Annotated in this window: 46 protein-coding genes; 30 read left to right on the forward strand and 16 right to left on the reverse strand. The window is 71.0% G+C overall.

Annotation, left to right across the window (positions count from 1 at the left end; translation table 11 throughout):
* Window positions 1–24 precede the first annotated feature (24 nt).
* The 3 genes from HP507_RS10320 to HP507_RS10330 form a co-directional block, all read right to left on the reverse strand.
* A complete protein-coding gene (locus HP507_RS10320; protein WP_175351704.1) occupies window positions 25–918 on the reverse strand; it encodes an ATP-binding cassette domain-containing protein in 894 nt (297 codons plus the stop codon).
* Window positions 918–1,958 carry an ABC transporter permease gene (locus tag HP507_RS10325; protein WP_175351705.1) on the reverse strand — a complete coding sequence of 347 codons (1,041 nt, stop codon included), beginning with the start codon at window positions 1,956–1,958 and terminating at the stop codon, window positions 918–920. Before HP507_RS10325 ends, HP507_RS10320 begins: the two co-directional genes overlap by 1 nt.
* 83 nt (window positions 1,959–2,041) lie before the next feature.
* Complete coding sequence (locus tag HP507_RS10330; protein WP_333781355.1) at window positions 2,042–3,034, reverse strand: substrate-binding domain-containing protein; 993 nt, start codon at window positions 3,032–3,034, stop codon at window positions 2,042–2,044.
* A gap of 268 nt (window positions 3,035–3,302) precedes the next feature.
* On the opposite strand from HP507_RS10330, the gene HP507_RS10335 reads away from it, so the two are divergent.
* From HP507_RS10335 to HP507_RS10380, 10 genes are all read left to right on the forward strand, one after another.
* On the forward strand, window positions 3,303–4,778 hold the full coding sequence (locus HP507_RS10335; RefSeq protein WP_175351706.1) for a sugar porter family MFS transporter: 1,476 nt from the start codon (window positions 3,303–3,305) through the stop codon (window positions 4,776–4,778).
* A 90-nt stretch (window positions 4,779–4,868) separates the two neighbouring features.
* Window positions 4,869–5,858 carry a LacI family DNA-binding transcriptional regulator gene (locus HP507_RS10340; RefSeq protein ID WP_175351707.1) on the forward strand — a complete coding sequence of 330 codons (990 nt, stop codon included), beginning with the start codon at window positions 4,869–4,871 and terminating at the stop codon, window positions 5,856–5,858.
* A gap of 110 nt (window positions 5,859–5,968) precedes the next feature.
* On the forward strand, window positions 5,969–7,186 hold the full coding sequence (locus HP507_RS10345) for a Gfo/Idh/MocA family protein (RefSeq protein ID WP_271207127.1): 1,218 nt from the start codon (window positions 5,969–5,971) through the stop codon (window positions 7,184–7,186).
* Window positions 7,183–8,085 carry a sugar phosphate isomerase/epimerase family protein gene (locus HP507_RS10350; protein ID WP_175351708.1) on the forward strand — a complete coding sequence of 301 codons (903 nt, stop codon included), beginning with the start codon at window positions 7,183–7,185 and terminating at the stop codon, window positions 8,083–8,085. The genes HP507_RS10345 and HP507_RS10350 overlap by 4 nt, the downstream gene beginning before the upstream one ends.
* Window positions 8,082–9,113: a Gfo/Idh/MocA family protein gene (locus HP507_RS10355; RefSeq protein WP_175351709.1), complete on the forward strand. Its 1,032-nt coding sequence runs from the start codon at window positions 8,082–8,084 to the stop codon at window positions 9,111–9,113. Before HP507_RS10350 ends, HP507_RS10355 begins: the two co-directional genes overlap by 4 nt.
* A gap of 34 nt (window positions 9,114–9,147) precedes the next feature.
* A complete protein-coding gene (gene iolG / locus HP507_RS10360) occupies window positions 9,148–10,158 on the forward strand; it encodes an inositol 2-dehydrogenase (RefSeq protein WP_175351710.1) in 1,011 nt (336 codons plus the stop codon).
* Window positions 10,155–11,051 (forward strand): sugar phosphate isomerase/epimerase family protein, encoded by an 897-nt coding sequence (locus HP507_RS10365; protein ID WP_175351711.1) that lies wholly within the window; start codon window positions 10,155–10,157, stop codon window positions 11,049–11,051. Before iolG ends, HP507_RS10365 begins: the two co-directional genes overlap by 4 nt.
* A 101-nt stretch (window positions 11,052–11,152) precedes the next feature.
* The gene (iolB, locus tag HP507_RS10370; RefSeq protein ID WP_175351712.1) at window positions 11,153–11,992 is read left to right on the forward strand and encodes a 5-deoxy-glucuronate isomerase; all 840 of its coding nucleotides are present in this window, start codon (window positions 11,153–11,155) and stop codon (window positions 11,990–11,992) included.
* A 23-nt stretch (window positions 11,993–12,015) separates the two neighbouring features.
* Window positions 12,016–13,935 carry a 3D-(3,5/4)-trihydroxycyclohexane-1,2-dione acylhydrolase (decyclizing) gene (iolD, locus tag HP507_RS10375; protein ID WP_175351713.1) on the forward strand — a complete coding sequence of 640 codons (1,920 nt, stop codon included), beginning with the start codon at window positions 12,016–12,018 and terminating at the stop codon, window positions 13,933–13,935.
* A complete protein-coding gene (locus HP507_RS10380) occupies window positions 13,932–15,419 on the forward strand; it encodes an NAD-dependent succinate-semialdehyde dehydrogenase (protein ID WP_175351714.1) in 1,488 nt (495 codons plus the stop codon). Before iolD ends, HP507_RS10380 begins: the two co-directional genes overlap by 4 nt.
* Window positions 15,420–15,483: 64 nt before the next feature.
* Here HP507_RS10380 and HP507_RS10385 read toward each other — a convergent pair whose 3' ends face one another.
* Entirely contained in the window at window positions 15,484–16,254 is a 771-nt protein-coding gene (locus tag HP507_RS10385) for an IclR family transcriptional regulator (protein ID WP_175351715.1), read from the reverse strand.
* Window positions 16,247–17,032, reverse strand: a complete 786-nt coding sequence (locus HP507_RS10390; protein ID WP_175351716.1) for an IclR family transcriptional regulator — start codon at window positions 17,030–17,032, stop codon at window positions 16,247–16,249. The genes HP507_RS10385 and HP507_RS10390 overlap by 8 nt, the downstream gene beginning before the upstream one ends.
* Before the next feature lie 106 nt (window positions 17,033–17,138).
* Here HP507_RS10390 and HP507_RS10395 point away from each other — a divergent pair, with 106 nt between their 5' ends.
* The 6 genes from HP507_RS10395 (at window position 17,139) to HP507_RS10420 (ending at window position 23,875) form a co-directional block, all read left to right on the forward strand.
* Window positions 17,139–18,029: a transketolase gene (locus HP507_RS10395; RefSeq protein ID WP_271207126.1), complete on the forward strand. Its 891-nt coding sequence runs from the start codon at window positions 17,139–17,141 to the stop codon at window positions 18,027–18,029.
* The gene (locus HP507_RS10400; RefSeq protein WP_175351718.1) at window positions 18,026–18,967 is read left to right on the forward strand and encodes a transketolase family protein; all 942 of its coding nucleotides are present in this window, start codon (window positions 18,026–18,028) and stop codon (window positions 18,965–18,967) included. Before HP507_RS10395 ends, HP507_RS10400 begins: the two co-directional genes overlap by 4 nt.
* The gene (locus HP507_RS10405; RefSeq protein WP_175351719.1) at window positions 18,964–20,850 is read left to right on the forward strand and encodes a phosphoenolpyruvate carboxykinase (GTP); all 1,887 of its coding nucleotides are present in this window, start codon (window positions 18,964–18,966) and stop codon (window positions 20,848–20,850) included. The genes HP507_RS10400 and HP507_RS10405 overlap by 4 nt, the downstream gene beginning before the upstream one ends.
* The gene (locus tag HP507_RS10410) at window positions 20,847–22,301 is read left to right on the forward strand and encodes a glyceraldehyde-3-phosphate dehydrogenase (protein WP_175351720.1); all 1,455 of its coding nucleotides are present in this window, start codon (window positions 20,847–20,849) and stop codon (window positions 22,299–22,301) included. The genes HP507_RS10405 and HP507_RS10410 overlap by 4 nt, the downstream gene beginning before the upstream one ends.
* A 240-nt stretch (window positions 22,302–22,541) precedes the next feature.
* A complete protein-coding gene (locus HP507_RS10415) occupies window positions 22,542–23,651 on the forward strand; it encodes a fatty acid desaturase family protein (protein ID WP_175351721.1) in 1,110 nt (369 codons plus the stop codon).
* A 14-nt stretch (window positions 23,652–23,665) separates the two neighbouring features.
* Window positions 23,666–23,875 carry a cold-shock protein gene (locus HP507_RS10420; RefSeq protein ID WP_217508692.1) on the forward strand — a complete coding sequence of 70 codons (210 nt, stop codon included), beginning with the start codon at window positions 23,666–23,668 and terminating at the stop codon, window positions 23,873–23,875.
* A gap of 136 nt (window positions 23,876–24,011) precedes the next feature.
* Here HP507_RS10420 and HP507_RS10425 read toward each other — a convergent pair whose 3' ends face one another.
* The 4 genes from HP507_RS10425 to melA form a co-directional block, all read right to left on the reverse strand.
* Window positions 24,012–24,890 carry a carbohydrate ABC transporter permease gene (locus HP507_RS10425; protein ID WP_246328558.1) on the reverse strand — a complete coding sequence of 293 codons (879 nt, stop codon included), beginning with the start codon at window positions 24,888–24,890 and terminating at the stop codon, window positions 24,012–24,014.
* Complete coding sequence (locus tag HP507_RS10430; RefSeq protein WP_175351723.1) at window positions 24,890–25,852, reverse strand: carbohydrate ABC transporter permease; 963 nt, start codon at window positions 25,850–25,852, stop codon at window positions 24,890–24,892. The genes HP507_RS10425 and HP507_RS10430 overlap by 1 nt, the downstream gene beginning before the upstream one ends.
* Window positions 25,836–27,140, reverse strand: a complete 1,305-nt coding sequence (locus HP507_RS10435; RefSeq protein WP_175351724.1) for an ABC transporter substrate-binding protein — start codon at window positions 27,138–27,140, stop codon at window positions 25,836–25,838. Before HP507_RS10435 ends, HP507_RS10430 begins: the two co-directional genes overlap by 17 nt.
* A 121-nt stretch (window positions 27,141–27,261) precedes the next feature.
* Window positions 27,262–28,686: an alpha-galactosidase gene (gene melA / locus HP507_RS10440; RefSeq protein WP_175351725.1), complete on the reverse strand. Its 1,425-nt coding sequence runs from the start codon at window positions 28,684–28,686 to the stop codon at window positions 27,262–27,264.
* Between the two features lie 114 nt (window positions 28,687–28,800).
* Between melA and HP507_RS10445 the strand changes: the two genes are divergently transcribed.
* Entirely contained in the window at window positions 28,801–29,625 is an 825-nt protein-coding gene (locus HP507_RS10445; RefSeq protein ID WP_175351726.1) for a helix-turn-helix domain-containing protein, read from the forward strand.
* 10 nt (window positions 29,626–29,635) lie between these two features.
* On the opposite strand, the gene HP507_RS10450 is transcribed toward HP507_RS10445, so the two are convergent.
* On the reverse strand, window positions 29,636–30,328 hold the full coding sequence (locus tag HP507_RS10450; protein WP_175351727.1) for a DUF6766 family protein: 693 nt from the start codon (window positions 30,326–30,328) through the stop codon (window positions 29,636–29,638).
* A 77-nt stretch (window positions 30,329–30,405) separates the two neighbouring features.
* On the reverse strand, window positions 30,406–30,816 hold the full coding sequence (gene arr / locus HP507_RS10455) for an NAD(+)--rifampin ADP-ribosyltransferase (protein WP_175351728.1): 411 nt from the start codon (window positions 30,814–30,816) through the stop codon (window positions 30,406–30,408).
* Window positions 30,817–30,916: 100 nt separating this feature from the next.
* Here arr and HP507_RS10460 point away from each other — a divergent pair, with 100 nt between their 5' ends.
* Both HP507_RS10460 and HP507_RS10465 read left to right on the forward strand, forming a co-directional pair.
* Window positions 30,917–31,837, forward strand: coding sequence for an ABC transporter ATP-binding protein (locus HP507_RS10460; protein WP_175351729.1), 921 nt, complete (start codon window positions 30,917–30,919; stop codon window positions 31,835–31,837).
* Window positions 31,834–32,664, forward strand: a complete 831-nt coding sequence (locus HP507_RS10465; RefSeq protein ID WP_175351730.1) for an ABC transporter permease — start codon at window positions 31,834–31,836, stop codon at window positions 32,662–32,664. Before HP507_RS10460 ends, HP507_RS10465 begins: the two co-directional genes overlap by 4 nt.
* A 109-nt stretch (window positions 32,665–32,773) precedes the next feature.
* Here the strand turns inward: HP507_RS10465 and HP507_RS10470 are convergent, their stop codons facing one another.
* On the reverse strand, window positions 32,774–33,373 hold the full coding sequence (locus HP507_RS10470; protein ID WP_175351731.1) for a dihydrofolate reductase family protein: 600 nt from the start codon (window positions 33,371–33,373) through the stop codon (window positions 32,774–32,776).
* Between the two features lie 87 nt (window positions 33,374–33,460).
* Between HP507_RS10470 and HP507_RS10475 the strand changes: the two genes are divergently transcribed.
* Both HP507_RS10475 and HP507_RS10480 read left to right on the forward strand, forming a co-directional pair.
* On the forward strand, window positions 33,461–35,344 hold the full coding sequence (locus HP507_RS10475; protein WP_175351732.1) for a glycoside hydrolase family 43 protein: 1,884 nt from the start codon (window positions 33,461–33,463) through the stop codon (window positions 35,342–35,344).
* 85 nt (window positions 35,345–35,429) lie between these two features.
* Window positions 35,430–36,869 carry a protein kinase domain-containing protein gene (locus HP507_RS10480; RefSeq protein WP_175351733.1) on the forward strand — a complete coding sequence of 480 codons (1,440 nt, stop codon included), beginning with the start codon at window positions 35,430–35,432 and terminating at the stop codon, window positions 36,867–36,869.
* 67 nt (window positions 36,870–36,936) lie between these two features.
* Here the strand turns inward: HP507_RS10480 and HP507_RS10485 are convergent, their stop codons facing one another.
* Entirely contained in the window at window positions 36,937–37,584 is a 648-nt protein-coding gene (locus HP507_RS10485) for a class I SAM-dependent methyltransferase (RefSeq protein ID WP_175351734.1), read from the reverse strand.
* Between the two features lie 325 nt (window positions 37,585–37,909).
* Here HP507_RS10485 and HP507_RS10490 point away from each other — a divergent pair, with 325 nt between their 5' ends.
* Window positions 37,910–41,944: an SGNH hydrolase domain-containing protein gene (locus tag HP507_RS10490; RefSeq protein WP_175351735.1), complete on the forward strand. Its 4,035-nt coding sequence runs from the start codon at window positions 37,910–37,912 to the stop codon at window positions 41,942–41,944.
* A gap of 167 nt (window positions 41,945–42,111) precedes the next feature.
* Here the strand turns inward: HP507_RS10490 and HP507_RS10495 are convergent, their stop codons facing one another.
* Window positions 42,112–42,876, reverse strand: coding sequence for a FadR/GntR family transcriptional regulator (locus HP507_RS10495; RefSeq protein WP_175351736.1), 765 nt, complete (start codon window positions 42,874–42,876; stop codon window positions 42,112–42,114).
* 176 nt (window positions 42,877–43,052) lie between these two features.
* Between HP507_RS10495 and HP507_RS10500 the strand changes: the two genes are divergently transcribed.
* Genes HP507_RS10500 through HP507_RS10525 form a run of 6 tightly spaced genes read left to right on the forward strand, consistent with a single transcriptional unit; the run spans window position 43,053 to window position 49,199 of the window.
* A complete protein-coding gene (locus HP507_RS10500) occupies window positions 43,053–44,432 on the forward strand; it encodes an MFS transporter (protein ID WP_175351737.1) in 1,380 nt (459 codons plus the stop codon).
* Window positions 44,429–46,165, forward strand: a complete 1,737-nt coding sequence (locus HP507_RS10505) for a dihydroxyacetone kinase family protein (RefSeq protein ID WP_175351738.1) — start codon at window positions 44,429–44,431, stop codon at window positions 46,163–46,165. Before HP507_RS10500 ends, HP507_RS10505 begins: the two co-directional genes overlap by 4 nt.
* Window positions 46,158–46,643, forward strand: a complete 486-nt coding sequence (locus HP507_RS10510; RefSeq protein ID WP_175351739.1) for a ribose-5-phosphate isomerase — start codon at window positions 46,158–46,160, stop codon at window positions 46,641–46,643. The genes HP507_RS10505 and HP507_RS10510 overlap by 8 nt, the downstream gene beginning before the upstream one ends.
* Window positions 46,643–47,443 (forward strand): triose-phosphate isomerase family protein, encoded by an 801-nt coding sequence (locus tag HP507_RS10515; protein WP_175351740.1) that lies wholly within the window; start codon window positions 46,643–46,645, stop codon window positions 47,441–47,443. The genes HP507_RS10510 and HP507_RS10515 overlap by 1 nt, the downstream gene beginning before the upstream one ends.
* Complete coding sequence (locus tag HP507_RS10520; protein WP_175351741.1) at window positions 47,440–48,285, forward strand: sugar phosphate isomerase/epimerase family protein; 846 nt, start codon at window positions 47,440–47,442, stop codon at window positions 48,283–48,285. The genes HP507_RS10515 and HP507_RS10520 overlap by 4 nt, the downstream gene beginning before the upstream one ends.
* Window positions 48,282–49,199 (forward strand): phosphogluconate dehydrogenase C-terminal domain-containing protein, encoded by a 918-nt coding sequence (locus HP507_RS10525; RefSeq protein ID WP_175351742.1) that lies wholly within the window; start codon window positions 48,282–48,284, stop codon window positions 49,197–49,199. Before HP507_RS10520 ends, HP507_RS10525 begins: the two co-directional genes overlap by 4 nt.
* Here HP507_RS10525 and HP507_RS10530 read toward each other — a convergent pair.
* Complete coding sequence (locus HP507_RS10530) at window positions 49,189–50,799, reverse strand: D-apionate lactonase family protein (RefSeq protein ID WP_175351743.1); 1,611 nt, start codon at window positions 50,797–50,799, stop codon at window positions 49,189–49,191. The genes HP507_RS10525 and HP507_RS10530 overlap by 11 nt on opposite strands.
* Window positions 50,800–50,880: 81 nt before the next feature.
* Here HP507_RS10530 and HP507_RS10535 point away from each other — a divergent pair, with 81 nt between their 5' ends.
* Complete coding sequence (locus HP507_RS10535) at window positions 50,881–51,639, forward strand: SDR family NAD(P)-dependent oxidoreductase (RefSeq protein ID WP_175351744.1); 759 nt, start codon at window positions 50,881–50,883, stop codon at window positions 51,637–51,639.
* A gap of 162 nt (window positions 51,640–51,801) precedes the next feature.
* Window positions 51,802–51,966: a hypothetical protein gene (locus HP507_RS10540; RefSeq protein WP_175351745.1), complete on the forward strand. Its 165-nt coding sequence runs from the start codon at window positions 51,802–51,804 to the stop codon at window positions 51,964–51,966.
* A 33-nt stretch (window positions 51,967–51,999) separates the two neighbouring features.
* Here HP507_RS10540 and HP507_RS10545 read toward each other — a convergent pair.
* A partial coding sequence (locus HP507_RS10545) for an aminotransferase-like domain-containing protein (protein ID WP_175351746.1) occupies window positions 52,000–53,161 on the reverse strand: 1,162 nt, incomplete at its 5' end.

Consider the following 53,161-nt stretch of genomic DNA (forward strand, 5'->3'; position numbering starts at 1 on the left):
CCCGTCCGTCACCTGGTCACGTGGTCACGCCTCGGCTGCGCGGATCTCCTCGATGCGGTCGTCCTGGCCACCCACCTGCTCGAGCTCGTGGGCGAGCTCTTCGAGCTCCGCACCGCCGGCCATCAGGCCGGTCAGCTCGGGCAGGGTGATGTCGGTCTTCTCGAAGTACCCGATGCTCTTGCCGCGCCGGAGCAGCAGGAAGCGGTCGCCGACGGGGTAGGCGTGGTGCGGGTTGTGCGTGATGAAGATGACGCCGAGTCCCCGGTCGCGTGCCCGGAGGATGTACTTCAGGACGACGCCGGACTGCTTGACGCCGAGTGCGGCGGTCGGCTCGTCGAGGATGAGCGCCTTCGCGCCGAAGTACACGGCCCGGGCGATCGCGACGCACTGCTTCTCGCCGCCGGAGAGCGTGCCGATCGGCTGGTCGACGTCCCGCAGGTCGATGCCCATGTCGAGCAGTTCCTGCTTCGTGATCCGCTTCATCTCCTTGACGTTGAGCGCCCCGAGCGGCCCGCGCAGTTCGGAGCCGAGGAAGAAGTTCCGCCAGATGGGCATGAGCGGGACGACCGCCAGGTCCTGGTAGACAGCGGCGATCCCGGAGTCGAGCGCTTCGCGCGGTGACGAGAGCGTCCGCTCCTCGCCCTGGATCGAGAACGTCCCGGCGCTGTGCTGGTGCAGCCCGGCGATGATCTTGATCAGGGTGGACTTCCCGGCGCCGTTGTCGCCGAGCACGCACGTCACCCGTCCGGCGTCGACGTCCATCGACACGTCGGACAGTGCGATGACGTTGCCGTAGTGCTTCCCGACGTCCCGGAGGGCGATGAGGTGCGGCGCGCCGGCGGCGATGTCGGGGGTGTCCGTGACCGGGACCTCGACGACCTGGGTGGTCGGGTGTGCGGTGTTCGTGGTGTTCGACATCACTTCTGCTCCGCTCGCTTCTTGACGATGAGGTTGATGATCGTGGCGAGCAGGAGCATCAGGCCGAGGAAGAACTTGAACCAGTCCGGGTTCCACTGCGCGTAGACGATGCCCTTGTTCGCCATGCCGAAGATCAGCGCGCCGATCGCGCCGCCGACCGCCGACCCGTAGCCACCGGTCAGCAGGCAGCCGCCGATCACCGCGGCGATGATGTAGAGGAACTCGTTGCCGACGCCCTCGCCGGACTGCACGACGTTGAAGGCGAACAGGTTGTGCATGCCGCCGATCCAGGCGCAGAACCCGACGCCCATGAACAGGCCGATCTTCGTCTTCGTGACGGGGACGCCGACCGCACGGGCCGCGTTCTCGTCGCCGCCGACGGCGAAGATCCAGTTACCCACGCGGGTGCGGAGGAGCACGTACGACGCGATCGCGACGAGGGCGATCCAGATGAACACCGTGATCTTGACCGTCACACCGAAGATCGGCACGTCGGCGGCGAACAGCTGCTGAGCGAAGGCGAAGCCGTCGAGCTGCGAGATGTCGGGGGTCGACACCGCCCCGGAGACGAGTCGGGTGATCGCGAGGTTCAGGCCGGTCAGCATGAGGAACGTCGCCAGCGTGACGATGAAGCTCGGGAGCTTGGTCCGGACGAGGATCCAGCCGTTGACGAACCCGACGCCGAGCGACAGCACGAGGGCGAGCAGCACCCCGACCCAGACGTTCGTCGAGAAGTACCAGGCGAACAGCGTCGCGGTGAGGGAGGAGGAGATGACGCCCACACCGGCGGAGAGGTCGAACTCCCCGCCGATCATGAGGAGCGAGACGCCCACGGCCATGATGCCGATGGTCGACGAGCCGTAGAGGACGGTCGAGATCGAGTCGGGCTGGACGAAGACGGGGGCGATGATCGCGAAGAAGGCGAACATCGCGATGGCGCCGACGACGGCTCCGACCTCGGGGCGGCCGAGGAGCTTGCGGACGGGACTGCGGCGGGCGAGGCGCTCGTCGCCTGCGGGGATGGCGGTGGCGGTGGTCATGGGAGGTTCCCTTCGTCGGGACCGGGGGTGGGAGGGGTCGGGGCCGGTCCGCCGCGCGACGCGGCGGACCGGCGAAGGGCGTGCTACCGCAGCCCGTCCTCGGCGTACTTCAAGACCTTGTCGATGTTCGACTTGTCGACGATGGCCGGCCCGGTCAGCGTCGGCTTGCCACCGCCGAGGACGAAGCCGCCCTGCTTGTACAGGACGATGGAGTCGATGGACTCGTAGCCCTGCATGAACGGCTGCTGGTCGACCGTGAACACGACGTCGCCGCTCTTGATGCTCTTCGCGAGGTCGGCGTTGAGGTCGAACGAGGCCACCTTGACCTTGCTGCCCGCTGCCTTGACCGCCTTGAGGATGACCGCGGTGTACGGGGCGCCGAGACCGACGATCGAGTCGGCAGCGGAGTCCGCCTGGAGCTTCGCGGTGACCGTCGACTGCACGGCGCTGTTGTCGGTGCCGTTCACGTACAGGGTCTGGGTGTCGGGCAGGATCTTCTTGATGCCGCCGCACCGTGCTTCGAGTGCGACGTTGCCCTGCTCCTGGATCACGCAGATCGGCTTGCTCAGGCCCTGCGCCTTGAGCTCGTTGCCGACGGCCTCGCCGGCGACGGACTCGTCCTGTCCGAAGTGGGCGAGGATGCCCAGGGCCGCGTAGTCGTCGCTGCCGGAGTTGAACGAGACGACCGGGATCCCGGCCTTCTCCGCGCCCTGGACCGCGCTCTTGAGCGCGTCCGGCTTGGCGAGGGACACCGCGATGCCGTCGACCTTCTGGTCGGTGTACTGCTGCACGAGCTGTGCCTGCTTGGTGCCGTCGGGGTCGGAGGCGTAGAGGAGCTTCACGCCGTCCTTCTTCGCGGCGTCCTCGGCGCCCTTGCGGACGATGTCCCAGAACGTGTCGCCGGGAGCGGCGTGGGTGACCAGGGCGATGGTGAGTCCGGAGTTCTTGCTCGTCCCGCCCGAGGAACCGTCGTCGTTCGACGCGACGCGACCCCCCTGCGACGAGCATCCGGAGAGGACGAGGGCGCTCGCCGCGATTGCCGCGGTGATGCCCATGACTACAGAAAATCGCTTCACGGAAGACTCCTTTGTCCAGTGGTTCCGCTCGGGTGCGAGGTTGTGGCACAGGGTGGGTCGATGAGAGCGAGGCCTTGCAACGCTGCGATTCTCACTCAACGGCTCATCTGTCCGGTGCACGGTATAACGGGGACCACGGCTTCCACAAGCATTGTTCCGCGGCGGAAGCTTTTCGCGGATCCTGTTACGATGTGAACAGTTCGTCCGTTGCATGAGAATGGTCGAGGGCGAACGGGCTCGTACGAGCTTCCATGACGAAGGAGTCTTCATGCCCGGTCCAGAACAGCGCGGAAGCGCCACCCTCCCGCCCCTCACCGCGGGGCCTCACCGCAAGCGGATCGGGTACATCTCGGTCGTCGCCTGCCTCGGGGGACTGCTCTTCGGCTACGACACCGGTGTGAGCAACGGTGCCGAGCTGTCGATCCAGACGGAGCTGCACCTCGACGACCTCGGTCTCGGCGTCGTCATCTCGTCGCTCGTGTTCGCGGCGGCGTTCGGCGGGCTGATCGGCGGCCCAGTGTCCGACCGCATCGGACGGCGGACGACGATCATCGGGATGGCCGCCTTCTTCTTCTGCGGCACGCTCCTCGCCGTGTTCTCCCCGAACTTCGAGGTGCTCCTCGCCGGTCGCGTCGCGGTCGGACTCGCGGTCGGAGCGGCGTCCATCGTCGTGCCGGTGTACCTCGCCGAGCTCGCTCCGCTGGAGATCCGCGGCATGATCACCGGCCGCAACGAGCTCGCGATCGTCAGCGGCCAGCTCGCGGCGTTCGTCATCAACGCGATCATCGGCATCGTGCTGGGCGGTGACGGCGGCGTCTGGCGCGTGATGTTCTTCGTCTGCTGCATCCCGGCCGCGGGCCTCTTCTTCGGGATGCTCCGGATGCCGGAGTCCCCGCGCTGGCTGGTGGAGCACGGTCACGACGACCGGGCGTTCGAGATCCTCAAGACCGTGCGGAACGAGGAGCGTGCCCGCGCCGAGCTCGCCGACATCGAGCGGATCGCGTCGGAGGAGTCCGCGCAGTCCGGCCAGAGCGGCCTGCGCGCGCTGTTCTCGAGCAAGTGGCTGATCCGCATCGTGCTCATCGGGTGCGGTGTCGCGATCGCGCAGCAGGTGACGGGGATCAACTCGATCATGTACTACGGCCAGCGCATCCTCATCGACGCCGGCTTCGGTTCGAGTGCGGCGCTCGTCGCCAACATCGCTCCGGGCATCCTGGCGGTCATCGGCGGTCTGATCGCGCTCCGGAACATGGACCGCGTCGACCGACGCAAGACCTTCATGCTCGGACTGTCGCTGACCACGTCGTGCCACATCCTCATCGGGTTCGCGTCGTTCCTCATCCCGGACGGCAACCCGATCCGTCCCTACGTGCTCCTCTTCCTGATCTGCGCGTTCGTGCTCTCGATGCAGTCGTGCCTCAACATCGCGGTCTGGGTGTGGCTCGCCGAGATCTTCCCGCTCAACATGCGTGGGCTCGGGACGGGCATCGCCGCGTTCGCCGGCTGGCTGATGAACGCCGTGCTCGCGCTCTACGTGCCCTCGCTCATCGAGAGCGTCGGGATCACCGGCACCTTCTTCCTCTTCGCGCTCATCGGGGTGATCGCCCTCGTGTTCATCGCGACCCAGGTCCCCGAGACGCGCGGGTGGTCGCTGGAGAAGCTCGAGGAAGAGGTCACGACCGGAGCGATCTACATCGACACCATCAAGGGCAAGTCGAAGCGCGCCGACCGCGACCGCGCTTGAGGCAGGGCCTGCGTCCGTCGGCGCACGGCCGGTTCGGTAAGGTCGCGCACGGAGGTGGCGATGTCGGGAGATGACCAGCGTCGAGCAACGATGCGTGACGTCGCCGACCGTGCCGACGTGTCGAAGTCGCTCGTGTCGCTGGCCTACCGGTCCCCGGCGTCGGTCAGCCCGCACCGCCTCGAGCGGATCCTGGCGGCGGCGGCGGAGCTCGGGTACCGTCCGAACCGGGTCGCCCGGTCGCTGAACGGAGCGCGCGAGGACTTCGTCGGCATCCTCGTCGCGGACACCCGCAACCCCGTGCTCACGGACGTGGTCGAGTCGGCCCGTGCGACCCTGGCGGACGCCGGTCGGCTCGGCCTGGTGACGAGTGCCGTGCTCCCGAGCCCGTCGTCCGGATCGGCCCTCGACGTCGAGGTCGTCGCCATGCTCGGCGACCTGCAGCCGTCCGGGCTCCTGGTCGTCGGTTCCGTCCCCGACATGGACCGGGTGGTCGAGATGACCGCCTCCGCGCGCCTCGTCATCGCGAGCGGCCGGCCCGGCTCGCGCGGCGGCCTCGCCACCGTGCGCGGGGACGACGAGGTCGGCATGCGCCTCGTGGTGGACCACCTGACGGCCCTCGGGCACCGGCGGATCGGCCACGTCGGCGGTGAGGGCGGCCCCGTCGCCGCCGGTCGGGCGTCGGCGTTCGCCGGCGCCATGCGGGAGCACGGCCTCGACGCCGGGGCGATCGCGCCCAGCGACTTCACGGAGCGCGCGGGTCATCGCGCGGCATCGGCCCTCCTCGACTCCGCGGACCCGCCCACGGCGATCGCCGCGGTGAACGACCTCGCGGCGATCGGCGTGCTGGCCGCCGTGGCGGAGCGCGGGCTGTCCGGCACGGTGGCGGTCACCGGTTACGACAACACCTACCTGGCGGCCCTCGGGCCGATCGACCTGACCTCGGTCGACCCGCACAACGACGTGATTGGTCGTCGGGCGGCCGAGCTCCTCCTCGCGCCGGGCCACGTGCCCGCGTCCGACGACGGTGTCCTCGTCGCGCCGTCCCTCGCCGTGCGGGGAAGCTCGACGACCGTGGTCTGACGGTCGCCGCCGCGCCGCGTTGACAACCGGTGCTCCACGGTCGTACGTTGTACCGGTCCAAGATTTTGGACCGGTGCAAAACCGTCATCGCCTCGCGCAAAGGAGCATCCGTGGCAGAGACCAAGGCGCCCACCTCCGTCGGAGTGGGCCTGATCAGCGTCGGTTGGATGGGGCGGCTGCACTCGCGGTCGTACCGACTCCTCCCGCTGCTGTACCCCGAGCTCGGCATCGAGCCCCGTCTGGTCGTCGCGGCCGACGTCGCCGCCGCCGGTCGCGACTACGCCAAGGACGTGCTCGGGTACGAGTCGGTGGTCTCGGACTACCGCGACGTGCTGAACGACCCCGCGGTCGACGTGGTGAGCATCTGCGCCCCGAACTCCCTGCACGCCGAGATCGGGATCGCCGCCGCGCAGGCCGGCAAGCCCTTCTGGATCGAGAAGCCGGTGGGCCGCGGCGTCGAGGAGACCGAAGCGGTGGCCGCCGCCGCCGACGCCGCCGGGGTCGCGACCACGATCGGCTTCAACTACCGTCACGTCCCCGCCGTCCAGCACGCCCGCCAGCTCGTCCTGGACGGAGCACTGGGTCGCATCACCAACGTCCGCGGCCGGTTCTTCGGCGGGTTCTCCTCGAACCCGGAGGACCCGCTCACCTGGCGGTTCGTCCGTGCGACCTCCGGCAGCGGGGTGCTCGGTGACCTCATGGGACACCTCGTCGACCTGATGCACTACGTCCTCGGGCCGATCGGCTCGATCTCGGCCGCCACCGGCACGTACCTCACCGAGCGCCCCGGCCTGCCGGGGACGCCGGACGCCGGCAAGCTGCTCCCCGTCGAGAACGAGGACTACGCCACGATGCTGGTCCGGTTCGACGACAGCGCGTACGGCGCCGGCGCCCTCGGCAACCTCGAGGCCTCACGCATCGCCGTGGGCCCGCGGTCGGAGTACACGTTCGAGATCTTCGGCACCGAGGGTTCCGTCAAGTGGGACTTCGAGCGGCTCAACGAACTCGAGGTCGCACTGACCCGCACCGGTCCGCACGTCGGGTACACCCGTGCCTTCGCGGACGGGTACTTCCCCGACTACTCCCGCTTCCAGCCGAGCTCGGGCACGAGCATGGGCTACGACGACCTCAAGGTCATCGAGGCGGCGAAGTTCCTCACCGCCGCGACCGGTGGCGAGGCCACGGGCTCGAACATCCACGACGCCGTCGCATCCGCCCGGGTGCTCAGCGCCGCCGAGCAGTCCGCCGAGTCCGGCGAGTGGGTCACCCTGCCCGTCGAGCCCGGCGCCACGGCGAACACCCGCACCACCGAGGGAGCGAACGCATGAGCCTCAAGATCGCCACCGCACCGATCTCCTGGGGTGTCAGCGAGGTCGAGGGCTGGGGGTACCAGCTCCCGCCGGAACGGGTCCTCGCGGAGATGCGCGAGCTCGGCTTCGACGCCACCGAGCTCGGCGCGCAAGGCTTCCTGCCGCCGGCGCCCGAGGACAAGGCCACCCGGCTCGCCGAGTTCGGCATGACCGCCATCGGGAGCTTCGTCCCGGTCATCGCGCACCAGCCGGGCACCGACCCGCTGCCCCGCATCGAGCAGGAGCTCCGCGACTACGCGGCGTCCGGCGCCACCGTCCTGGTCGTCTGCGCCGACAGCGAGCAGACCGGCTACGACGCCCAGCGTGAGCCGCTCACCGACGAGCAGTGGTCGACGCTGTTCGCCAACCTCGACCGCATCACCGAGGCCGCCGCCGCGGTCGGTGTCACCGCGACCCTGCACCCGCACGTCGGCACGGTCGTCGAGACGAAGGACGACGTCGACGCCGTGCTCGCCGGTTCCACCATCCCCTTCTGCTTCGACACCGGGCACCTGTTCCTCGGCGGCACCGACCCGGTCGTCTTCGCCGCGGAGCACTCCGACCGCATCGCCTACATGCACCTGAAGGACGTGTCGCTCGAGGGGATGCACCGGGTCGCGCGTGGGGAGATCAGCTACTTCGATGCGATCAAGGCCGACCTGCTCTACCGCCCGGTCGGACAGGGGGACGTCGACATCCGTGCGATCCTGCAGAGCATGGTCGACGCGGACTTCGACGGGTGGATCGTCCTCGAACAGGACAAGGTCGTGCTCGAGGAACCGGAGCCCGGCGCCGGCCCGATCGAGGACGCACGGGCGAGCGTGCAGTACGTCCGCGCCCTCGTGGCGGAGCTCGAAGCAGCCGAGGCGACCCGATGAGGGTCGGCGTCGCCGGACTCGGCCGGATCGGCGCGATGCACGCGCGCAACCTCGCACGGACGCCGGGTGTCGACGAGGTCGTGCTCATCGGACGAGACGCCGGCCGGACGGCCGCGGTGCAGTCCCGACTCGAACAGCAGCGGACCGCGGACGGTGCAGCGTGGGCGAGCGTGTCGAGCACCATCGACCCACTGGCCGACGTCCTGCCCTCCGTCGACGGCATCCTCGTCGCCTCGGCCACCGACACCCACGCCGACCTCGCGCGCGTCGTCGCCGAGTCCAGGACACCGCTGCTCATCGAGAAGCCCCTCGCGCTCGGGGTCGACGAGCTCACCTCGCTGTCCCGCGACCTCGAAGCGACCGGCACGCCGATCATGGTCGCGTTCCACCGCCGGTACGACCCCGGGTACCAGCGGCTCCGCCGGCACGTCCTCGACGGCGACGTCGGCACGCTCCGGCTCGTGCAGGCGACCGAGAACGACCACTACGCGCTGCCGCTCGACTACATCCCGCAGTCGCACGGCATGTGGCTCGACCTCCTCGTGCACGACTTCGACATCATCCCGTGGGTCGTCGGCGACCCCGTCGTCGAGATCTCCATGATCGGGTCCGTCCTCGACGAGCCGGTCTACGGCGACCACGACGACACCGACACCGCGATGGTCACGCTCCGCTTCGCCTCGGGCGCGGTGGGCAGCATCGGTGCGCTCAGGCGAAGCGACGCCGGCCAGGACGTCCGGCTCGAGGTCACCGGGTCGAAGGGCGCGTACGGCGCCGGCTACGGACCGCGCACCCCGATCACCTCGACCGAGCCGGACGGCACCACGCCGGAGAACCCCTACGACACGTTCGGCGACCGGTTCGTCCCGGCGTTCGAGGAGGAGATCGCCCACTTCGTCCGGATGATCCGCGGCGAGTCGGAGTCGCTGACACCGCCCGCTGCCGGGCTCGTCGCGACCGCGCTCGCCGAGGCGGCCGCGGAGTCGTTCCACACCGGGCGTCCCGTCCGGCCCCGCACCACCGCGTAGTCCGCGCGGCACACCACCACCACAGGAGATTGCAATGACGCAACACATCCGGATCGGCCTCTTCGGCACCGGGCGCATCGGACAGGTGCACGCCATGAGCGTGGCCGCGATCGACGACGCCGAGCTCGCGTGGGTCTGCGACCCGTTCGTCGAGGGCGCGGAGCGGACGGCCGCCGAGTACGGCGGGAAGGTCAGCTCGGACCCGGCCGAGGTCTTCGCCTCGGGCGAGGTCGACGCCGTCATCGTGGCGGCACCGACGGCCACGCACGTCGACCTCATCGACGCGGCGATCGACGCCGGCGTGCCGGTGCTGTGCGAGAAGCCGATCGACCTCGACCTCGACCGGGTGGACCGGCTCCGGGCGAAGGCCGCCGCCGCGACGATCCCGATCGTGCTCGGCTTCAACCGGCGGTTCGACCGGCACTTCACCGAACTCCAGCGCCGGGTGGAGTCCGGGGAGATCGGGACGCTGGAGCAGATCCTCATCACCAGCCGCGACCCGGGCGAACCGCCGGCGGCGTACCTCGCTTCGTCGGGCGGCATCTTCCGCGACATGACCATCCACGACCTGGACATGGCACGGTTCTTCGTCCCGGACATCGTCGAGGTGACCGCACGCGGAGCCAACACGTTCAGCGCCACCGCGCGTGAGCTCGGCGACTTCGACTCCGCGGTCGTCACACTCCGCGGCGCGAACGACGAGTTGATCGCCATCACCAACTCGCGGCACGCATCGTACGGGTACGACCAGCGGTTCGAGGTCTTCGGGTCCGAGGGGCTGCTGCAGGTCGGCAACCAGACCGACACGCTGGTCCGCCGGTGGAGCGGGGACGCCGTCGAGTCGCTCGAGCCGTACCAGAACTTCTTCCTGCAGCGGTACGCCGAGGCGTACCGGCTCGAGGTCGTCGAGTTCCTCAAGGCGGTCCGCGGCGAGCCGTCGCGCAGCCCCGGCTTCGAGGACGGACGCGCCGCACTGGTGCTCGCGGACGCCGCCGACCGCTCGGCGCGAACGGGGGAGTCGGTCGCGGTGGACCTGTCGCGATGAGCGGGATCGGTCGCGACCTCGTCGCCACCTGCTGGACCACGGCCGGCTCGGCGCAGCCCGATGCCCCGTCGGAGCGCAGCCCCTTCTCGGCGCGCAACCGCGTGAGTGCGGCGGCTGACGCAGGGTTCGCGGGACTCGGCTTCGCGCTGGACGACCTCGAGGTCGTCCGCGACACCATCGGGTTCGAGGAGCTCCGGGCGCACGCCGACCGGGTCGGCATCCGGCACCTCGAGGTCGAGCTCGTGAAGGACTGGTGGCGCGACCCGGAGGACACGCCGTGGCGTGCGCGCTGGGACGTCATCCGGGACGTGGCACGCGTGTTCCGCAGCCCCATGGTGAAGATCGCACCGCCTCCCGCCCCGACGGTCACGTCGTTCGCACCCTTCGTGGACCCGTTCCGGCGGCTCGCGGACGAGGCGGCGGCGATCGGGACGCGCCTGGCACTCGAACCCCTGCCGTTCGCCGGCATCTCGTCCCTCCCGCAGGGCTCGGACCTCGTCCGCGCCGTCGACCATCCCCACGCCGGCCTGGCGGTGGACTTCTGGCACGTGTTCCGCGCCGGGACACCGCTCGACGAGCTCCGGCGCACCCTCGACCCGTCCACCGTCGTGGGCGTGGAGCTCAACGACGCCGACGCCGAGCCGGAGGCGGGCCGGACGCTCTTCGAGGACACCCGGGACAACCGCAGGTACCCGGGCGAGGGGGCGCAGGACGTGGTCGGGTTCATCAGGACCATGGCCGACCTCGGCTGGTCCGGCCCGTGGGGCGTCGAGATGCTCTCGATCGAGCACCGTGCGAAGACGCTCGAGGACGCCCTCGACGCCGCCCGCGACACGACCCTGCGGTGTCTGGCGCTCGCCGACGCCCAGCCGCAGCCCGCGCACCAGGGGTGAGTCGGGCCTCCAGTAAAATCGCATGGCGGACGATGCGTCCGACAAGCGAGAAAAGCGATATGCTCTTCCAGTCCGACGCAACGACGCAGAGAGGATCAAACATGGTCGACCCGCAGGTGCTCAAGCACGGCGCATGGGACGTCATCACCCCGGAGATCGCCGGATGGGAGTTCGTCACCTTCCAGGTGAAGACCTTCGGCGACGGCGAGACGGTCGAGTTCCCGGCCGACGGGAACGAGCGCGCGTTCGTCAACCTGCACGGCGACCTCGTGGTCACGGTCGGTTCCGACGAGTACCGCATCGGCGGCCGTGACACGGTCTTCGACGGACTCGGGCACACGCTCTACGTCCCGCGCGACACCGCGGTCTCGATCACGGGCACCCCCGGTGCAGAACTCGCGATCGCGACCGCCCCGGCGACGGAGCAGCACGAGGTCGTCCTCGTCACCCCGGACGACGTCGGTTCCGCGACCCGCGGCGCCGGCACCGCCACGCGTCAGGTCTCCACGCCGATGTCGCCGGACTTCCCCGCCGACCGGCTCCACATCGTCGAGGTGTGGACCCCCGGTGGGAACTGGTCGAGCTACCCGCCGCACAAGCACGAACACGACGTCGACGGCGAGGCGCAGCTCGAGGAGGTCTACTACTACCGCACGCGCGACCCCGAGAACGGGTGGGCGCTGCAGCGGGTGTACAGCCCGGAGCGCGACTTCGACCTCGACGTGCCCGTCCGTGACGGCGACATCTGCCTGATCCCGTGGGGGTACCACACCACCGTCGCCGCCCACGACCAGGACCTCTACTACCTCAACGTCCTCGCGGGCCCGGCGCCGAAGCGCACCCTGCAGGCGGCTGAGGACCCCGCGCTCGCCCCGGCGCGCGCCAAGTGGGAGACCCTCGACGCGGATCCGCGCGTGCCGTTCGTCCCCGTCCACCCCTGACCCCACCACGCAAGGAGTTCGCAATGACGCAACACCCGCAGCCGACCCGGCGTCTGACCGTCGGTCAGGCGATCGTCGAGTTCATGAAAGCGCAGTACGTCGAGCGCGACGGGGAGACGCAGCCGTTCTTCGGCGGCGCGTTCGGGATCTTCGGTCACGGCAACGTCGCCGGGCTCGGGCAGGCCCTGCTGCAGTACCAGGACGAGTTCCCGTACTACCAGGGCCGCAACGAGCAGGGCATGGTCCACATCGCCACCGGCTACGCGAAGATGAAGAACCGCCTCGGCGCCCTCGCCGTGTCGACGTCCATCGGGCCCGGCGCGACGAACATGGTGACCGGTGCCGGCACCGCGACCGTGAACCACATCCCGGTCCTCCTGTTCCCGTCGGACGCGTTCGCGACGCGCTCGACCGGGGCCGTGCTGCAGCAGCAGGAGCACCCGTACGCGATGGACGTCACGGCGAACGACTCGTTCCGCGCCGTGTCCCGGTACTTCGACCGCATCATCCGTCCCGAGCAGCTCGCGTCCGCCCTCCTCGAGGCGATGCGCGTGCTCACGAGCCCCGCCGACACCGGCGCGGTCACGATCGCGGTCCCGCAGGACGTGCAGGCCGAGGCGTACGACTTCCCGGAGGCGCTGTTCTCCGACCGGGTCTGGCACGTCGCGCGCAACCGCCCCGACCGTGCCGCCGTCCAGCGCGCCGCGGAGCTGATCCGGTCGGCGAAGAAGGCCGTGATCATCGCCGGCGGCGGCGTGGTCTACTCCGACGCCACCGACGAGCTCACGAAGTTCGCCGAGGCGACGGGCATCGGCGTCGGCGTCACGCAGGCCGGCAAGGCGAGCATCGCCTGGGACCACCCGGCGGCGCTCGGCGCGCTCGGCTCGTCCGGTTCGAAGTACGCGAACGGCATCGCGAACGAGGCGGACGTCGTCATCGGCATCGGCACGCGCTACACGGACTTCACGACCGCCTCGAACACGATGTTCAAGAACCCCGACGTGGCGTTCGTGAACATCAACGTCGCCGAGGTCGACGCCTTCAAGGAGTCCGGCATCCCGCTCGTCGGCGATGCGCGGGAGACGCTCGCCGAGCTCCGTGAAGCGCTCGAGGGGTTCACCCTCGACGCCGACGTCGTCGCCGAGTACGAGCGCGCCGCCTCCGACTGGCGCGCCGAGGTCGACCGCATCGTCGAGGTGCAGGAGGACAGCCCGACCCTCTCGCAGGCCGAGATGCTCGGGCTCCTCAACGCCTCGGCCGCCGCGGAGGACGTCGTCATCAACGCCGCCGGCTCGATGCCCGGCGACCTCCACCGTCTGTGGCGTCCGGGGAGCCCGAAGGGCTACGACATCGAGTACGGCAACTCGTGCATGGGCTACGAGGTCGCCGGCGGCGTCGGAGCGCAGCTCGCGGCACCGGACCGTCGCGTCCACGTGCTCGTCGGCGACGGGTCGTACCTGATGATGTCGCAGGAGATCATGACCGCCGTGCAGGAGCACCTGCGGATGACGATCGTGATCGTCGACAACTTCGGCTACGGGTCCATCGCGGCGCTGTCCGAGACGCTCGGCTCGCAGACCTTCGGAACGCGCTTCAACGAGCGGGGCGAAGCGCTCCGCCACGACGGCCGCCGTCTCGAGGTGGACTTCGTCGCGAACGCGGCGAGCTACGGCGCGGAGGTGTTCTCCGCCGACACCGCCGACACCTTCCGGAAGGCCCTCGACGATGCCCGCGCGTACGACGGCACCGCCGTGGTGTACGTCCGCGTGGACGCGCAGGGGCGCTTCGGCGGCTCGGGGGCGTGGTGGGACGTCCCCGTCGCCGAGGTGTCGACCCTCGAGTCGACGAAGGACGCACGGGCGACCTACGAACAGAACAAGGAGGAGCAGCGTCTCTACCTGACGCAGTCGGCTCCTCGCGTCCGGGAACTGGAGCACTCATGACCGACGTACAGGAGACGACCGACGCGACCGCCGTCGCACGCGAGGTCGCCGCAGGGGTCCCCACGGGGCTCCTGATCGGCGGCGGGCAGCGCACGGCTTCCGACGGCGGGACGTTCGACGTCCACAACCCGGTCGACGGCAGCGTGCTGGCCACCGTGGCGAACGGCACCCGGGACGACGCGCAGGCGGCCGTCGACGCGGCCGGCGATGCCGCTGCCGCGTGGGCGGCGACCCCGCCGCGGAAGCGTTCCGAGGTCCTCTCCCGCGCCTACCACCTGATGATCGAGCGCGCGGACTGGTTCGCGAAGCTCATCACGGCCGAGAACGGCAAGGTGTTCTCCGACGCCAGGGGCGAGGTCGTCTACGCTGCCGAGTTCCTCCGCTGGTACGCGGAAGAGGCGGTCCGGATCCCCGGGTCCCTGCAGACCGCGCCGGGCGGTGCGAACAAGATCCTGGTCGAGCACCGTCCGATCGGGATCGCGATCCTCGTCACGCCGTGGAACTTCCCCGCGGCGATGGCCACCCGGAAGATCGGTCCCGCCCTGGCGGCCGGCTGCACCATGGTGCTGAAGCCCGCGAGCGACACCCCGCTCACCGCGCTCGCGATCGGAGCCCTCTTCGAGGAGGCCGGGCTGCCGGCCGGCGTGCTCAACGTGCTGCCGAGCCGCTCGTCCGGCGCGGTGGTCGAGCAGATGGTGCGGGACCCGCGTTCGCGCAAGCTCTCGTTCACCGGCTCGACCGAGGTCGGCGTGAAGCTCATGCAGCTCGCGGCCGAGTCCGTCGTGAACACGTCCATGGAGCTCGGCGGCAACGCCCCGTTCGTGGTGTTCGACGACGCGGACCTCGACGAGGCGGTCGCCGGTGCCATGATCGCGAAGATGCGCAACGGCGGCGAGGCCTGCACGGCGGCGAACCGCTTCTACGTCCAGTCCGGGATCGCCGCGGAGTTCTCCGGGCGGCTCGCCGACGCGATGGGTGCGCTCCGGACCGGCGACGGCCTCGACCCCGAGGTGCAGCTCGGCCCGATGGTCAACGAGACGGCGCGCGACGACATCGCCCGGCTCGTCGAGGCCGCGAAGGAGGACGGCGCCACCGTGCTCACCGGCGGTACCGCACCGGACGGCGCCGGGTGGTTCTACCCGGCGACGGTCCTCGGTGACGTGCCGGAGCAGGCGCGCATCCTCCAGGAGGAGATCTTCGGTCCGGTCGCCCCGGTGGTCACCTTCGAGACCGAGGACGACGCCGTGCGCCTGGCGAACGGCACGCCGTTCGGGCTCGTCTCGTACGTCTACACGCGCGACATCGGTCGAGGGCTGCGGGTCAGCGAACGCATCGAGTCGGGCATGGTCGGGCTGAACCGCGGCCTGGTCTCCGACCCGGCTGCGCCGTTCGGCGGGATGAAGGAGTCCGGCATCGGCCGCGAGGGCGGCGCGGAGGGCCTGCTCGAGTACATGGAGTCGCAGTACATCGCGGTCGCCTGGTAGGCGACCCGGCAACGGACTGGAGGCGCGGTGCCGGCTGGCACTGCGCCTCCTGTCCGTCATGGGGTCAGGGCGACTGCACCTGGCTCGCCTGAGCCGCGTCCTGCTCGAGGACGGCGACCGCCGCGCGCGCGGCGGCGAGGAACTCCTCCTGACGTTCCTCGATCTCCACCGACCGTCCCGCGACCGACAGGCAGCCGAGCAGCTCGCCGTTCCCGTCGAGGATCGGGAGCGCGATCGCCCCGATCCCGATGGTCGCGTCGTCCAACGAGAGCGTGTAACCCCGCTCCCGGGTGCGTCGCACGTCCGCCCGGAGCGCGGCGGCGTCCGTCATCGTCCTGGCCGTCAACGGTCGGCGTCCCGTCTCGTCGGCCAGGTACCCGTCGAGGTCCCGGAGGTGCGCGAGCACGAGGCGACCGGCCCCGCCGGCGTACAGCGGGAGGGACCGGCCCGGGGAGAGGGTGAGCACGCCGATGCCCCGCCCGGGCGCCCAGTCGATGCACACGGCTTCGTCGCCGCGCGGCACGGTGAGGAACACGGTCTGTTCGGTCCGGGCGGCGAGCTCGTCGAGGACGCCCCGCGCCGACGACCACTCGGACATCGCGTCGCGAGCGGCGTCGGCGAGGTGGAGCCACTTCACGCTGAGGCGCGCGCGGTTGTCGGCGGTCGTGGTGGCCATGCCGACGGCCTTGAGCCCCTCGATGAACCGGTAGACGCTCGGCCGGGGGAGCCCGGTCGCCTCGGCGAGTTCGGCGGGCGAGAGGTCGCCGCGTTCGGCCAGCGCGTCGATGACGGCCTGCGAGTTGGCGAGAACGCGCATCGGCTTCCGGTCAGCCACGGTCCGCTCCTTCGTAGCCGAGGTCGGCGCTGATCGCCGCCGCGGTGTCCATGACCAGCGCCGCGAGCTCGGACTCGCGATCGATCAGCCGCTCGCGGAGCCCGCTGATCGAGACGGCCGCGACGAGTTCACCGCGGTGGTTGAACACCGGGCTGCCGAACGCCGCGATGCCGATGGTGACGTCCTCGTCGGAGCGCGCGTACCCGCGGTCCCGGATGCGGGCGACGTCCTCGCGGAGGACGTCCGCCGCGGGCGTCGGGTACGGCAGGTCGTCCGCGGCGAGGAGTTCGTCGATCACGGCGTGCTGCTCGCCCGAGGGGAGGAACGCGAGGAGGGCGAGCGGTGCGCCCCCGACGTGGAGCGGCAGGGAGTCGCCGACCTGCATCGCGACGGAGCGGACGTCGTGGCCCTCGATGCGTTCGACGCACACCGCGCGGGTGCCCCGTCGGTAGCAGAGCAACGCCGCGACGTCGGCGGTCGATCGCAGTTCGCGCATCCGCGGGAGCGCGAGTCCGCGGACGTCGAGCGAGTCCTCCAGCACTCCGCCGACCTGCATGCAGGCGAGGCCGAGCCGGTACGTGCCGCGCGACGGAGCCGGTTCGACCCACCCCATGGCGATGAGGCTCTGCAGGAGCCGGTAGGTGGAGCTGGTCGGCTCCCCGACGGCCTCGGCGATCGCGTTCACCGTCAGCACCTTCGCCGCAGCGAGCGCGTCGACGATCGCCCCGGCCTTGCTGAGGATCTCGATCCCGCCTTCCTCGGCGGCGATGTCTGCCATGCCGTCATCCTGCCATGTCGTCACAATCCTTTTGCTCTCACCCTGTAGACATTTCGTTCACGCGGTGATAGTTTTGCTCGCACCACCGCACAACGAAGGAGTCGTCGTGACACGCAAGGACGCGAGAGACGTCGAACATCTGCAGGCACTCGGGCGCGAAGGGCGCTGGCACGTCCTGGAGACCGTGGCGTCGAGCAAGGCCGGACACATCGGCGGACCGATGTCCGCGATGGACCTCATGGTCGCCCTGTACTTCCACCAGCTGCGGATCGATCCGGCGAACCCGCAGGACCCCGACCGCGACCGCTTCATCCTCTCGAAGGGTCACTCGGCCATCGGCCTGTACTCGGTGCTGGCGATGCGCGGCTACTTCCCGGTCGAGGAGCTCGCCACGTTCGACCACGGTGACTCCCGACTCCAGGGGCACCCGGACATGAAGATCACCCCGGGCGTCGACTCGTCCACCGGCTCGCTCGGTCAGGGACTGTCGGCCGGCTCCGGGATGGCCATCGCCGCCAAGCTGCAGAAGCGCGACTTCCACACCTGGGTCGTGCTCGGCGACGGCGAGATCGAGGAGGGCATGGTCTGGGAGACCGTGATCTGCGCCCCCCGGTACGGCCTCGACAACCTCACCGCGATCATCGACCTCAACGGCCTGCAGCAGTACGGCTGGACCGCCAGCGCGAGCGACCGGTACGACCGGAGCGAACCGATGGGGCACGTCAACCTCCCCGCGGTCTTCCGCGGGTTCGGCTGGGACGTGATCGAGATCAACGGGCACGACTACGACGAGATCCTCGACGCGTACGCCGCCGTCGACGAGCGTCGCGGCACCAGCGGCAAGCCGACGGCGATCATCGCCCACACGGTCAAGGGCAACGGTGTCTCCTTCACGAAGGGGACCTTCAAGTGGCACAACGGAGTCCCGACGGACGAGCAGCTCGCGACGGCACGGACGGAACTCCTCATCGACGAGAAGGCGGAGGCGCTCGCATGAAGGCACAGCGCGCGGTCTGGGGCGACACCCTGACGGAACTGGCACAGACCGACGACCGGATCGTCGTGGTCGACGGCGACCTCGCCACCTCGACCATGGCGGTCACGTTCGCGAACGCCCACCCGGAGCGGTTCGTGCAGGCGGGCATCGCCGAGCAGAACATGGTCGGGATCGCCTTCGGGATGTCGACGCTCGGGTACCGCCCGTGGCTGTCGTCGTTCGGGGTGTTCCTGACGAACCGAGCCCTCGACCAGGTCCGCATGCTCGTGTCGCAGACCAAGGCGCCGGTGCGCCTCGCCGCGGCGTACAGCGGGCTCCTCAACGGGGCGAGCGGCAAGACCCACCAGGACATCGAAGACCTCTCCGTCATGCGGGCGATGCCGAACATGACCGTCCTCGCTCCCGCGGACGAGACCGAGGCGGGTGCGATGATCCGCTGGGCCGCCGACCACGACGGGCCGGTGTACCTCCGTCTCGCGCGCGACGCCGTGGCGGACGTGTTCGACGACGACTACGAGTTCACCGTCGGGCAGCCGGTACTGCTCCGCGACGGGACCGACGTCACGGTCGTCTCCACCGGTGTCCAGACGTCCCGCACGGTCGAGGCGATCGACGAGGTCGAGAGCGCGGGCAGGAGCGCCCGCCACGTCCACCTCCCGACGATCAAGCCGCTCGACACCGAGGCGCTCTGGACGCTCCTGGCGGATGCGGACACGGTCGTCACCGTGGAGGAGCACTCCGTCGTCGGTGGCCTCGGGGACGTCGTCGCGAGCGTGCTCGCCGAGCGCGCCGCCGCGGCTCGCCTCGAGAAGGTCGGTCTGGCCGACGCCTGGGCGGAGTCCGGGCCGAACGACTTCCTGCTCGAGAAGTACGGCCTGTCCGTGGGCAGGGTCGCCGAGCGCATCCAGCGGGCCATCGGGGAGCGGGTCCCCGCATGAGCGTCATCGACTCGACCCGTTCGACCCGCTCGACCGGCTCCGGTTCGACCCCCTCGACCGGCTCGACCGGCTCGACCATCGAACCGGGACCGGGCATCGACGCCCTCCGACGGTGGGTGGCCGACGTCGCGTCCCTGACGCAGCCGGACGACATCGTCTGGGTCGACGGCAGCGAGGAGGAGAACCGCTCCCTGCTGACCGGCATGGTGCGCTCGGGCTCCATCGTGGCGCTCGACGACAGCCTCCGACCGGGCAGCTTCCTGGCACGCAGCGATCCCGCGGACGTCGCGCGCGTCGAGGACCGCACGTTCATCTGCTCGGCGACCGAAGCGGACGCCGGGCCGACCAACAACTGGCGCGACCCGGCCGAGATGCGCGAGGAGCTCACCGCACGCTTCGGCGGATCGATGCGCGGGCGGACGATGTACGTCGTCCCGTTCTCGATGGGCCCGGTCGGCGGGGCCATCTCGCAGGTCGGCGTGCAGGTCACCGACTCGCCCTACGTCGTCGTGTCGACCAGGATCATGACCCGGATGGGCGCCGAGGCCCTCGCCGAGATCGGTCCCGACACCGAGTGGGTGCCGGCGCTCCACACCGTGGGCATGCCGCTCGTCGCCGACGACGGCTCCGCCGTGGGGGACGTGCCCTGGCCGTCCAACGAGGTCAAGATCATCGCCCACTTCCCGGAGACCCGCGAGATCTGGTCGTACGGCTCCGGGTACGGTGGTAACGCCCTGCTGGCCAAGAAGTGCTTCGCGCTCCGCATCGCGTCGGTCATGGCACGGCAGGACGGTTGGCTCGCCGAGCACATGCTGCTCATCCGCCTGACCACGCCCGCCGGCAAGGTGCTGCACATCGCGGCGGCGTTCCCGTCCGCCTGCGGCAAGACGAACTTCGCCATGATGACCCCGAGCCTGCCAGGTTGGAAGGTCGAGACCATCGGCGACGACATCGCGTGGCTCCGACCCGGAGCCGACGGCCGCCTGTGGGCGATCAACCCCGAGGCCGGGTTCTTCGGCGTCGCGCCCGGAACCGGGCCCGACACGAACCCCGCCGCGATGGCCACGGTCCGGTCGAACACGATCTTCACCAACGTGGCGATGACCCTGGACGGCGACGTCTGGTGGGAGGGCGCGACCGAGGAGCCCCCGAAGCACCTCATCGACTGGCGCGGCCGCCCGTGGACCCCCGACAGCCCGGAGCCCGCGGCCCACCCCAACGCCCGGTTCACGGTCGCCGCCGCGCAGTGCCCGACGATCTCCGGTGACTGGGACAGCCACGACGGGGTCCCGATCGACGCGATCGTCTTCGGCGGACGCCGAGCCACGAACGTGCCGCTCGTCGCCGAGGCCGAGGACTGGGAGCACGGCGTGTTCTTCGGGTCCACGATCTCCAGCGAGCAGACCGCGGCCGCCGAGGGGCCGGTCGGGGAACTCCGCCTCGACCCGTTCGCGATGCTGCCGTTCTGCGGCTACAACATGGCGGACCACTGGCAGCACTGGCTCGAGATCGGTGACCAGCTGGGCTCGAAGGCGCCGAAGGTGTTCCGCGTCAACTGGTTCCGCAAGTCCTCCGACGGCGGGTACCTCTGGCCCGGCTTCGGCGAGAACATCCGCGTGCTCGAGTGGATCGCCGATCGGCTCGAGGACGACGCCGAGGTCGAGTGGAGCCCGGTCGGTGGCCTGCCGCGCGTCGGGGGCCTCGACGTCGCCGGCCTCGGCCTCGACGGCTTCGCCCTGGACGAGCTGTTCGAGGTGGACGCCGTGGCGTGGTCGGCCGAGGCCGAGCAGCTCCGGGCGCACTTCGACCGGTTCGGGGACCGCGTGCCGCAGCGGCTCCGGGACCGCCTCGACCAGCTCACCCGACGGCTGGACGCGGCATGACGGCCGACGCCGGGCTCTGGGACGACTGGAGCGCCCGCCTGGAGGTCGCCGAGGCCATGATCCCGATCATCGGACGACTGCACCGCCGGGACGGCGTCGTGACGGCCGTGTACGGACGACGGCTGGTGAACCGGTCGGCGATCGACATCGTGAAGGCCCACCGGTTCGCCCGCCACGTCGACGGCGCACCGCTGCCGCTCGACGAGTCCCTCAGGCTCCTCCGCGCGGTGGAGGCCGCGGGCGCCGGCCCGGCATCCCTCGACCTCGGCGCACTCGCGGCCCGGGCCCGCACCGCCCCGGGCGCGAGCATCGCGGACCTGCTCCCCGAGCTCCAGGGCGACGGCTCCCTCCCGGTGACCGACGTCGTGCTGTACGGGTTCGGACGGATCGGGCGACTCCTCGCCCGCATCCTGATCTCGCACCAGTCCCGATCGACCGGGCTGCGGCTCCGTGCGATCGTGGTCCGGGAAGCGACCGGCACCGACGACCTCGTCAAGCGAGCGAGCCTGCTCCGCCGAGACTCCGTGCACGGTCCGTTCGACGGCACCATCAGCGTCGACGAGGAGACCCAGAGCATCGTCGCGAACGGCACCCGGATCGCCGTGATCCGCGCCGCCGACCCCGCCGCGATCGACTACACCGCGTACGGCATCGACGACGCGATCCTCGTGGACAACACGGGTCGCTGGCGGACCGAGGACGAACTCCGGAAGCACCTGGAGGCGAAGGGCGTCGCCCGCGTGCTGCTGACCGCTCCGGGCAAGGGCGCGATCCCCAACGTGGTCCACGGCCTCAACACGGTCGAGGCCGAGCACGCCCCGATCGTCGCCGCCGCATCGTGCACGACCAACGCGGTCGCACCGGTCCTCGCTGCACTGGACGCCGAGTACGGGATCGTCCGCGGCCACGTCGAGACCGTCCACTCGTTCACGAACGACCAGAACCTCACGGACAACTTCCACAAGGCGGACCGCCGGGGCCGTGCCGCCCCGCTCAACATGGTGATCACCGAGACCGGCGCTGCCCGCGCGGTCGCGAAGGCCGTCCCGACGCTGGCCGGCAAGCTCACCGGGAGCGCGATCCGCGTGCCCACCGCCGACGTCTCACTCGCGATCCTCAACCTCCGGTTGAAGACGTCCGTCGGCCGGGAACGACTCAACACCTTCCTCCGCACCGTCTCCCTCGGGTCGTCGCTGCGCTCGCAGGTCGACTACGTCGAATCGCCCGAGTACGTGTCGAGCGACGTCCTCGGCTCCCGTTTCGCGGGCGTCGTCGACGGCCTCGCGACGCAGGCCGACGGCGAGGACGTCGTCGTCTACGTCTGGTACGACAACGAGTTCGGCTACTCCTACCAGGTGGTCCGCGTGCTCGAGACGATGAGCGGCGCGCACCCGGCGTCGATGCCGGCGCCGCGTCCGGCGAACCGGGAAGAACTCGCGATCAGTCTCTGATCGCGACGAGCGCGCCTGTCTGGTCAAGACTCCTGTGGTGGGGAGGGCGCGCTCCGAGGGAGAGACCGACGCCCCTGAACCGGTCTCTCCCTCATCATCCGGTCCGGCGAACAGGGGACCGACGCAATCCGGACTGTCAGGCGAACACGCATCTTCGCCCCCTATGGTCGCGACAAGCGCAGACGCGTGAACTCTCCCGTACCGGTTGAAGGACCGATCCGTAACGGAAGGTCGGTCCTCATGACCACCACTCCGCTCGCGCCGGGTTACACCCGCACTCGTCCCGGATCGGGGAGCCGCAACGGCACCTCGACCTACTCCGCGCTCCTGGCGCAGGTGAAGGAGAACGGCCTCCTGCGCCGCCGCACCGGGTTCTACTGGGCGCTGTTCGGCAGCCTCGCCGGCGGCCTCGCGCTCGCCTGGGTCGCGTTCGCGTTCCTCGGCGACTCCTGGTTCCAGCTCATCGTCGCCGGCGTCCTCGGTGTGATCTTCACGCAGTTCGCGTTCCTCTCGCACGAGGCCGCGCACCGCCAGGTCTTCGCCTCGCAGCGGTGGAACGACCACGCCGGCCGCTGGCTCGGCACGTTCCTCGTGGGCCTCAGCTACTCGTGGTGGATGAACAAGCACACCCGCCACCACGGCAACCCGAACACGGTCGGGAAGGACCCGGACATCGCGCCGGACACCATCCGCTTCCTGCCCGAGGACGCCGCCGCCGTGAAGGGCGGCCCGATGCAGCTGTTCATGCGTTTCCAGGGCTGGCTGTTCTTCCCGCTCCTCACCCTCGAGGGCGTCAACCTGCACTGGCTCGCCGTCCGCTCGGTGGTCACCGGCAACGGCACGAAGGCCGACGTGAAGCACCGCTGGCTCGAGGCGGCGCTGCTCGTCGCCCGTTTCGGCATCTACCTCACGATCGTCTTCTGGTTCCTGCCGTTCGGCATGGCGTGCGCGTTCCTCGGCGTGCAGCTCGCCGTGTTCGGCGTGATGATGGGTGCCTCGTTCGCCCCGAACCACAAGGGCATGCCGATGATCGCGCACGACGCGAAGGTCGACTTCTTCTCCCGCCAGGTCCGCACCTCCCGCAACATCCGCGGTGGCTGGTGGGTCTCGTTCCTCATGGGCGGCCTGAACTACCAGGTGGAGCACCACCTGTTCCCGTCGATGCCGCGTCCGGCACTCAAGCAGGCCCGCCTGCTCGTCCGTGACCACTGCGACACGCTCGACGTGCCGTACACGGAGACCACGCTGGTGCGCTCGTACGGCATCGTCGTCCGCTACCTCAACCGGGTCGGGCTCGCCGCCCGTGACCCGTTCGCCTGCCCGATGGTGGCGCAATTGCGCATCCACTGAGAGGGATGACACCCATGCCGACCGGCACCGTGAAGTGGTTCGACAACGACAAGGGCTTCGGCTTCATCACCCCGGACGACGGGTCCGACGACCTGTTCGCGCACTTCTCGAGCATCGTCGCGACGACGGGCTTGCGCTCCCTCGAGCACGCCGACCACGTGCAGTACGAGGTCGGCCCCGGCAAGAAGGGCCCGCAGGCGGACAAGATCTCGATCATCCGCTGACGCGGTCCCGGTCGCTGCCACCGGCGCGCCGCCCACGCGCCCGGACGACGAAGTGGAGGCACGGTGCCCGACCGCACCGTGCCTCCCGTCCGTGGGCAGCGGTCGGAACCGCCGCCTGCGCGCCGCAGCGCGCGGTCTACTTGATCCCGGTGGACGCGATGCCCTGCACGAACTGCCGCTGGAACGCCAGGAACACCACGAGCAGCGGCAGCACCGTGATCGTCGCGATCGCCATCACCGCACCCCACGGGGAGCTGAAGGCCGGGTTGTTCGTCAGCGTCGACAGGGCGACCGGCACGGTGAGGTTCTCGTTCCCCTGCAAGACGACGAGCGGCCAGAGGAAGTCGTTCCACCGCGTCATGAAGCCGAGGATCACCAGGACGCCGACGAGCGGACCGCACGACGGCAGGACGACCCGGAAGAAGGTCTGGAACTCGCCGGCTCCGTCCAAGCGGGCCGCTTCCATCAGAGCGTCGGGCACCCCGAGCATGAACTGCCGGGCGATGAAGATCCCGACGACGTCGAACACCGTCGGGAGGATGACCGCCCACGGGGAGTCGACCAGGCCGATCTTCGCGACGACGAGGAAGCTCGGCACGAGGGTGACCTGGATCGGGATCATGATCGTGACGAGGAACGCCGAGTACAGCAGCCCACGGCCGACGAACCGGAACTTCGCCAGGGCGTACCCGGCCATCAGCGAGACGACGACGCTCAACGCGGTGCCGACGGACGTGATGAGCGCCGAGTTGCCGAGCCACCGCCACACCGGCTGCGTGCTGAATACCTGCGCGTAGTTCTCGAACGTCGGGTTCGTCGGGAACAGGTAGAACGAGCCGCTCTGCGACTGGCCGCCGGGGGTGAGCGCCGACACGAGCATCCAGTAGAGCGGGAACACCATGAGGATCGCGAGCGCGGTGAGCCCGGCGACGAGGATCCAGCGGCCCGGCTTCGCGGGGCGCCGACGGACGGTCGGACGGGAGGCGCGGGTCGAGCCCGCAACGGACAGCGCCATCAGATGGACTCCTCTGCCTTCTTGTTGGCCCGCTGCCGCAGCAGGGTGAAGACGAGCAGGATCGCCACGAGCACCAGCCCGAGCGCCGCTGCGTACCCCATGCGCGCGTCGATGAACGCGGACCGGAACACGTACTGGATGAGCACCGTGGTGGAGAAGCCCGGGCCGCCGCCGGTCATCACGTAGATCACGTCGAAGGCCTGCAGCGAGAACACCACGTTGAGGATGAGCAGGATCGACGTCGTCGGTCGGAGGAGCGGCCAGGTGATCGTCCGGAACCGCGCCCAGCGGGATGCGCCGTCGATCGCCGCGGCCTCCTTGAGCTCCGCGGGGACGGACTGCAGCGCCCCGAGGTAGATCACCATGCAGAACCCGATCCGGGTCCAGACCACGACGATCACGAGCGTGGCCATCGCCCACCCGGGGGCGGTGAGCCACGGCACGCGGCCGAGTCCGAGCGCTTCGAGCAGGTTGTTCACGACGCCGTAGTCGCCGTTGAAGATCCACGACATGATGACGCCCACCACGACGCCGGCGGCGACCATCGGGACGAAGAACAGCGCGCGGAAGACCGATCGTCCGGGGAGTGGACGGTTCAGGGCGACGGCGAGGGCGAGTCCGATGGCCATCGAGGTGGGCACCGTCCCGAGCGTGAACACGAGCGTGTTCCGGAGTGCTGTCCCGATCAGCGGATCGGATCCCATGTCGACGAAGTTCTTCGCACCGACCCATGTGCCGTCCCCGAGCGAGGTGCTCGAGTCCTGGAAGCTCAGGACGATCGCGGTGACGATCGGGATGAGCGAGAACCCGAGGAACAGCAGCGCGGCCGGGCCGATGAACACGTAGGGGACGAACCTGCCGTGTCGTCGCCGTGCAGCGCCTCCGGCGGGCAGTCCGCCGGTCGGGGGAGCGGTCGACGCCGCCGTGGTCCGGACCGGAGCGGTCTCAGTTCGCAGTGACACTGCGCATCGCCTCCATCATCTGGTTCGAGGCTTCCTTCGGGCTCAGTTGTCCGAGCAGGCAGAGGTCGAGGTAGTCGGCGAACACGGCGTTGAGCGAGCTGAAGTACTGCCCGCTCTCCGCCTTCACCATGGACAGCGGGATCGTGGTGCCCTGGTCGATGAACCGCTGCATCGTGTCGGTGTTCGCCTTGTAGCCGATGTCGGCCGCGTCGAGGGACTGCCGAGCGGGCAACCAGTTGCCGTCGTGGCAGAACTGCCGCATCTTGCTCCTGCTCGTGATCATGGCGACGAGCTCCGCCGCGAGTTCCGGGTGCTTCGACGACTTGGTGACCGCCAGGGCGTTGCCGCCGAGGTCGCTCGCCTCCCCGACGTTCCGGATCATGGGCGCGGTGCCCCAGTTGTCGCGCATGTCGCTGTCGAGCTGCATGATCGACTCGGGGTTGTTGAGCATCATGCCGATCTGGCCGGTGAGGAACAGGTTCCGCGAGACGTCCCCGCCGCCGCTCTTCGAGATGTTGCCGGTCGTCGCGAGTCCCTCGGCGTACCACTTGCGGCCGAACGCGAGCGCCTCGACGGCCTCGTCGGAGTCCATGGACGGGGTGAGTCCGTCGTCACCGAGGAAGGAGCCGCCGTTCTGGTAGATCAACGGCAGCCAGCGGTACGCGGTGTCGGGGCTGGACCACCCGTAGCCGAACGCGTACTTCCCGGTGACCTGCTTGACCTCCTTCGCGACCTCGAGGAACTCGTCCCACGTCCACGCGTCCGCGAGGGTCGACGGCGGAGTCACGCCGACCTTCTCCATCACCTCGCGGTTGTAGTAGGTGATGAAGTTGTCGGTGTGCTGGAAGACGCCGTAGATGCCGTCCTCCCGGGCGCCGATCGCCCAGAACGGGGCGCTGTAGTCCTTCCGGTAGTCGGCCGGGATCGACCCGGAGATGTCGACGAGGCTGCCGTTGGCGGCGTACCGGCCGATCTGCTGCGGGGTGATCCGGATCACGTCCGGCGCCAGGTCGGCGGCGAGCCGCGTGATGAACCACTGGTGGAACTGGCCGGTCGTCACCTCGACGGCGACGCTCGTGCCCGGGTGCTTCGCCACGAACTCCTCGGCGATCGACTGGTAGCTCGTGATGTCGGTCGGGATGTTCCAGGTCGACAGCCGGATGTGCTTCGTGCCGCCGGAAGCGGCGGTGCCCTGTCCCGCGCACGCTGCGAGCGCGCCGGTGAGGGAGATGCCGGCGAGCGCGAGGAACCCGCGTCGGGCGAGCTGGGTGGGTGGTCTGGTCGGCATGGTCCTCTCCTTCGAGGTCGTGGTGCCGTCGGTTCGGACTGGAGGCGCGGCGCACGTCCGCGTATCGGCGCGCGTCCGGCGCCGGGTCCCGTGCTGGTGGGCCGACGCCGGACGCTGCCCGTCAGACCAGGGCGGGACGCGCCTCCAGGCCCGCGTCCTGCCCGGCGTCCACCGCGTCCGCCGGACGCAGGGATCCCGGGAGCAGCGCGGCGTGCGCGTGCAGCAGCTCGTCGGTCATCTCGGCGATGCGGTCGAGCGTGAGGTGCGCCGCGGTCAGCGGGTCGAGGGCGACGGCGTGGTGCACGTGCTCGACGTTCCCCGTGAGCGCAGCGCGGACGGCGAGCGTCTGCACGTTCGTGTTCGTGCGGTTGATCGCGGCGAGCTGCGGGGGGAGCTCACCGAACGACGTCGGCTGCACGCCGTTGCCGTCGACGAGGCACGCGACCTCGACGCAGGCGTCCGATGGGAGGTTCGAGATCACCCCGGTGGCGTTCGGCACGTTCCCGTACACGACCGCCGGGACGCCCGTGACGATGGCGTTGACGATGCTCGCGCCGTACTCGACGCTCGGGGTCAGGTCCGCCTTGAGCTTCTCGAGCTGGGCGTCGACGTCGCCCTGCTCGTCGTGGGCGAGGCAGATCTCGTAGTAGTCCCATCGCTCCGGGATGTACTCGAGCACGGTCTCCGGGTCCTTGCGGAAGTACGGCACGTACTCGCTGGCGTGGTGGCTCGACTCGGTCTCGAAGTACCCGAACGAGCGCATCAGCTGCGTGCGGACCTGTTCGTTGCCGCCCTCGTAGTTGCTCGCCGCCGCTGCCGCCTCGCTGTGGTCGCCGTCGTCGTCGTGCAGGTCGGCGGCCGCGACACCGCGCCGGTGCTTCGCCGCCATCACCTCGCGGAGCCGCGGGTAGAGGTCCTCGCCGCCGCGGCGCTTGAACTCGAGGATCCAGGCCTGGTGGTTGATGCCGGCGCAGACGTACTCGACCTCGTCGTACGGCACGCCGAGGGTGCGAGCCAGCATGCGCGTGGTGCCCTGCACGCTGTGGCAGAGCCCGACCGCCCGCAGCCCCTTCGCGTTGAGGAACGCGGTCGCCATGGCCATCGGGTTCGCGTAGTTGATGAACTGGGCGTCCGGGCAGAGCTCGAGGGCGTCGCGGGCGATGTCCTCGTAGGCGCGCACGGAGCGCAGGAATCGGAACACTCCGCCGGGGCCGACGGTGTCGCCGACGGCCTGGTCGATGCCGTACTTCCGCGGGATCTCGACGTCCCACTTGTACGACTCCACGCCGCCGACCTGGAAGGTGATGATGACGACGTCCGCGCCCGCCAGTGCGGCGCGACGGTCGGTGGTTTCGAGGACCTCGACGCCGAGACCGTGGTGTGCGACGAGCTCGCGCGCGGCGCTCGCGGTACGGGCGACCCTGCCCGCGTCGAGGTCCATGAGGTGCAGTGTCGCGTCCTGCAGCGCGGGGAAGCTGACGAGGTCGCCGATGAGCCGGAAGGGGAAGACGAAGCCGCCGGCGCCGATGATGGTGATCTTGGTCATGTCGTCACGCTAGGAAGCGACGGGGTGTCCGGTCCTCCGGCTTCCGACGCCGGGGTTCCAGGATCCTCGGATCGGCCCCGCACCGGCTGCGGGCGCTGTCGTAGGCTCGAGGCCGTGCTCGACGTGGAGACGGTGGAAGCGGCGTACTGGAGCCATCGCGGCCCGGCGCCGCTCATGCGGTCCTCCCACCGCCACGACGACCTCGAGATCAACCTGGTGCTCGACGGCCGGCTCGACTACCGGTTCGGCGGAGCCCCGGTGTCCGTGCACGCCGGCCAGGTCGCGCTGTTCTGGGGGTGGACGCCGCACCAGCTCGTCGGTGACGGCATCGGGTCGGGGGAGTTCCTCTGGGCGCACATCCCCCTGGGCGAGGTCCTCGCGTGGGGGCTGCCCGACCACGACCTCGGGGTGATGCTGCTGAACCGTCCGGTGCTCGTGCCGGCGACGGCCGCCGGACGGGACGTGGAGTCGATGTTCGGGTCGTGGCAGCGGGACTTCGCTGACGAGGGGGCGGAGATCATCGCGAGCCTCGAGGCGCAGGCGTTCGTCCGTCGGCTGCTGCGGCACCACCGGGACACCCTCGACCTCCGGCCCGGCGGCGGGCACGGCACCGCGGAGGCCATGCACCGGGTGATCGACATGGTCCGGTTCGTCGTCGACCGGTTCCGGGAACCGATCGAGGTCGCGGACGTCGCGGCGGCCGCGCACCTGCACCCGCACTACGCGATGACGGTGTTCCGGCAGGACGTCGGCACCACGATCGTGGAGTACCTGACCCGGTGCCGCGTCGCCGAGGCCCAGCGGCTGCTCGCCACGACGTCGATGACGACGTCGGAGATCGCACACGCCGCGGGGTTCGGGTCGCAGTCGAGCTTCTACGCACACTTCACGCGGGCGTGCGGGAGCGCCCCGGGCGCCTACCGCGCACGACTCCGCTGACCCGGGCTCCTCAGTCGCCGGTCTCGGCGTGCGGCGCCGCCACGGGCTTCGACTGACTCGACCCGCGCTGCCGCAGCCACACGGTTCCGACGACCATCACGGTGATCACCAGGAACTCCGACTGCCAGTTCTGCATCGACTCGAACCAGAACTGGCTCGTGCCGAGGTACTGCCACCCCGAGACGACCCCAGCACCGTGCTCGACCTGTTCCTCGTTGTAGGCCGCTGCGCCCCCGATGACGTGGCCGACGACACTGCCGGCGAACAGCACCGTGAAGAGGATCAGCAGCGAGTTCTCGTATAGCACGAGTGCGAGGCCGCCGCGGCGCACGGGCCACGGCGCACCCGCGTCGTCGGCGTGCTCCCGGGGATCGGCGTCCTGCGGTGCGTCCTCGTCGAGGGACTTCGACTCGCTCGACCCCTTCTGGAACAGGAACGTCGTCAGGACGACGTAGGACCCCATCTGCAGGAACTCGCTCTCCCAGTTCTCGAAGGTCGCCTCGGCGAAGTCCCCGCTGGTCAGGAAGCCCCAGAGCGACTCCACCGCCTGGCCGTGCAGCACGGCGTCGTGCTCCGAGACCCGCCAGCCGGCGAGCACCATCCCGGCGAAGCAGAGCAGGAACACGATGGCGTTGGCGAGGAACAACCCGTTCCGCCGCGCCCACGACCATTCGGTGGGACGCGCACGCAGGAAGACGCTCATCCGGTCGGACCTCTCTCATCGACGGCCCCCCACGCTACTGGGTCCACGCGTCCCGGGCCGGCATGCCGCTCGGACCGTCAGTTGATGATCTCGCCGCGCTCGTCGGCACGGAGTGCGGCGAGCCGGTCCCGCCATGCGCGGAGCGCCTCGGGTGTCAGCCGCGGCCAGTCCGTGACCTCGCCCGTGATCCGGAGCGGTTCGGTGCTGCGGTAGGAGCGGGTGGGGTTCCCGGGGAACTTCTTGTCGGTGACGTTCGGGTCGTCCTCGAACGCCCCGGTCGGCTCGACGGTGTAGACGCGGGGGAGCCCTTCGCCCGCGGCGAGCTCCGCAGCGAGTCCGGCGCCGTCCCGGAGCGCGGTGAAGTACACGTGGTTCATCACGACCTCGGGCCGGTAGTTCGACCGGAACCCCGCGGTCAGCAGATCACCGATCCGGAGGTCCGCCTTGGTCCCGTGGAAGAAGGGTCCGTCGTCGAGTGCGTCGCTCACGGCGACAGGCTAGCGCTGCCGATCGCACTCGGCGGCCACGCGGCGATCTCCCCCTCGCGGTGGACGCGGCGGCCACCGCCCCTCCCGTAGCGTGTCCGCCGTGATCGAAGTCGAGCACCTCACCAAACAGTACGGACCGAAGACCGCCGTGGACGACGTCTCGTTCGTCGTGCGGCCTGGCAGCGTGACCGGCTTCCTCGGCCCCAACGGCGCCGGGAAGTCCACCACGATGCGCATGATCATGGGGCTCGACCGCCCCACCGCGGGCAGGGCGACGGTGAACGGGCAGCCGTACCGGAGCTTCCGCGACCCGCTCCGGCAGGTCGGGGCGCTGCTCGAGGCGAAGGCGGTGCACTCCGGTCGGAGCGCGTACAACCACCTCCTCTCGCTCGCGGCGACGCACGGCATCCCGAAGTCCCGCGTGCACGAGGTCATCGACATGACCGGGCTGGACTCGGTCGCGAAGAAGCGCGTCGGCGGGTTCTCCCTCGGCATGGGCCAGCGGCTCGGCATCGCGGCGGCGCTCCTCGGCGACCCGAAGACCCTCATCCTCGACGAGCCGGTGAACGGCCTCGACCCGGACGGCGTGCTGTGGGTCCGGCAGCTCGCCCGGCGCATGGCTGCCGACGGCCGGACGGTGTTCCTGTCGAGCCACCTCATGAGCGAGATGGCGCAGACGGCCGACCGCGTGGTCGTCCTCGGCCGCGGGAAGGTCCTGGCGGACGCCCCCATCCAGGAGTTCGTCGCCGCCGGCGGCACGGACGGCGGGGGCAGCCGTGTGGTCGTCCGCACGCCCGGCCCCGACCAGCTGTTCCAAGCGATCGGCCCGAACGCCACGGTGACACCGCGCGACGACGGCTCGTTCCTCGTCGTCGGCCCCGATGCCACGACGGTCGGGAACATCGCCGCACAGGTCGGCGTCCCGCTGCACGAGCTCACCCCGGTGGGCGCCAGCCTCGAGGAGGCGTACATGGCCCTCACCCGCGACGACGTCGAGTACCGATCGGAGGGCGCCCGATGACCGCCACGACCCTGCCGCCGACCGTCGGACTGAGCTTCGGGCGACTCGTCCGGAGCGAGTGGATCAAGTTCCGCAGCATCCGGTCCACGATCTGGTGCCTCGCGATCCTCGTCGTCCTCACGATCGCGATGGCGGTGCTCATCGGCAACGCACTCGACTCCGGGCAGCCGGTCACGCAGGACCAGGCGAACGGCACCCTGGTCACGATCAACACCGCGAGCGTGTCCCTGACGGCGCTCGTCGTCGCGGTGCTCGGCGTGCTCATCATCACGGGGGAGTACGGCACCGGTCAGGTCCGCTCGACGTTCACTGCCGACCCCGGTCGCACGGGTGTGATCCTCGCGAAGGCCGCGGTCCTCGCGGTCACGACGTTCGTCGTCAGCGCCGTCTCGATCTGGATCGGCGTGATCGCGTCGGCGGCGCTGCAGGCCGGCAAGGGCGTGCACGCGGACCTCGCCGACCCGTCGGTGTTCATGCCGCTCCTCGGGGCGTCGGTGTACGTCGCGCTCCTCGCCCTGCTCGCGTACGGCATCGGACTGCTCGTCCGGTCGAGTGCGGGCGGGATCGCGATCACCCTCGGCATCCTGCTGGTGCTGCCGGGCGTGCTCTCCCTGGTGGCGAGCGCGATCGAGGCGCAGTGGCTCGCGGACGTCGTCACGTTCCTGCCGGCCCAGGCCGGCGGGCAGCTCTTCGCGTTCTCGTCCGGTGACGCCGGGCAGCAGGCCGGGATCGTGCTGAACGGCTGGGGCGGTTTCGCGGTCCTCCTGGCGGAGGTCGTGGTCGTGGGTGCCCTCGCACTCACCGTCGCGCGTCGACGCGACGTCTGACGCGACCCTGGACTGGACTGGACCGGACTGGAGGGACGGTGCCGGTTGGCACCGTCCTCCCTCGCAGGCCCGGTCGGCGCGTCACCGCTGAGCGGGGCGCGCCAGTCGTTCACTCCCGCGTGATCGCGTACCGGTGCATGACGACACCGCTGTCGAACGACCGCTGCTCCAGCAGCTCGAGCTGCAGCGGCTGTCGGATCGCGTCGGCGGGGGAGTCGAAGAGCGGTCGTCCCGCGCCGAGGACGGCCGGGTGCGTGAACAGCATCAGCTCGTCGAGCAGCCCGGCGGTGAGCAACTGGGTGGCGAGGTCCGCACCGCCGACGCCGATGTCGCCCTCGGACCCGGCGCGGAGCTCGGCGAGCCGAGTGATCGCGTCCTCGTTGATGATCGTCGTGTTGTGGTCCGCCGCCGTGCGCGACCGGGACACGAGGACCTTGCGCTGCTCGGTCCAGATCTCGCCGTACTCGCGCATGTAGTCGGGCAGGGACTCGTCGGACCGGGCGTCCGGCCAGAACGGGTCCATCATGTCGTGGATCACCCGCCCCTCGACGGCCATCGTCATGGCCCGCGCCCGCTCGTTGAAGAACCGGTGGAGCTGCTCGTCGATGCGGACCCACTCGGGGCCGCCGAGGTCACCGTTCTGGCCGGAGCGACTCTCGATGAAGCCGTCGAGCGACACGTTCATCCAGTACACGAACCGTGCGGGCACAGCGACTCCTTCGTCCGACCGACCGGTGGCGCCGAGCGTACGCTCGCGCACGTCAGCACGCTCCTCGACGACGAGAGCAGGTCCACCGTGCGCCGATCACTCAAGGCACTCCTCGCGATCGCGACGGTCGCGGGTCTCGCGACCACGTTCCTCCAGGCCGGTGCCGGTGCGGCACCCGCACTCGCCGCAGGGACGACGTCCGCGCGGAACGCAGCCGCGCCGACCCACCAGAACCCGATGACGCTCGCCCTGCCGGGTGGGCAGACCGCGGCGAGCTGCGCGGACCCGACGGTCATCCGCGGCGTCGGGCGCGACCGCAACTGGTACCTGTACTGCACGACCGACGCGCTGACCGCGACGGAGCAGAACCCGGACGGTTCCCTCGTGCAGCACGGGGTGCCGACCTACCGGTCCACCGACCTCACGCACTGGACGTACGTGGACGACGCCTTCCCGACGAAGCCGGCGTGGGTCGGGGACGCCAACGGCATCTGGGCCCCGGACGTCGTCCACCGCGCCGGGACCCACGGCCGGGCGGGGACATGGTACCTCTACTACGCCGCGTCGGACACCCCGACGGCGACCGCACCCACCGGCGGCGGCTCGGCCGTGGGCGTCGCGACGAGTTCCAGCCCGACCGGACCGTGGACCGACTCCGGCGGCCCGGTGGTCGCTCCGCAGGCCGCACCGAACGGTGCCGGGCAGCGGTGGGAGTTCGACCCGGAGGTCATCACCGACCACGGCAGTACCTACCTGTACTTCGGCAGCTACTTCGGCGGGGTGAACGTCCGCCGCCTGAGCGCCGACGGACTGCGGTCGATCCCGTCGACCGAGCGGCAGATCGCCATCGACAACCGGTACGAGGGCACGTACCTGATGCGGCACGACGGCTGGTGGTACTTCATGGGGTCCGCCACCAACTGCTGCAACGGGGCACTCACGGGCTACGGCGTCTTCGTCGCCCGGTCACGCAGTCCGCTCGGGCCCTTCACGGACCAGGACGGCGTCGCGATCACGAGCACCCGGGTCGGTGGGACGCCCGTGCTCGCGCAGAACGGCAACCGCTGGGTGGGGACCGGGCACAACACGGTCGTCACCGACTTCGCCGGGCAGGACTGGATCGTCTACCACGCGGTCGACCGGCGTGACCCGTACTACGCGGGGCAGGCGACCTACACGAAGCGCCCGGTGCTCATCGACCCGCTCGACTGGGTGCGCGGTTGGCCCGTGGTCCGCGGCGGTGCCGGCCCGTCCGACACCGCGCAACCGGGGCCGGTCGCCCAGCCGGGGGAGCGAGCGACCTACCGCGCCGCCCTCGCTCCCGTCGACGTTCCAGGTCAGCTCATCCGGTCGGCCTCGACGACGTTCGACGGAACGACCCTCCCCCCGTCGCTGACCTGGACCCGCGAACCCGACGCCTCGACCTGGACCGTCAGCGGCGGGGCACTCCGGTGGCGGACACAGGCCGCCGACCTGCACCCGCCGGCGACCCCGCTCGCGTCGGTGCTCTCGGAACCCGCGCCGACCGGCGACTACGTGCTCGAGACGACCGTCGCGGTCGACACCCCGGCCACCGGGGACGGCGTGAACTACGTGCAGGGCGGACTCATCGTCTACGGGGACGACGGCAACTACCTCCGCCTCGTCTCGAACTCGATCTTCGACACCCGGCAGACCGAGTTCGGCAAGGAGGTCACGCCGCAACCCGCGGGAGCGCCGAACTACGGGAACATGGTCGTCGGCCCCGTGGGGGACCGTACGACGCTGCGGATCGTGCACCGGCTGGTCGACGGCGAGCACCGCTACACGGCCTACACCAGCGTCGACGGGCGGCACTTCGTCCGCGGCGGCACCTGGACGGCCGACCTCGGGTCGTCGCCGCGCGTCGGCCTGATCTCGCTCGGCGGTGCCGGGTTCACGAGCACCTTCGACGACCTGCGGGTGAGCACGGTCCGCGTGCTGCAGGATTGAGCCGGAGAACGAAGTACGGTCGGCGGACCGCGCCCCGCGATGCGAAGATGCATCGTTGCGTGCTGGTGCCGAGAACGAGGGTGCGATGGGTCCGACGGAAGGACACGAGGGGCGAGAAGCGCTCCTCGACGGGCGGTACCGCCTCGAACAGGCGATCGGACAGGGCGGGATGTCCGTCGTGTACCGCGCCGTGGACGAGGCACTCGGCCGTCCGGTCGCGGTGAAGGTGTTCCACGCGGGGACGGTCGACATCGCCCGGCAGGAGGCCGAGCTCGGCGTGCTGGCGTCCCTCGAGCACCACAACCTCGTCGGTCTCCTCGATGCCGGAGTGGTCACGGGCAGCGACGGCACCCGGCAGCGCTTCCTCGTGATGGCGCTCGTCGTCGGCCAGGACCTCGAGGCGCGGTTGTCGGTCGGACCGCTCGCGTCGCGGCACATCGCCGAGATCGGCTACGACATGGCTGAAGCGCTGCACTACATCCACGCCCGCGGCGTCGTCCACCGCGACATCAAGCCGTCGAACATCCTGCTCGTCGACTACGGCAACGGTGCCGACCGGGCCCGGGCCCGGCTCACCGACTTCGGCATCGCGCTCGCCGCCGGGGTCGAGCGGTTGACCGCCGACGGCGTGACGACAGGGACCGCCGCCTACCTCAGCCCGGAACAGGCCCGGGGCGGGGACGTCGGTCCGGCGAGCGACGTCTACTCGCTCGGACTCGTGCTCCTGCAGTGCTTCACGCGACGTCGGGAGTTCCCGGGCTCGCTCGTCGAGTCCGCCGTCGCCCGGCTGTCGCGGGACCCGGTCGTGCCCGAACCGCTCCCGGAACACTGGAAGTCGCTGCTCCGGGCGATGACCGCGCAGGACCCGCAGGACCGGCCGACCGGGCCGGATCTGGTGACGCTCCTCCGGGACGTCATGATGGCCGACACCGCCGTCGCCGACCGGGTCGTCGACCCGACGGCCGACGTCGCGGAGGCGACCGCGTCGACGCCACAGGACGCCGGTGCGGAACCGGGTCGACCGGCGACCCTCGACGAGCTCCCCGACGAGGCGCTGCACCGGACGACGGCGATGGCGGCGCGCCTCTTCGACGCGCCGATCGCCCTCGTCGAGGTGCTCGACGAGGACCGCGAGTGGTCCCAGTCGTACATCGCCGAGGGCATCGACGAGTCCGCGCGGAGCATCAGCTTCCGGAACGGGTTCGCCCCGGTCCCGGTCCCGGTCGTGATCCCGGACGGCGCCGCGCACCCGGAGATGCAGAACAGTCCGCTCGTCACGGGACCGCTCGGCATCCGGTTCTACGTCAGCGTGCCGCTGGTGAAGCACGACGGCACGCCGATCGGGACGCTCGCCGTCCTCGACACCAGGCCGCGTGAGGCGACCGAGGCGGACCTGGCGAACCTGCGAGACCTCGCCGCGCTGGCGGTCACGCAGCTCGAGCTCCGGCAGGAGTCGCTCCGCACGACGAACGACTCGATCCCGGTGGGGCAGCAGACCGGGAACGAGGCGGTCGGTCAGGCGTGACCGCCGCGGTGGGTGCGGGTCCGGCGGTCGACACCGCGGTGTGGCGGCCCCGGCCCCGGTCCCCCCGTCAGCGCCGCCGCACCAGCACCACGCTGTCGACCGTGGGGTGCTCGTGCCCGTCCGGGGTCGTCGCGGTCCGCGGGCGTTCCGCCGCCTCGAGCACCTCCCACCCGGTGTCGAGCTCCAGCGCGGCGAGGTCGCCCGCGGGCGTCGGGAACCGGTAGTCCCGCAGTTCCTCCGGCAGTTCCCCGTGCGGCGGTGCCGCGTGCGCGGTCACGAGCAGATGTCCGCCCGAGGCGACGAGCCCCACCGCCCGCCGGAGGATCTCCGCCCGAGGGATCGCGACCGGCCATGACTGCAGGAACGACGCGGTGACGAGGTCGTACTCGCCGTCGTCCGTCCACGTCGCCAGGTCCGCCGCCACGAACCGCGTCCGCGTACCCACTCCCGCTCGGTCCGCCGCCCGGGCGGCGCGGTCCACCGCGATGGCAGACAGGTCGACGCCCGTGGTCGTCCACCCTCGTTCCGCGAGCCAGACGACGTCGCCGCCCTCACCGCACCCGAGGTCGAGCGCGCGTCCGGCGGGCAGCGTCGACGCCACCGACTCGAGCACCGCGTTCACCCGCCCGGACCAGATGCCGTCGCGCTCGGCGTAGCGGGCCTCCCACCAGGTCCTGGCGTCGGCGTCGAGTGGTCGCTCGTCGTGTTCGTGCACGAGACCAGTGCACACGATCCCGCGCTCATCGGACAAGCGGCGTTGCCGGAGCAGCAACGCACGGGTGCGCCCCGGAACTTCAGCGGGGGACGAGGGGGACACGTCCCGATCGGCACCGGGACGCCGAGCGTTCGGTGACACGACGTCGAACAGGGGGACGGGTGTCCCCCGTCCGAGGGGGATACTGCCAGGTCGACGTAACCGTCTGGTCACTCACCGCGCCCGAGCGACGTTCACCATCGGACCAGCACAGCACCGTTCCACCGCACCGTACCCGCACCACTGCAACGCCATTCGTCACGCCTGAACCAGGGGAAGGCCCGACATGACGTCCACGGACACGGTGGTCGACGCGCGCAACAACGCCGCGACCACGAAGCGCACGGATCAGGAGTCCAGGCCGTCGGCGGCCCAGGCGGGGGAGTCGCAGTACCTCCCCGCCCCGCCGACCGACCGCGAGAAGTACTGGTACATGGGACCGCAGCATCGCTGGATGTTGTTCGCCCAGGCGGCCGCCTTCGCGCTCATCGCGTCGAGCATCTGGCGCTTCTCCACCTCGGCGCCGGGCCTGTTGCTGTTCCTCATCCCGACGACGCTCTACTGCTTGACGCTGTGCATCTCGCTCGCCACGAGTTCGCGGCGCAAGCGCTTCCGGAAGCGCGACCACATCGAGCGCGTCCGGAACTGGGAGCCGGGCCGGTACCCGACGGTGGACGTGTTCCTGCCCACCGCGGGCGAGCCACTCGCCGTCCTCGAGAACACGTACTACTGGGTGTCGAAGCTCCGCTGGCCGACGACCCCCACGGTGTACGTCCTCGACGACGGGGACCGCCCCGAGGTCGCGGAACTCGCCCGCCGGTACGGCTACCGGTACGAGGTCCGCGCGAACCGCGGGTACCTCAAGAAGGCCGGCAACCTCCGGCACGGCTACGAGCAGAGCGACGGCGACCTCATCGCGGTGTTCGACGCCGACTTCGTGCCACGCGCCGACTACCTGTACGAGCTCGTCCCGTACTTCGACGACGAGGGCCTCGGCATCGTGCAGTCGCCGCAGTTCTTCGACGCCCGCAAGGGCATGCACTGGCTGCAGCGCACCGCCGGCGCCACGCAGGAGCTGTTCTACCGCTGGATCCAGCCCGCCCGCGACCGCTCGAACGCCGCGATCTGCGTCGGCACGTGCGCGATCTACCGCCGGGCCGCCCTCGAGGAAGCCGGCGGGTTCGCCCAGATCGGCCACTCCGAGGACGTCCACACCGGCGTGAACCTCATGCGCGTCGGCTTCCTGGTGCGGTACGTGCCGATCCTCGTGTCGAAGGGCATGTGCCCCGACGACCTCGCCTCGTTCCTCAACCAGCAGTACCGCTGGTGCACGGGCTCGATGTCCCTCCTCGCCGACACGAGCTTCCACGAGAACCCGCACATCACCCTGCGGCAGCGCATGTGCTTCTGGTCGGGCTTCCTCTACTACATCTCCACCGCGGTCAACGTGTTCCTGTCGCCGCTCCCCGGTCTCGTGATGCTGTTCGGCCTGCCGCAGTGGATCATGCCGCAGAACTCGGTGTGGCTCCTCGGCGCGATGATCATGTGGTTCGTCGTCGTCCCGGTCATGTACAAGTCCCGCTGGCGCATCGACGTCCTGCGGATCCAGTCCCTGTACTCGTTCGCCCACGCCGTCGCGATCGTGCACGTCCTCACCGGCAGGACCCGCGAGTGGGTCCCGACGGGTGCCGCGAAGAAGGTCACGACGCCCCTCGGCACCCAGATCGCGCGCGTGATGCGGATCACGGTCACGACGTCGCTCCTCGTCACGTGGACCGGCCTCGCCTGGGCGACCACGCGCTACGGCTTCGAGATGCTCTGGGCGATGTGGATCCTCGCCTCGATCCACGCCTACGTGCAGGTCCCGATGCTGTTCCTGTCGGTCCCGTCCTCACCGAAGCGCGCTGCCCGCAAGCAGGCGCGTGCCGACCGACGGGAGGCGCGGCTCGCCTCCCGCGGGTCCGCTCACCCGGTGCGCGTCCCGCGTCCCACCGCCCTGCCAGCGCCCGCCGCGGTGCCTGCCGCGCCCGCTGCGGGGGCGACCCTCCGTCCGGAGGCCGAGCCGGGCCTCCGGGTCGACGTCGTCCCGGCGGACGTGCGAGCGGCCGACGCGGCCAACCCCGCGCTCCCCGCACCGCCGCTCTCGCCGGCGGTGACCCCCTCGTCGCCCGTCGGTGCTCTGCCGGAACCGCCGCGCGCCTCCCGGGACGACCTTCCGGCGTTCGGTGAGCGGCTCGACCCGGTGACGCTGACCGCGTCCGCCGCCCCCGTCGAGGAACCCGTCCAGGCGGAGCGTCCGCAGGCCGCCGGGCCGCGCCGGTTCCGACCGGACATCCAGGGGCTCCGCGCCGTCGCCGTGCTGCTCGTGGTGGTGTACCACACGGGCGCGCCGGTGCTGACCGGCGGCTACGTCGGCGTGGACGTGTTCTTCGCCATCTCCGGGTTCCTGATCACCGGGCAGCTCCTGCGCGAGGTCGAGCGGAAGGGGCGGATCGACTTCGGCTCGTTCTACGCCGGACGCATCCGACGCCTGCTGCCCACCGCGCTCCTCGTCATCGCCGTCACGGTGGTCGCGACCCGCGTGTTCGACTCGATCCTCCGGGCCTCGAACGTGGCGTGGGACGGCGTCGCGGCGACGTTCTTCGCGCTCAACTACCGGCTCGCCGCACAGGGCGTCGACTACCAGGCCGCCGACGGTCCGGCGTCCCCGCTGCAGCACTTCTGGTCGCTGGGCGTCGAGGAGCAGTTCTACCTGTTCTGGCCGCTCGTCCTGACGCTCGCGATCGTGCTGTGGAAGCGGCACCGGCGCCTGGCGATGGCCGCCGTCGTCACGCTCGTGTTCGGAGCGTCGATGTGGGCGTCGGTGACGATCACGGCGCACGATTCGCCGCTCGCGTACTTCTCGATGCAGAGCCGCGCGTGGGAGCTCGCCGCCGGGGCGTTCCTGGCCATCGGCGCCCGGTACGTGGCGCGCATCCCCGGGGCACTCCAGATCGGCCTGACGTGGCTCGGCCTCGGAGCGATCCTCGCGAGTGCGTTCCTGTACTCGGACGAGACGCCGTTCCCCGGCACAGCCGCGCTCCTGCCGGTCCTCGGAGCCTGCGCGGTGATCGCCGGCGGCGGGGTGTACCGCCGGGGCTCCGTCGAGACGGTGCTGCAGCTGAAGCCGTTCCAGGCGATCGGCAAGGTGTCGTACGGCTGGTACCTCTGGCACTGGCCGATGGTCGTGCTCGTCCCCGTCATGGTGAACCGCGACCTCGGGTGGCTCGAGAAGCTCGAGGTGATGGCGGTGGCGCTCTGGGTGGCGACGATCACCTACCACCTCATCGAGTCGCCCTCCGCGCGGGCTCGGTGGAAGCGGATCCGCTGGGCCGCGGTCGGTGCGGCGGCGGCAGCGGTGACGACGGCGACCGCGGTGGTGGTCGTGTTCTCGGTGCCGGCGCTCGTCGGCAGCGGCGGCGCGGTGCAGGCCGCGTCGCTCGACCAGGGGAACACGACGGAGATCCAGACCACGATCCAGGCGGCGCTGAAGACCTCGGACGTGCCGGCGAACCTCACCCCGAGCCTGACCGAGGCCGCCGACGACCAGCCGGCCTCCACGGACAACGGCTGCCACGCGGGGTACCTGCAGATCCGGCAGAAGGCGTGCGTGTACGGCGATCCGTCCGGGTCGCGGACCGTCGTCCTGTGGGGCGACTCGCACGCGCAGCAGTGGCTGCCCGCGTTCGACGCCGCCGGGAAGGCCGAGGGGTGGAAGGTCGTCGCGTGGACGAAGGCCGCCTGCCCGGTCGCCCAGAACGTCGAGCTGTTCAACTCCTCGCTCAAGCGGACCTACACGGAGTGCCCGGAGTGGCGGGACGCCTCGATGAAGCGCATCGAGCGGCTGGCGCCCGACCTCGTGGTGATGGCGCAGTCGGACAACGTGCCCGGGAAGCAGGTGTCGAACACGACGTGGGCGGACGGCACCGCCGAGACCGCGGCCACGCTGCGCGCCGCGGGGCTGAAGACCGTGTACATGCTCGACACCCCGGTTCCCGATGGGGACGCGGCGTCCTGCGTGGCGGAGCACCTCGACTCCGTCCGTGCGTGCAACCAGGCCGAGAAGCACGCCTACGCCGTGTCCGGACGGCACGAGGAGGTCGCCGACACTGTGCGCGCCGCCGGGGTCTCGACGGTCGAGCCGCGCGACTGGTTCTGCACGGCCGACGGGTGCCCGGTGGTGGTGCAGGACAAGCTCGTGTACCGCGACCAGACGCACATGTCGACGGCGTACTCGAAGTGGCTCGAGCCGCTCGTGGCGCCGCTGCTCCGGACCTCGTAGGCGGCGGCCGCCGGCCCCGGCCCGGCCCCGGCCCCGGCCCCGGCCCCGGCCCCGCGAAAGCGACAGTGTGCCGCCGGACTCCGGCGGCACACTGTCGCTTTGCCGGGAGTGTCCGCGAGCCTTCCGGGCAGCGTGTCGCTTCGGCGTGGGCCGTGCGGAGCGAGCCGTCAGGCGGTCGCGGCCTCGTCGTCGTGGGGGACCGGGTCCGCGTGCTCGATGCGGGCGCTCGCCGTGGCCATGTGCTCGTCCATCGCGCGCTGCGTGGCGACGACGTCGCGGGCACGCATCGCGTCGTGCACCGCACGGTGCTCGCGGTACGCGGCCTCGGTCGCCTCTCGCGTGGTGACGCGACGCCCGACCCAGACGCTGAGCATCGACCGGAGGCTCTGCAGCAGATCGGCGAGGACGTCGTTCCCGCCCGCCCGCGCGAGCAGGACGTGGAACCGGACGTCCGCCTCGATGAAGGCTGCGGGGTCGTCGAGCGTCGCCGCCTGCTGGTCGAGGGTGGCACCGAGGGCGTCGAGCTCCTCGTCCGTCGCACGCTGGGCGGCGAGGATCGCGGCGGTGCGCTCGAGCGACGACCGCACCTCGAGCAGTTCACGCGTCCGGTTCGACGCGAGCATGAGTCCCCAGGACAGCGTCGTCGGCAGCAGGTCCGAGGTGCCGCCCTGCAGGTACGTGCCCGAACCGGGTCGGATCTGCACGATGCCGAGGATCTCGAGGGCGGCCAGCGCCTCGCGGACGGCGGACCGTCCGACCCCGAGCCGCTCCGCCAGCACCCGCTCGGACGGCAGCCGCGATCCGGGGGCCAGGTCGCCCGCGGTGAGCAGGGACACGAGCTGGCGGGCGACCTCGGAGGCGGGGGAACCGGTCGGCACGGACTCGAGCTCGAGCCGGATGTTGAGGGGATCGTTCTCGCTGAACGCGGGCATGCAGTGAGCGTACCGTCCGGTCAACCGGTTACCGCTGAGGGGCCCACGACCGAATGGTCAACCGGTTGACAGGTGGCCGATCGATGCGCAGAATGGGTCTGCGCACCGATGCGCCCACTCCCCGTCCCGGCGCAGCAGCCGACGAGGAGGCCCCACCCCACCGAGCAGGAGTCATCGTGGACATCCCCGCCACGCGAGGCATCCCCACCTCGGTCGTCGAGAAGACGGCCATCCGCAAGATCGCGATCCGCATCGTGCCCTTCGTGGCGCTGATGTTCTTCATCAACTTCCTGGACCGCACCGCGATCTCCTTCGCCGCCCCGAACGGCATGGAGACCGACCTCGGCCTGACCGCCGCCCAGTTCGGGTTCGCTTCGGGCGTGTTCTTCATCGGCTACCTCGTGCTCGAGGTGCCGTCCAACCTGGCGCTCCACAAGTTCGGCGCCCGGGTGTGGCTCGCGCGCATCATGATCACGTGGGGCATCGTGTCCCTGCTGTTCACGTGGGTGCAGGACTACCCGCAGCTCGTCGGCCTGCGGTTCCTGCTCGGCGTCGCCGAGGCCGGGTTCTTCCCCGGCGCGATCCTCTACCTGTCGACCTGGGTCCCGGCGCGCCACCGCGGCAAGATGCTCGCACTGTTCTACCTGGCGCAGCCGCTCACCAGCGTGATCGGTTCGCCGCTCGCCGGCTGGCTGATGACCCACGAGGGCCTGCTCGGCGGTCTGGCCGGCTGGCGCTTCATGTTCCTCTGCGTCTCGATCCCGGCGATGATCGTCGGCATCCTGTGCCTCGTCGTGCTCAAGGACAAGCCGTCCCAGGCCAAGTGGCTCGACGAGGACGAGAAGCTGTGGCTCGAGGGTGCCCTGGCCTCCGAGAACGAGGCGAAGCGCGGCGACGCGCACGGCAAGGGCGGTCTCCGCGCCGCGTTCGGCTCCGGTCGGGTGTGGATGCTCGCGGCGGTCTACTTCGGCTTCATCTACGGCCTCTACGCCCTGAGCTTCTTCCTGCCGACGATCATCGACGGCTTCCAGGAGCAGTTCGGCACCACGTTCGACCTGTTCCAGAAGGGCCTCATCACGGCGATCCCGTACGTGCCCGCCGCTGTCGTCCTGTACTTCTGGTCGCGTGACGCCTTCCGACGCGGCGTGAAGGTCTGGCACATCGCGGTCCCGGCGCTCGTCGGCGGCCTCAGCATCCCGGTCGCGCTCTACATGAACAGCCCGGCCGCCACGGTCGCGGTGATCGCGGTCACGGCGTGCTCCATCTTCGCCGCGCTGCCCAACTTCTGGACCGTCCCGACGCAGTTCCTCACCGGTGCCGCGGCGGCGGCCGGTGTGGCGCTCATCAACACGATCGGCAACCTCGGCGGCTTCGCGGCACCGTACATCACCGGCGCCGTCAGCGAGTGGACCGGCGGGTACCAGGTGCCGATGTTCATCGTCGGGTTCTTCATGGTCCTGTCGAGCGTGCTCATGGTCGTCCTCGCCCGGAACACCAAGCGCGGCGAGACGGCCGCCGCCGAAGCCGCCCTCACCGCCCAGGAGACGATCGCGTGACCCGCCTGTTCAACGATCCCGCGGACTTCGCGGACGAGATGGTCGACGGCTTCGTCGCGGCGAACCGCTCCCGGGTGCGGAAGGTGCACGGCGGCGTCGCCCGCTCCACCAGCAGTCCCGCGGGCACCGTCGCGCTCGTGATCGGCGGTGGCTCCGGCCACTACCCGGCCTTCGGCGGACTCGTCGGCCACGGCCTCGCCGCCGGCGCCGCGATGGGCAACCTCTTCGCCAGCCCCAGCGCGCAGCAGGTCACCGCGGTCGCGAAGGCGTCCGAGCACGGCGGCGGGGTGCTCCTGTCCTACGGCAACTACGCCGGCGACGTCCTGAACTTCGACGCCGCCGCCCGCGCGCTGACCGAGGCGGGCATCGAGGTCCGCACGGTCCGCGTGACCGACGACGTCGCATCGGCACCGGCCACCGAGGTGCACAAGCGTCGCGGCATCGCCGGTGACCTCTGCGTCTTCAAGGTCGCGGGCGCGGCTGCCGAGCAGGGCCGGACCCTCGGCGAGGTCACCGCCGTCGCCGAGCGCGCCAACGACCGAACCCGGAGCTTCGGTGTCGCGTTCTCCGGCTGCTCCCTGCCCGGCGCCGACGAGCCGCTGTTCACCGTGCCCGAGGGTCGCATGGCGATCGGCATGGGCATCCACGGCGAGCGGGGCATCGAGGAGACCGACGTGCCCAGCGCGTCCGAGCTCGCAGCCCTCCTGGTGGACAAGCTGCTGACGGAGCTGCCGGACGGCGTCGACGTGGACGGGGCCCGGGTCGTCCCGATCCTCAACGGCCTGGGGAGCGTCAAGTACGAGGAGCTCTTCGTCGTGTACTCCGCCGTGCAGCGCCTGCTCACCGACGCCGGTGCCGTCGTCGTGGAGCCCGAGGTCGGCGAACTCGTCACGAGCTTCGACATGGCCGGGGTCTCCCTCACGCTGTTCTGGCTGGACGACGAACTCGCGGAACTCTGGGCCGCCCCCGCGGACAGCCCCGCCCACCGCAAGGGCGGCGCCGTTCCGCAGGAGCGCCTGCCCGAGGACGTCCTCACCGCCGGCGAGCAGGTCCCGGTGGCCCCCGGCTCCGCCGAGTCGCAGGCGTCGGCGCGCGTCGTCGCCGAGGCGATCGCCTCGATCCGCGCGACCATCGACGACCACGTCGACGAGCTCGGCCGGATCGACGCGGTCGCCGGTGACGGTGACCACGGCATCGGCATGCAGCGCGGCTCCACGGCCGCCGACACGGCAGCGCGGGACGCCGCGGCGCGCGGCGCCGGCGCCGGCACCGTCCTCGCCATCGCCGGGGACGCCTGGTCCGACCGGGCCGGCGGCACGTCCGGTGCGATCTGGGGCGCCGCCCTGGAGGCACTGGGCCGCGTCATCGGGGACGAGTCCCGTCCGGACCCGGCGACCGTCCGGAGCGCGGTGCACGCGGCCGCCGAAGCCGTCCTCGCCTTCGGCGCGGTGCCGGGGGACAAGACGATGGTCGACGCGCTGGTCCCGTTCGACGAGGTGCTCGGCGCCCGCATCGAGGCCGGCGACGACCTGCTCACCGCCTGGTCCGCCGCCTCCGCGGCCGCGACCGCCGCGGCCGACGCCACCGCCGACCTCCTGCCCCGCATGGGTCGCGCCCGCACCCACGGCGAGGACGCCGTCGGCACCCCGGACGCCGGCGCGATCTCGTTCGCACACATCACCGCCGCGGTCCTCGCGACGCTCCACACGATCAAGGAAGGTCACCATGGCTGAGCAGCAGTTCCGTCTCGTCGTCGGATCCGACGACGCCGGGTTCGACTACAAGGAGATCATCAAGGCCGATCTCGAGAAGGACCCGCGCGTGGCGTCCGTGGTGGATGTCGGTGTGGATGCGGACGGGCACACGGCGTACCCGCACGTCGCCGTCGACGCGGCGAAGCTCGTGGCCGCCGGTGAGGCGGACCGGGCGATCATGGTCTGCGGGACCGGTCTCGGTGTCGCGATCGCGGCGAACAAGGTCCCCGGCATCCGTGCCGTGACCGCGCACGACTCCTTCAGCGTGGAGCGGTCGATCCTGTCGAACGACGCCCAGGTGCTCTGCATGGGGCAGCGGGTCGTCGGGGTCGAGGTCGCCCGTCGCATGGCGAAGGAGTGGCTCGGGTACACCTTCGACCCGACGAGCGCCAGCGCCGACAAGGTGGCGGCGATCTGCGCCTACGACGGCTCCGCGCCGGTGGGGACCGACGCCTGATGTCCGAGTCCACGGCTGCCGCCCCGCTCATGATCGGGGTGTCGCTCAAGATGTACTTCGGTCACGCCCGGACGCTCGAGTGGGCGGCCGCCGTGGCCGACCTCGCCAGGACGCACCCCGCGGTGCGTTCCGGCGCGGTGGAGCTCTTCGTGGTCCCGACGTTCCCGGCACTCGTGCCGGTGCACGCCCTGCTCGCGGACACCCCGGTGCTCCTCGGCGCACAGGACCTGGCGTGGGCCGACGAGGGCGCCTTCACGGGTGAGGTCTCCGGCCGCGAGCTGGCGGAGATCGGCGTGGACCTGGTCGAGATCGCCCACGCCGAACGACGCTCCCTGTTCCACGAGACCGACGAGGACATCACCGGGAAGGTCCACGCCGCCTTCCGCAACCACCTGCGCCCGCTCATCTGCGTGGGGGAGGAGACCCGTTCCTCCAGTGCGGACGCCGTCGCGGAGGTGACCGCACAGCTCGACCGCTTCCTCGCCACCGCGACCGCGGACGGCATCGCCGGCCGGGTGCTCGTCGCGTACGAGCCCGTCTGGGCGATCGGCGCCCCGGCGCCCGCGCCCGTCGAGCACATCCTCGAGGTCCTCGCCGGCATCGAGCACCACCTCGCCGCCCGTCCGGCACTCGCCGGGAGCGTCGCCGTCTACGGCGGCAGCGCCGGCCCCGGTCTCCTCACCCGCGGCCGCGGACGGATCGGCGGGTTGTTCCTCGGCCGGTTCGCCCACGACCCCGAGGCGATCCGGACGATCCTCGACGAGGCCGAGGCCCTGCAGCAGAGCGGAGCGCGCGCATGACGAGCCTGCTCGGCCTCTCCACGTACGCCTACTTCTGGCGCATGTCCGACCGCGTCCCGTCGCCGATGTCCCTCGACGACGCACTCCGCGACGCGGCAGCGCACGACGGCGTCGACCTCTTCCAGATCTGCGACCACCTGCCGCTCGACACCGCCTCGGACGAGCGGTTGGCGGAGATCCGGGCACTCGCGGACGAACTCGGGCTGACGCTCGAGATCGGTACCCGTGGCACGGCCCCGGGACACCTCGCCCGGTACCTGCACATCGCCGAACACCTCGGCGTGACGCTCGTCCGGTCGATGTGGAGCGCCGGCGACGACCTGCCGGATGCCGCCGAGACCGAGGAACGCCTGCGAGCAGCCCTGCCGGCGTACGAGCGGGCCGGGGTCACCCTGGCCCTCGAGACCTACGAGGTGGTGGCGAGCACCGCGCTCGTCGACGTCGTGGCACGCATCGGCAGTCCCGCGCTGGGGATCTGCCTCGACCCGGCGAACACCGTCGCGAACCTCGAGCACCCCGCCGACGTCGTCGCACGGTGCGCCCCGTACACGCGGAACTGGCACGTGAAGGACTCCGGCTTCACCCGGTCACCGGGCTGGGTCGGCTTCCAGTACACCGGCGTCCGCACCGGCACCGGGATCCTCGACTACGACGCCGTCCGCGCCGCCATCGACCCCGCCGCCCGAGGGATCAACCGCGTCGTCGAGTTCTGGCTGCCGTGGCAGGACGCCTCCGCCGGGGCGCAGCCGCAGGGCGACGAGACGCCCGCACAGACCACCACCCGCGTCGAGGCGGAGTGGACCGAACACACCATCGAGTACATCAGGAGCAAGGAATCATGACCGACACCGCCATCACCACCCACACCGTCGCTGCCGGATCCGGCACGGCCGACGTCACCGTCGCCGTGATCGGTGCGGGCGGCAAGATGGGCACGCGCGTCTCGAACAACTTCGCGAAGAGCGAGTACACGACGCTCTACAGCGAGGCCTCCCCCGCGGGCCAGGAGCGCATCAAGGAGCTCGGCCGCGAACTCACCGACAGCGTCGAGGCCGCCAAGGTCGCCGACGTCGTCGTCCTCGCCGTGCCCGACGTCGTCCTCGGCACCGTGTCCGAGCAGCTCGTCCCGGTCATGAAGTCCGGCGCCTCGATCCTGACGCTCGACCCGGCCGCCGCCTACGCCGGCCTCCTGGAGAAGCGCGAGGACATCCACTACGCCGTCGCCCACCCGTGCCACCCGTCGGTGTTCCTCGAGCGCACCAGCAAGGAGGAGTGGGACGACACCTTCGGTGGCATCGCCGCCCCGCAGGAGGTCATCGCCGCGTTCGACGCCTCCGAGTCGCTCGGTGACGAAGGCGACGCCGCGAAGGCGATCGCCGAGTCGGTCATCACGACGATGTACGCGCCCGTCATCCAGGTGCACTGGGTCACGGTGAAGCAGCTGGCCGTCCTCGAGCCGACCCTCGTCGAGACCATCGCCTGCATGATCGGCGACTTCCTCAACGACGCCCTCGAGGAGACCGTCACCGGCGTCGGGGTGCCCCGTGAGGCCGCCCGTGCCATGCTCCACGGCCACACCTGGATCGCGCTGACGAACGGCCTCCGCGGTTCGAACCCGTTCTCGGACGCCTGCCACATCGCGATGGGCTACGGCCGCGAGAAGCTCATCAAGGAGGACTGGAAGCAGGTCTTCGACGACAGCGAGCTCGACTCGGTCATCGCCAAGATGCTGAAGATCGACGCCGTCAAGCGCTGATCGAGCGTTCCACCACCCGGGCCGCGGGGGAGTGTGTCCCGTCCGAGGACACCACGCCCCGCGGCCCCCACGCTTCCGCGAGGGTGATCGACACCACGCCCGGCACGGTCAGCGCCACCACGGACGCGGCGAACCAGTCGCCCGCTGCCGCTGAGTGCTGCGCCGGGTCGGTCGCGTCCGGCACGAACTCCGGCCCGTGGCCGCCGGCGACGGTCGCGTCCGCCACGACCCGAGGTGGCGTCGTCGCCACCGCGTTGAACCGCGGACGCAGGGTCACCGGTCCGACGTGGAGTGGCCTGCCGGCGGCCAGCCTGGAGGCGCTGCTCACCACCCAGCGCTGCATCCGCAGCGACTCGGTCACCTGGGCACGCGACCGGTCGTGCATCTGCGGCGTCACGCTGAACGTCAGCGGCCCGTCCCAGTCGCCGAACAGGTCGATCGTCCGGTTCAGCTCGGTGAAGTGCGCCCGGGTGCCCGCGACCACCTCGAGCCCGCCGTGGGAACGCGCCGCGTCGCGGAGCGCCCGCTGCAGCTCCACGGTCGTCACGTGCGTCGCCGGGTGGCACGCGCCGATCCGGACCACCGGCCCGGAGCGGAGGACGGCGTCGACGGCGGCCCGCAGCAGGTGCGGATCGTCGGTGACGAACCGGACGTCGAGCGGAGCGCCGCCCGCGTCCCGCCGAGCGGACGCGAGCACGGCAGCGGCGTCCGGATCCTCGAGCACCGGCTCGACCAGGACCGGCACGCCCCGCAGCAGCGCGGCATCGCCCGGACGCGCAGCGGCCGGAGCCGTCCCGGCGAGGAGCTGCAGCGTCGGCGGCGGGCCGACCACGGCGGTGGAGGCCGGACCGTCGAGCGAGGCGAGGTCGGTGACGGGGGAGGCCGTGCCTCCAGACCCGGTCGTGCCGGACGGCCCCGCCTGCAGCGCGACCGACTGGTGCACCTCGGTTCCCGCGTCGAGCGCGACGGGGAACGGCTGGGACAGCGGGGTGGAGTACGTCTTGTAGGAGGCGTCCGTCCAGTTGCGCTGGTCCTCCATCTCGAAGACGTCCCCACCCAGGCTGACGTCGACGTCGATGCCGTCGACCGTCCACTCGTACCCGTCGACGTCCGTCGCGGGCTGGTGCGGGGCGATCCACGTCGGGAAGGCGTGCCGGGTCGGTCCGGTGAACGGGTGCCGGACCGTGAACGGCAGACCCGCGAGGGTCGGCGGGTGCAGGACCACCAGGCCGATGCGGTTGCGGCGGAAGGCGGAGGTGGTGGTGCCGACCGCGTCCACGAGCACCGTCGTCGCGTCGATGGACACGTCGAGCACGTACCGCAGCACCTCGGTGCCGTCGTAGCCGCTCGCCGCCTCGATGCGGACGTGCGCGGTCGGGACGTCCTCGTCGACCTCCACCGTCCGCCGGATCAGGGTGTCGTCGGCGGTGCGCCAGTCGTGGTCACGCGTCACGAACCGCACGGCACGGAGCAGCGGGACGCCGCGGTGGCTGATGTCGGCCAGTTCGGTCGCGCGCAGCGTGAGCCGCCACGGTCCCGCGACGACCGTCTCGTCCTCGGGCTCGCCCGTCGGTCGTTCCCACACCTCGTCGTCGGTCACGGACTCTTTGCTACCAGTCGGTCAACCGGTTGCGCAATGATGGGTCGTGGAGCGCTGGTGCTCCGAGGACGGAGCGCCCCCATGACCGCACGACTGACCGGCAAGACAGCCCTGGTGACCGGGGCCGGATCGGGGATCGGGCGCGCGATCGCCGACCGGTTCGTCGAGGAGGGCGCCCGCGTCGTCTACGCGGACCGCGATGCCCGTGCCGCAGCCGATGCGGCGGGTGCCGCGGGTCCCGGTGGGGTCGCACTCACGATGGACATCGCCGACGAGGGCAGCGTCGAGGCCGGGTACGCCGTACTCGCCGACCAGGGCGACACCCCGAACGTGGTCGTCGCGAACGCGGGCGTCCAGCTGTTCGGGCACGACGCCCGGGTCGCGGACGTGTCGCTCGAGACCTGGAACCGGACGGTCGCGGTCAACCTCACCGGCACGTTCCTCACCGTGAAGCACGCCGTCCGCGCGATGCTCCCGGCCGGCGGAGGATCCATCATCGCGACGGGATCCCCGACCGGACTGAACGGCGAGGGCGCGGACTTCGCGGCCTACTCGTCGACGAAGGGCGGCATCCACGCGCTCGTCCGTGCGACCGCGATGGCGTACGCGCGGGACGGGATCCGGGTGAACACGGTCGTGCCGGGCTACACCGAGACGTCGCTCGTGTCGACGATCTCGGGCGACCCGGCCTCCCGAGCGGCGATCGTCTCGCGGACGCCCCTCGGTCGTCCGGGCACGCCGGACGACGTCACCGGGATCATGGTGTACCTCGCCAGCGACGAGTCGTCGTACGCGACGGGCGCGGTGTTCCGCGTGGACGGCGGCATGACGAGCCTGTAGGCGCGGTGCGGGTCCGTCAGGACGACTCGCGTGCGGCGAGGAGCGCGCCCAGTGCCGCCGCCCTGATCCGCATTGCGCGGGCTGGGCGGCCCACCCGCGCCCGGCTCTGCCTCGCGCGTACCGTCTCGCCCAGGGAGCCGGGGGTCGACCAGGGAGCGCGACATGAGCAGTTACGAGTCGAACGACGACGTCCAGCCGGTCCGGGTGGTCACGTACCGCCACCTGCGTCGGGCGACACGCCGCGGCTGGGCCGTGCCCGTCGAGGCGGAACCGTCGCTCGCCGACCTCGTGGGCGACCGGGGCTCGGGAGCTCCCGAGCGGTCGTGAGCGGGACAACGAGCCCGATCCCTGACCCGACCGTCACCCGACGCCCAGTGCCCCGAGCAGCGCATCCAGCGCGCGGTCGAGCTGTGGCAGCGTCAGCGCGCCGTACCCCAGCACGACGCCGGGCGGAGCGCTGCCCGGGGCGACCTCGTACTCCTCGAGTGCGCTGACGAGGACACCGGCCGCTGCCGTCCGGGCCACCACCGCCCGTGCGGTCGCCGGGCCCGACCACGTGACCACGGCGTGCAGACCGCCGTTCAGGGCCCGCGCCTCCAGGCCCGGCACCCCGCCGAGGCGCGCCGCGATCCGCTCGCGCCGGTGCGTGTAGTCCCGTCGCACCCGTCCGAGGTGGCGCCGGAGCGCACCGGACCGGAGGAGGTGCGCGAGCGCGACCTGAACCGGCTCGGCGACCACGGGGCCCCGTGCCGACCGGGCGGCCACGACCGCGTCCGGCACAGCACCGGCCGGGAGCACCACGTAGCCGCACCGGAGCCGCGGGTCGAGGGTCTTCGAGAACCCGCCGACGTGCAGGACGACGCCGGAGGTGTCGAGCGCCGCGAGGGCCGGGACCGGTGCGCCGCGGTGCCGGAACTCCGAGTCGTAGTCGTCCTCCACGACCGCGGTCCCGGTGCCGGCCGCCCACTCGAGCAACCGGTGTCGTCGGGCGACCGGCATCACCGAGCCGAGCGGGTACTGGTGGGTGGGGGTGAGCACGACCGCATCGACGGGCCCGGCGGAGGCCAGCGCGTCGACGTCGAGCCCGTCCTCGTCGACCGGGACGCCGACGAGGACGGCACCGGCGCTCGTCATCGCGCGACGTCCGGAGCGGTAGCCCGGGTCCTCGACGGCGATGCGCGGGGCTCGGCCGAGGTGGTTCCGGAGCCCCTCCACGACGAGCGACAGCGCCTCGGAGGTCCCGCCCACCACGAGCACGCGTGCGACGTCGGGTGCGAAGCCGCGGCTGAGACCGAGTTGCGCGGCGATCCCCGCGCGGAGGTCGGGCCGGCCGAGGGGGTCCGACAGGGCGTTCCGCAGCGGAGCGTCGGCGGCCGCGCGCCAGGCGGCCCGCCAGTCCTTCCCGGCGATCGCGGTGACCGCGGGGATGCCCGGACGGCAGTCGAGGATCGCGGTCCCCGGCATCGACCCGGCCCCGACCCCGGTCCCGGCCCCGGACCCGGACCCCGGCCCGGGCGAGGGC

Source organism: Curtobacterium pusillum, assembly GCF_013359865.1.
GTDB classification, from domain to species: domain Bacteria; phylum Actinomycetota; class Actinomycetes; order Actinomycetales; family Microbacteriaceae; genus Curtobacterium; species Curtobacterium pusillum.

What these genes read in the sequence shown, in the direction of transcription:
- HP507_RS10350 (WP_175351708.1), top strand. Translation starts at nt 7,183, where the DNA reads ATGAGCCTCAAGATCGCCACCGCACCGATCTCCTGGGGTGTCAGCGAG.
- HP507_RS10320 (WP_175351704.1), bottom strand. Translation starts at nt 918, where the DNA reads ATGTCGAACACCACGAACACCGCACACCCGACCACCCAGGTCGTCGAG.
- HP507_RS10465 (WP_175351730.1), top strand. Translation starts at nt 31,834, where the DNA reads ATGACCGCCACGACCCTGCCGCCGACCGTCGGACTGAGCTTCGGGCGA.
- HP507_RS10425 (WP_246328558.1), bottom strand. Translation starts at nt 24,890, where the DNA reads ATGGCGCTGTCCGTTGCGGGCTCGACCCGCGCCTCCCGTCCGACCGTC.
- HP507_RS10520 (WP_175351741.1), top strand. Translation starts at nt 47,440, where the DNA reads ATGACGAGCCTGCTCGGCCTCTCCACGTACGCCTACTTCTGGCGCATG.
- HP507_RS10515 (WP_175351740.1), top strand. Translation starts at nt 46,643, where the DNA reads ATGTCCGAGTCCACGGCTGCCGCCCCGCTCATGATCGGGGTGTCGCTC.
- iolB (WP_175351712.1), top strand. Translation starts at nt 11,153, where the DNA reads ATGGTCGACCCGCAGGTGCTCAAGCACGGCGCATGGGACGTCATCACC.
- HP507_RS10415 (WP_175351721.1), top strand. Translation starts at nt 22,542, where the DNA reads ATGACCACCACTCCGCTCGCGCCGGGTTACACCCGCACTCGTCCCGGA.
- HP507_RS10495 (WP_175351736.1), bottom strand. Translation starts at nt 42,876, where the DNA reads ATGCCCGCGTTCAGCGAGAACGATCCCCTCAACATCCGGCTCGAGCTC.
- HP507_RS10525 (WP_175351742.1), top strand. Translation starts at nt 48,282, where the DNA reads ATGACCGACACCGCCATCACCACCCACACCGTCGCTGCCGGATCCGGC.
- HP507_RS10355 (WP_175351709.1), top strand. Translation starts at nt 8,082, where the DNA reads ATGAGGGTCGGCGTCGCCGGACTCGGCCGGATCGGCGCGATGCACGCG.
- HP507_RS10380 (WP_175351714.1), top strand. Translation starts at nt 13,932, where the DNA reads ATGACCGACGTACAGGAGACGACCGACGCGACCGCCGTCGCACGCGAG.
- iolD (WP_175351713.1), top strand. Translation starts at nt 12,016, where the DNA reads ATGACGCAACACCCGCAGCCGACCCGGCGTCTGACCGTCGGTCAGGCG.
- HP507_RS10390 (WP_175351716.1), bottom strand. Translation starts at nt 17,032, where the DNA reads ATGGCAGACATCGCCGCCGAGGAAGGCGGGATCGAGATCCTCAGCAAG.
- HP507_RS10325 (WP_175351705.1), bottom strand. Translation starts at nt 1,958, where the DNA reads ATGACCACCGCCACCGCCATCCCCGCAGGCGACGAGCGCCTCGCCCGC.
- HP507_RS10490 (WP_175351735.1), top strand. Translation starts at nt 37,910, where the DNA reads ATGACGTCCACGGACACGGTGGTCGACGCGCGCAACAACGCCGCGACC.
- HP507_RS10540 (WP_175351745.1), top strand. Translation starts at nt 51,802, where the DNA reads ATGAGCAGTTACGAGTCGAACGACGACGTCCAGCCGGTCCGGGTGGTC.
- iolG (WP_175351710.1), top strand. Translation starts at nt 9,148, where the DNA reads ATGACGCAACACATCCGGATCGGCCTCTTCGGCACCGGGCGCATCGGA.
- HP507_RS10535 (WP_175351744.1), top strand. Translation starts at nt 50,881, where the DNA reads ATGACCGCACGACTGACCGGCAAGACAGCCCTGGTGACCGGGGCCGGA.
- HP507_RS10420 (WP_217508692.1), top strand. Translation starts at nt 23,666, where the DNA reads ATGCCGACCGGCACCGTGAAGTGGTTCGACAACGACAAGGGCTTCGGC.
- HP507_RS10400 (WP_175351718.1), top strand. Translation starts at nt 18,026, where the DNA reads ATGAAGGCACAGCGCGCGGTCTGGGGCGACACCCTGACGGAACTGGCA.
- melA (WP_175351725.1), bottom strand. Translation starts at nt 28,686, where the DNA reads ATGACCAAGATCACCATCATCGGCGCCGGCGGCTTCGTCTTCCCCTTC.
- HP507_RS10335 (WP_175351706.1), top strand. Translation starts at nt 3,303, where the DNA reads ATGCCCGGTCCAGAACAGCGCGGAAGCGCCACCCTCCCGCCCCTCACC.
- HP507_RS10480 (WP_175351733.1), top strand. Translation starts at nt 35,430, where the DNA reads ATGGGTCCGACGGAAGGACACGAGGGGCGAGAAGCGCTCCTCGACGGG.
- HP507_RS10510 (WP_175351739.1), top strand. Translation starts at nt 46,158, where the DNA reads ATGGCTGAGCAGCAGTTCCGTCTCGTCGTCGGATCCGACGACGCCGGG.
- HP507_RS10410 (WP_175351720.1), top strand. Translation starts at nt 20,847, where the DNA reads ATGACGGCCGACGCCGGGCTCTGGGACGACTGGAGCGCCCGCCTGGAG.
- HP507_RS10435 (WP_175351724.1), bottom strand. Translation starts at nt 27,140, where the DNA reads ATGCCGACCAGACCACCCACCCAGCTCGCCCGACGCGGGTTCCTCGCG.
- HP507_RS10450 (WP_175351727.1), bottom strand. Translation starts at nt 30,328, where the DNA reads ATGAGCGTCTTCCTGCGTGCGCGTCCCACCGAATGGTCGTGGGCGCGG.
- HP507_RS10405 (WP_175351719.1), top strand. Translation starts at nt 18,964, where the DNA reads ATGAGCGTCATCGACTCGACCCGTTCGACCCGCTCGACCGGCTCCGGT.
- HP507_RS10365 (WP_175351711.1), top strand. Translation starts at nt 10,155, where the DNA reads ATGAGCGGGATCGGTCGCGACCTCGTCGCCACCTGCTGGACCACGGCC.
- HP507_RS10340 (WP_175351707.1), top strand. Translation starts at nt 4,869, where the DNA reads ATGCGTGACGTCGCCGACCGTGCCGACGTGTCGAAGTCGCTCGTGTCG.